The sequence below is a fragment of the Paenibacillus vandeheii genome, assembly GCF_030433635.1.
GTDB classification, from domain to species: domain Bacteria; phylum Bacillota; class Bacilli; order Paenibacillales; family Paenibacillaceae; genus Paenibacillus; species Paenibacillus vandeheii.
Map to the genome: position 1 here is coordinate 115344 of NZ_JAROCD010000003.1, position 57671 is coordinate 173014.

Consider the following 57671-nt stretch of genomic DNA (forward strand, 5'->3'; position numbering starts at 1 on the left):
TTACAGCATCATGAACGGATTGATGGCAGCGGATATCCCTTTGGTTTGAAAGACAATGAAATCCATGAATATGCAAAGTGGTTGGCCCTTGCCGACTCTTATGACGCGATGACGACCAATCGGGTGTATCGTCAAGCCTTTCTGCCTCATCAGGCGGTTGAGGTATTATACACGGGTTCAGGGACATTATATGAACAGCGTATGTTAGAAAAATTTCGTGATTGTGTAGCGATCTACCCCTTAGGTATTTCCGTCACGTTGAGTACAGGAGAAATCGGGGTTGTTGCAGCCATCCATTCCCGCGTTCCTCAACGACCACGCATTCGTGTTCTCAAGGACGCAGATGGACAGACCTTAAGCGCACCCTATGAAATTGATCTGTCCACAGCGCTGTCTGTTATGATTACAGGCGTTGAAGGGGTGGAAGACGCTACGCCAGCTTCAGCACGTAATGAAATATTTTGATATCTGACATCTAATGGAGAATGGGTCAGCGCTCATATCGTAACGTCCGGGTCAGCTTGGCCCGGATGTTACGGGGGCGTTTTTTGTCATGTAATGGACAGAGCATGCTCATGCCAGAGCGCAGGAAATTGTGCTATGATAAAAGATAACTCCAAAAAGATGAAGACGGGGTATGTTGTAAATAAAACTTTTTAGGTTAATAAAAGGAATAAGGTGAAGAACAATGACCATGCTAAACTCAGGATCGGTAGAACCGATGCCTTTATCCCCGACTAATGATCCTTGGGATCCGATCGGCTCTTTGCGTACATATGGACGCCATGTGCTGACCAGTGTAGAAATGACCGTAACTCATCTGTGCAATATGCGCTGTGAGCATTGTGCAGTAGGAGATATGTTAACGATGCGCGAAGCACCTGCGCTTCCGTTGCCTTTAATGCTTAAAAGGCTGGATGAGGTGGAGCACCTTCAGACGATCAGTCTGACAGGTGGTGAGCCGAGCTTCAGTCAGAAGACCGTGGATGAGATGATCATTCCGCTGCTTAAATATGCCAAGGATCGGGGGATTCGTACCCAGATCAACTCGAATCTGACGCTGGATATTCGTCGGTACGAGCAGCTTTTGCCATATCTGGACGTTATGCATATCTCATTCAATTATCTGAATGCCGATGACTTTCACCAGGTCGGTTTTGCCAACAGTGGAAGACCCGTAAAGCGTGAAGTAGCGGTGAAGATGTATGAGAAAATGATGGAAAATTCCCGTAAGCTCAGTGAAGCGGGCATGTTTATCTCTGCGGAATCCATGATTAATTTCCGTACCCATGACAAGCTTGAGGGCATTCATCAATTGATCCGTGAGATGGGTTGTGTCCGTCATGAAGTACATCCGATGTATAACTCGAATTTTGCTTCTGCGCTGCCGGTGCTTTCCCTTGATCATATGAGAGCGGCTATTCATCGTTTGTTGGATGTGCGTGACAAGGATATGTGGATGCTGTTTGGTACACTTCCGTTCTTCGCATGCAGTGCAGCAGACCAGGATCGGGAGCTCATTAACCGCTTATATAGCGAGCCCAAGGTAACGGTTCGTAACGATCCCGACGGTCGTAACCGCGTTAACGTCAACATGTTTACCGGAAACGTGTATGTTACCGATTTTGCTGACATCCCGGCGTTTGGCAACATTCGTGACCGGAAGCTGGATGACGTATTCCATGAGTGGTCGGCGGAACATCCTTTGAATCAGACAGTGAACTGTCATTGTGATGCTGCTTCTTGCTGCGGTCCGAATCTGCTCGTGGCAGACATGTATTATAAAGGTGTGGATTTCAAATCGAGAAAAGCAATTACACGTTGATATTCCAGGTGTATTCCTGAAATAGATCAAAAAGGGGAGTTTCGACTTGGGTATTCATACCGAATTTCATCTCGGGCAGTTGGTATTTAATCTGGTCTGTGTGTTTCTGCTCGTATTTTTGAATGGCGTATTTGTCGCAGCGGAATTTTCCCTGGTTAAAGTTAGACAAACACGTCTCACTCAATTACAGAGTGAAGGGAATAAGTTGGCTGGTTATGCACTGAAGGTGAATGGGAAATTGGATGCCTACCTATCGGCTACCCAGTTCGGAATCACGCTGACATCGCTCGGGCTTGGTTGGCTCGGTGAACCGGCCATTTCTGAATTATTGGTCGAACCTCTGATGTTCAAGCTTGGTGTAGCGGATACAGGACTTATATCGACAGTATCCGTCATCATCGGTTTCTGTATCATTACGTTTCTGCACATTGTGCTGGGTGAGCTTGCGCCCAAATCTTTGGCGATTCAAAAAACAGACGGAGTGGCTTTACTGCTATCGGCACCATTGCTGTTATTTTATAAAATCTTCTTCCCGTTCATCTGGGTGCTGAACGCGTCAGCCAATGCACTGCTGCGTTTGGCAGGCATTGAACCTGCCAGCGAAGGGGAGGCCCATTCGGAAGATGAGCTTCGCATTTTGATGAAACAAAGCGCCAAGAGTGGTGTCATTGATAAGGATGAAATCAAACTGATGGATAACATCTTTGATTTCTCCGATATGCTGGCGCGTGAAATTATGCTGCCGCGTACGGATATGGACTGTCTATACACTCATATGTCGCTGGAAGAAAACCTGAAAATTATTAATGCAACGAAGCATTCTCGTTACCCTGTCGCTGTTGAGGATAAGGATGAGATTATCGGATTTATCCACATCACCGATCTACTTCTCGCTGAACCAGACCAGCAGCATGATCTGGCTGCGCTTGTTCGTCCAATTCTGAATGTGCCTGAATCGATGGAGATCAGTCATGTACTTCGTTTAATGCAGAAAAAGCACTCCCAGATGACGCTGGTGGTCGACGAATATGGCGGGACAGCTGGCTTGCTGACTGCCGAAGAGATTTTGGAAGAGATTGTTGGTGATCTGTATGATGAGTTCGAGGACGAACGTCCGCATTTGGAGCGCAGTGGAGAAGCCTTTTCCATCGATGGTCGTTCCCTGATTGAAGAGGTCCATGAATGGACCGGAGCTGTCATTGAGGATGAGGAAGTCGATACGATTGGCGGTTGGCTGTTCAAGGAGCTTGAGGGCAGTCCGGCTAAAGGCAAAACACGGGAACAGAACGGATATGTCTTTGAAGTAGAGGAATCAACTCGTCTGCGGATTACCCGCGTGAAGGTGTACAAGCGACCTGTGCCCGAACAGAACGAGATTAATGCCGGAGAACAGGAGCAACATTCCGATCAGGATGAGTTGGATCGTCATACGGACTAGGGATTCTTGGATTATACATGGCTGTAATTTGCCGCGATAGAACAGATTGACCTTCGGAGACGCCCAGTGGGGTGGGTGAGCCGAGGGTCTTTTTTTTGCGTTAAGCTGAATTTGGGATTAACTTGGGAGATCGCGACATATGGTTATAGAGACGGAAAATGAATGCTTTTAATACTTGCGATGTGCATGCACCAAATCCGTGATAAAGGAGGCGCTGTTTTGTGAAAGATCCACAGCTTCGTGCTTATGCTCCTTTTATAGGGCCTTTTGATCCTTGTCCACCGAAAGAGATTCGAACGTATCTGGTTCCTCCGCAATTATTTATCCCTTTTCAGCCGATGGGCTGGCCGCAGTACAGTCCGGCAGAAGCCTTAAGAATCGGAACGTTGTGGCCTGCTTTGTACAGTCCATATACACCTGCGAGATCGAAGGGGAGGAAGGTGGAAGCGGATGGAACCTGAAGCACCGAAAGTCTGTGATGCAAAATACTATGAGCTGTTGGAGGAACTCCAGGCCTTGGATTTTGTATTGGTTGAGCTGAACCTGTATCTGGACACCCATCCGGGTGACTATCAGAGCATTGAGCAGTATAACAAATTCAGCCAGGAGCGCATGAGAGTGGCGCATGAGTTTCAGCAATTGTACGGACCGCTGATGAACTTTGGTCATGCGTTCTCCAAATATCCTTGGGAGTGGTCCCAGACACCATGGCCTTGGCAAGTGTGAGATAACAGCCCTGAGCTTCCTTGCAAACTATCCTGACGGGAGCTCGGGGAAACGTAAGCAGGTTGATTTAAATTCTAAAGGGGGCGTCTGTATGTGGGTGTATGAGAAAAAACTGCAATATCCCGTTCGGGTTAGCAAATGTGATCCTCACATGGCAAAATTGCTGGCGGAACAATATGGGGGCGCAGACGGGGAACTGGCGGCTGCCTTGCGGTATTTGAACCAGCGGTATACGATTCCGGACAAGATTATCGGGCTATTGAATGATATCGGTACGGAGGAATTTGCACATCTTGAGATGATTGCCACGATGATCTACAAGCTAACAAAGGATGCCTCGGTGGAACAGCTGGAAGAAGCGGGACTTGGGCCGAACTATGCACAGCGTGATTCTGCCCTGTTTTATACGAATTCTTCGGGTGTACCTTTCACCGCAACTTATATTCAAGCGAAGGGAGATCCCATTGCTGATTTGTACGAGGATATTGCTGCGGAAGAGAAGGCACGGGCTACATATCAATGGTTGATCGATCTGACGGATGACGTGGATCTCCAGGATAGTCTGAAGTTTCTGAGGGAACGGGAGATTGTGCATTCCTTGCGTTTCCGGGAGGCGGTAGAGATTCTGAAGGATGATCGGGAGACGAAGAAAATTTTCTGAGAAGGACCACATATCGTTCTTATTGCCGTTCTCTGCCTAGAGGGCGGTTTTTGTTATGGATCTGATCTGTTTTATTTTCGTGAAAGTCACCATTCCAGAGCATTACAAAAAAAGCAGGACAATCCTTTTTGGGTACAAAAGGTCTGCCCAGCTTCTTTGAATTCGGTGTATCATGCTCTCAGTATTCAACAACCATGGCAACATTTTGCCACCCAGCGCCGACGGTCCAGAACAAAACTTTATCACCACGCTGAATTTGGCCGGATGTAATGGCTCGATGCAATGCAATAAATGGACTGCTGGTTGAGGTGTACCCGAACTCGTCTCCGATGTAGACGGCAATATCTTCTCCAATGCCAATGTTCTCGGATACAGCACGTATGTTGCCAATGGATAATTGGGAGAAACAAGCTGCTTTGATCTCGTCTGCTCCGATCTCGTTACGACTCAGCAGAGTGCGAATCGATTCAGAAGCAGCCCCTACACAGATGGAATCATCAAACGGTATGAATTTTACATGGAAGGCGCCTGCGTCAACACCGGTTTGGCCCAGTTTTGCAAGACCTTGTGCCGGGAAGAGGGAATTGCCGTATACGCAGGTATCGGTCTGATAAATTGAGTCAATAAAACCGACAGCCTGCTCGTCCCGTTCAACAATGACAGCTGCTGCTGCGTCCCCGAAGTTCGCGAAGTATACAGGATCGTCGGGACTTGCGTGAGGAGCGACGTAATCCGAGCCAATAATCAAAGCACGGCGAATTCTGGGATTACCCAGCATCTGACGGCTAACTTGTTCAAAGGCTGCGGTCATGCCAGCACAGTTGGCATTGCTGTCAATACAAATCGTATGGGATGCCCCGTTAATCAGGCGATGAATCATTAAGGAATTCGTAGGAAAGATGTATTCCGGCGTTTGACTTGCATAAGCAATCAGATCGATATCGGCACCGGTAAGTCCGGTCTTCTCGAGCAGATTACTGGCGGCCTCAAAGGCCATGCTTAGTGAGTTTTCATCATCGTTGTCAATTTTGTAACGTGTATCACGTCCAAGTGCCTTTAACAGTCCCCGAATATCTACACCTCTTGCATCAAAATGTTCAATGTAAAAGTCATTGCCCACCTTATGCGTTGGATGATAGATATCGATATCTACAATACGAATTCCAGCCATCTTCATTCTCCTCCTGAGCGGATGGGTGAACCCTCAGCTTGTCCGCCTGGTTTATTAGGTCGTAACCGTGGAGATGATCTCAAGGTTGTCCAATCCGACAGACCGTCCAAGACGGGCCAGCTGCATTTTCAGAATGGCATTATTCTCAAGCGTCAGCACCACTTTTTTATATTCATCTTTTTTGAACATCTGCAGGCAGCCCTCAAGAAGAGGCACAATTTCCGGAGCGGTAACATTCAACTTTTTGCAATCGATAGTCAGGTCATAGTCCTTGGTGTTAATCGGAGCGATTGTATCCTGGTATGCCGAGATGGAACGTAAACCGTCTTCTTGAGAGAAAGAGCCCTCCAGTTCAATGTTTAACACCTTGTTCGGAACGTCAGTTTTCAGTATAAAACTTCCCATGATTGTTCTCTCTCCTTTAAATAAATAAGTTAAGGCTATCCTGCTAATCAAGACGTAGGCCTCAAGGCCCTCGCTGACTGCTTCTGAGATGTAGACTGATTGGGAGGATAATTTAACCATATTATAAAGGTAGGGATGTAAAAAGATCAATAAAAAAGTCGAATCGTGTATAAAAATGTAGAAGAGTGAATTATTGGATTTCATCCAGTGTAGCAAGCAATATATTAAAAGCACTGATGATCCGCGGAGCACCAACACATGGTGCCAGATGCAACAGAATTCCTTTCAGCTGATCCACGGTTACACCGACACTTAGTGCCATCGTATAATGAACCCCCAATTGCTCATACTGCCCCTGGGAGATCAGTGAAGAGATAATGGCGACTTCCTTCCATTGATCGGTAATGGTTGTGCGCTGAAAAATATCCCCGTAAGCTGTTCCCATAATAAACTCGGCGAGCTCAGGAAACTGATCCTTTATCGGTGCCAGTGCTTTGGCACCAAATTCACCGGAAAGCATTGCAAAACGCTCCAATCCTTGAGTCACTTGTTCACTCATGCTATGTTCCTCCTAATTCAAAGTCACGGTACGATGTGCCGTGGGTGGAATCTCATCGCGATCGGTAAGAAGCTCAATTACGGTAACCTGGTTCAGCTGCTGCGCGGTCTGGAGAGCAGAGACGAATTCGGCTCGAGTTTCCGCTCGAAAGGCAACAGCACCAAGGGATTCAGCGAATTTCGATGCATCCATGGGCACTTCATATAAGGTGCCATCAATTCGGCCAGTTGTTTTTTCCATACCTTTGAGTGCCATATCCAGTTGTTTATTGTTCACTACGATGAAGATGACGGGCAGATTGTTGCATACAGCGGTGTTAATCTCGGTTCCCAGCATCATGAAGCATCCGTCACCTGTAATGCATACAATGGTTTCTTCCGGTGCGGCAGTCTTGGCGCCAATGGCCATGCCGATGGCATTGCCCATGCAGGCAAAATAGGCGTCAAACACAAAGCTGCCAGGTTTCTTGACTTTATATCGTTGAACCGCATGGAAACCATGACTGCCATCATCCACAAACAGCTTATGATCATAGGGAAGCAATTCACTCATTTCTTCCAGCACGGAAGCTAGGGACAGGTTCGGCAGATCCGGGAGAGGTACGGTGTAATTAACCGTTGTCGTTCCTTTTGGGAGAACAGGTTGTTCTGTCAGTGTACTGAGCAAAAACTGCAGGTTGTCCTTCAAGTCGCCAGTGATATGTAAGGTTGGAGCATGAAGTATTTTACCAATGAATGCAGGATCGGTGTCGAATTGGATTAAATGTGCAGGGTGGTTTTCCGGCTTCAAATTACAGATCGTCATATCGCTCAGACGTGAACCGAGTACGATGTAGAGATCACTCTGATTCAGCAGCTCATCTGCATGAGGGAAGCCGCCAACACCGCAAGGGCCGTGGTAAAGGGGATGATCCCAAGCAATGGCACCTTTTCCTCCGGGAGAAGTAATGACAGGAATATGGAAATGTTCGGCCAAATGGAGCAATTCATCATGGGCTCTGGAGCGATTGACGCCTTTACCTGCAATAATTAAAGGATGACTGGACTGTTGAAGCAAGGGGAGGACATGATTCAGGTTGGATACGCTAATCAGGGGTTCAGGCTCCGGGATTACAACCCGGAAGTCAGCGAGCTGTTCGGTTTGTACATCAAACGGAAGACAGAGATGGACCGGACCTTTATTGGGACCGAGTGCAATGGAAAGGGCATGATTCAATATGGTGCTGAAATGATCGCTACGCTCTACCAGTTTGCTGAACAACGTGGCAGGACGGAACATCTCGGCGAGATCGGCCAAGTAGGAAGAGGAGTCCTGACATTGCGGAAGCCCCAGTTCCTGAATGGACTGATGACCCGTAATAAACAGGACAGGCAGGTTGTTGGCCTTGGCATGTGCTGCGGCGGTGAGCAAGTTGGTTCCGCCCGGACCTGAAGTGGCAAAGGCCACACCCAGTTTCCCGGTTTGGAGGGCATAGCCCGAAGCGGCAAAGCCTGAACTGGATTCATGGCGACCTGGAATGAACTCCAAGCCGTAATCAACCATTTTCAGGACAGCAGGGCATATGGATTTTCCGATAATACCAAAGACATGAGTAACGCCTAAATTACGCAGAGCTTCTGCCAAATAGTCCGCAACTGTTCTCATGCGGGACACCTCGCTTCACAAAATAGGTTTTTGGACCCACAGGTCAAGTTCCATTTTTGGAGTGTATGTCATCGTCTAAGGTTGTGAAAGGAAATCAATCCTTGTTTATAGGAAGAGTAGCTTTTTTTGTGGTTTTTTGTCAACTCCTTTTATGAGTATAAGTTCCTGATTCTTAGGTTGGAAACGCTTAATGCTATATCCTATAAGAAAAAATAAATTGGTTATATATTCCTGCAACAAATGAACTAGAAACGATAAATATAGAATAAAATGTAAAATATTATAGAATGTGATAGATTCAAATTGTGTAGATCCATTGAGAATCGTGCATTTCCCATTTCGTATCCGTGTAAGGATTGGCAATGTTAAGCTTTCTGTTTATACTGAATTCGATTGGAGTGAGTTGGATGACAACGATAAAAATGGCTGTAATTGGATTGGGCAAAATGGGATTACATATGATACATCAGGCGACACAGGCAGAACTAACCGAAAAAGTAGAGATTGTAGCGGTGTGTGATTCCAATGAGGAAAATTTGGCATCGCTTGCTTCCTCTCATCCTGAGACGAAGAGGTATACGGATTTTAAGCAATTGCTCGACACACATGCGGTTGATCTTCTGTACATTGCAGTTCCGCCTAAATATCATTATCCCGTCGTTATGGACGCGTTAGAGCGCAAGATTCATGTGTTCTGTGAGAAACCACTGGCGAACAGTGTGGAGGAAGCGAGAGCGATGCTGGAGGCAGCCGAGAAGGCCGGTGTAGTACACGCAATCCATTTCTCTATGCCACATGAACCGTCAGTAGTGAAACTGCAAGAGTTGATTCAGCAGGAAACAATTGGCGAGATTCGCAAAATCGATCTGATCCTGCAATTCCCTCAGTGGCCTCGAGCGTGGCAGCAAAATGCCTGGATTACGAGTCGGGAGCAGGGCGGATTTATTCTTGAAGTGGGAATTCATTGGATTCATATGATCCAAAAGGTGTTTGGTTCTATACGCGTGATTAACAGTCAGGTTCAATTTCCTCCAAATACAGGGGAAAGTGAACATGAAGTTCAAGCCGCGATGGAGCTGGAGGATGGAACACGAATCCAGTTAAACGGCATTGCACATTTTGCAGGTGAAGAGCGTGTATCCATGGTGGTTTACGGTACAGAAGGAACAATTGCTTTGGAGAACTGGGATCAACTATCGAGTGGACGCATCGGAGAGCCACTTGTTCCTGTCGAAGTAGAAGAATCCTTAAGCCAGCTACCTGTATTGAAACACGTCATTGCCCGTATTCAGGGTCAGCCTGCCAAAATATACGATTTCAACGATGGCTATCATGCACAGCTTGTGCTTGAAGCGCTGCGTAATCCAGAAAATCCAGATCTATCCTAATCCACAATGGTGCCGGGTTAGAAACGGAATCGAGTTCAATTTCCTTCCTTTTGACAAAATCAAAGAAGCAGATCCTGATGGAGTAGGATCTGCTTCTTTGGTTTGTTTAAATATAATCCATAAGGTCAGGCAAGCTTGAATCGGTTAACCAGTTGATCAAGCGCATCTGACATTTCGTTTAACTGCTTGGAGGTGTCCGTCATTTCCTGCAGGGAAGCAAGTTGTTCTTCCGTCATGGCCGATACCTCTTCCGTGGCTGATGCGGTGTCCTCAACTACGGCGGAAACTTCGTTAATGGAATTCATTACCGTTTCACTGCCGGTTGTCAATTGTTCCACAACCGTGGATATGTCCTGAAACTCATCGCTGAGATCATGAATGTGCTGGGTAATATTTGTGAAGGCATACCCTGCATCTTTAATCGTCCGTAATCCTTCGTTGACATGGAGTGTACTCTCGTCTACAACATGGGCCGTGTTTTGAACTCCGGTTACAACAGTTTCCAATATGTTTGTAATTTCCTTCGCTGACGTGGCACTTTGATCTGCGAGATTGCGAATTTCTGAGGCGACAACGGCAAATCCACGTCCATGTTCCCCCGCACGAGCGGCTTCAATTCCAGCATTGAGTGCAAGCAGGTTGGTTTGCCTTGCAATCCCTGACATGGAATCAGCAATGCTGATCACTTGATCAGACATTTTGGAAATTTCGTTAATGGCTTCCTGCACAGACAGGAAGGATTGCTCAATGAACGTTATTTTCCCAACAGCATTATCGATACGCTGTTGTCCGTCAACGGCGATGGATTCAGTACGTACAGCACGTTCAGCCACGTCGGCTGTTGAAGCGGCGACCCGATTAAGCCCCATGAGCGATTGTTCCATCGCAGCGACCATGGTTTGAGTGAGGGCAACCTGTTCATCAGCACCTTCAGCGACACGCTCCATGGCCGTGGCGACCTCTTTTCCTGCGATGTGATTGTCAGACACGCCTTTATCCAGTCGATCAGAGGCTGTGCTCAGAATGGTGGCATTGCTTTGAATGTCTAGCATCATTTGCTGCAATCCAAAGAGCATGGTGTTGGCAGCCTCAGCCAATTCCCGTGTTTCATCTTTCATCGGAGTGGCAATACGCAGGGTCAGATCACCATTGGAGGAGCCGATATCATTCAGTGCATGTGTTACTGTGCGAATGTTTCTTACAATGGAACGGGACAAGACTAAGGCAGCGATGACCGAGATTATGGCAACAAGGATTAGTGCACCGTACAACTCCCAATTCAGTACTTTGTTTTTCTGTTTCAGTGCTCCTGTACGTGCTTCGGTTAGCGCAAGTTCATTGGTTCGGAACGTATTCAGGGATTGCCGAATTTGGTCCATGTCTTTTTTACCGGGATCTGTCGTGAAGAATTGTCGGATGGAAGTCATATCATTGGCCTGGCGCAACATAACAACCGGTTCTCCCGCGATTTGAATCCAGTTTTCCATATAACTATGTATATCTTCAAGCAGCTTCAGCTGTGAGGGGTTGTCCGAGATTAATGTAGCCAGCTGCTCCTTGAGAACGGCCAGCTGTTCTTTTCCGTTTGTGTACGGGTCAAGATAATTTGCCTGCCCTGTGATTACGTAGCCCCGCTGGCCTGTTTCCATATCCACCATGCTCTTTTCAATTTCATATGTAAGAGCGTGTACCTTCATATCGTGATCTACGAGAAAATCCAATTCGCTTTGAAGCTTGCGGGTACTGTTCTGGATCAAAAGGATGCAGCCCGCCAATACAGCGAGTACGAGCAAATAGCCCAAACCAATCTTATAAAAAATTTTGAAGGTCCTGTGCTTTTTCATGTTTGTTATTCCTCTCCTTGGGGTATATGTATTTGTCGAAAAAACTTGAAGGATAGCTGTTATAGTTCTTTAGATTGGGTGTCTAAAGTACTATTTTTCAATATTATACTTAAACGCAGCATTTTTGTATATAGTTTGTTTAATTTAAGTATAATGTTTGCGGATATTGTATAACGTTGATGACACAGTTGTTTTACATTGCACGGTTTACACTGCCAAACGTTTATGTTTATCATGGAAGGGGAACGATTTCGAATACATATCCCAATCCGAAAGGAACATTGGACATGACAAGAAAGACGGTATTGCGTAAACCGGAAGCGATGATTTTTGATATGGATGGTACGTTATTTCAGACGGAAACCCTATTGTTGCCAGCCTATCATCAGCTGTTTGATACATTGCGGGCAGAAGGGCATTTTGAGGGAGAGACTCCTCCTGAAGAACGAATGCTTGGGAGCCTGGGGATGTTGCTAGAGGATATATGGAAAGTGGTTATGCCCGAAGCTTCCGTTGCGGCGCATCGTCGTGCAGATGAACTGCTGCTTCAGCTGGAGATTGAGGGACTCGATGGAGGAAGCTCTGTCCTGTACCCGCAAGTAAAAGAGACGCTTGAAGCATTAAAAGAACAAGGTGTGCGCTTATTTGTTGCCAGTAACGGGCTGGAGGACTATGTCAAAGGCGTGGCCTTTGCTCATGAGATCATGCCGCTCTTTGAAGGCGTATATAGTGCGGGCCAGTACAAGACCCCTTCCAAAGTTAATCTGGTTCAAATCCTGCTTGAGAAGCATCGAATTCAGGATGCATGGATGGTAGGGGACCGCTCTTCTGATGTGGAGGCAGGCAAAATGAACAACCAGACCGTCATCGGCTGTGCCTATGCAGGATTCGGTCGGGATGAAGAACTTGCAGGATCAGACGTACTGATCTCTGATTTTACCGAACTGCTTCGTTTGTATCGGGAAGCCGAGTAGAAAAATAGAAAAAACCGCCCCCTCCAAGTCCATTCGGGCGTTGGAGGGGGCGGTTTTTTTAATTCTAGGAGGATTCGCGGTTCACGACCAACGAAGCTAACGAGTCATAACCGGGATCTTCTGGTCCTTTTGAGTGTGGGAGATTTACCTTTTACGCGACGTTTGACTGGTTTGGTTACCTTCACGCCACGAGGGGGACGGCTTGCATTTGGATGGTTTTGGTACACCCACAAGGCGTACTCCAATGGTTGGGTGATCGCTTTGAGATAGGTGTCTTTCTCACCAATGCGGGCGAACACCTCACGTGCAGGTTTCGGATTTACTTCAAGCAGATAGATGTGTCCGCTCTTGTCAATCGCCAAATCCAGAGCCAATTCACACAAGTCGCCATAGGTGTTTTCCAGAAACGTGGCTACATCAATCCCGAATTTCTCGGCCGTTGCGTTAATTTCCGCTCGCTGCTTCTCATCCGTAATCCATTGTTTCATTAATTTCTGCATCGATATAGCCTGACCACCGCCATGAAGATTGGAGGTCACACTTTTCTCTGCACCCATCCGCCCAGCGCATCCCGTCAATTCCCACTGTCCTTCACCGTTCTTCTGAACCAGCATTCGATAATCATGAACACGGCCATTCGGAAGCTGGAGCTGGATTCCCTGTTGAACCAGGTATTTGTCCTTCATATTCCAGTTCTGAAGAAGTGAGCCCAGGCGTGACAGATGGACCTTGCGCGGGGTAATGATCCGACGCTTCTGGTCCCGTCCCTGCACAAGAACCGTATTGGCCTCGCTGCCGCCCCGCTCGATGCGGAGAATACCCCGTCCTCCCGTTCCATTAATGGGCTTCAGATAAATGAGGGAGGAGGCTTTCAGCAGTCGATTGACATCGGACATATCCTGGAACAGAAGGGTGTCTGGCAAGTGCTCGCGAAAGGCTGGCCTTGCGTAGAGTGTCTGATGAATGGTCCACTTGTTACGCAATGGACGGTTGAGAAAGAGCAAGTGACCATACTTTTGCCGAAAGGCAAGCAGTTGCTGAAATCTGCGATTACGCTGTATGCGGCAGCGGTCGAAGATGATATCCGGGAATGAACGCCATTCCCGGGACCAGCCTTTTTCCGAATGAAAGACCATTGCCTCAATCTGTTTGCCCCCTGAATGTACATCGGCAGGTGTGAACACATAAACATCGAGTCCCCGCTTGCGCCCTTCAAGGATCATTCTGCGGTATATGCTCCGTTCTTCCAGAGCGCGATGCTCATTTAAGTACAACGTCATAATGCCCAGAACAGGTGAGGACACAAACAATCACCTTCTTTAGCTGTTATTCCTGTTCATCATCGTTTGGACTGACGGGCAAGGTAGGCGCTGTACTGAAAAATACGTTCCAATGACCTCCGCCGAATCTGCGGTTCATCGAACTTCATCGGCTTTGCATTTGCTTCGAAAAACCAAAGCTCACCCATCTCGTCAATGCCGAGATCCATGGACATTTCACCAAGCGTATGCCCGGAGCCTCGTTCCACTTGTCTGGCGATCAACAATGAAGTGGACTTCACCCGCTTCATCAGTGTATTCGACATTTCTTCCCCAAAGAGATCGGTGAGCAGCTTCTCTGGGTCCTCCACAGTACCTCCGCGCGGCACATGGGTGGTTATGCTGCGAGAGCCAGCGAGCCGGGCTCCAATTCCCGTTATGCTCCACTGTCCTTTGCCGTTTTTCTGCACAAGTACCCGTAGATCGAAAGGACGCTTGCGGGATGATGCCAGCTCAATACCCTGTTGCATGATATAGGGCGTATGTCCAGTCTCCCTGCGAATTCTAGCCCATAATTTGGAAAGTGTAGCCGCTTTGTACGTGGTGCTTTTTCGGGTACTCTGTATTTTAAGCCGATAAGGAAGGCGTTCTTTTTCCTGGAATTTGAGCATCATGATCCCTTTGCCGGCCTTGCCACTTTCGGGTTTCAAATAGAGGTAGGGATGTGATCGCAGCACCGTACCCAGAGAGGAGGCTGTTCGCATCCGTCGAGTATAGGGAACCAGCTGCTGGGTAGATTTGGATTTCTTAAGCCATTCGAACAAATTCCATTTGTTGAAGAAAAACGGGTTATACAGCTCGATCCCTGAGAGCATGCATTCCTCAATTTTGCGCCGTACCGAGGGCTTTCGTTCGTCTTCCCGGTTGGGGATACGATTGTACAGCACATGGGGAAGAGGAAAGGACTGTGAAGTCCATTTTCCACTCCCATTGTTGTACGTGTATCCTCTTACAGTGGAGCCGCTCACGTTCAAATCTCGCACAGTCACGACATACACCACAAACCCCATATTTTCGCCCGTCTGCACAATATCCAGGAAATTTTGATGGTTTCCTCTGAACATGCGTTGGTCATCATGCATGGTCAGGACGGCAATGACGGGCTTGTAGTCATCCTGCAGGCTCATCAAATTCCGTCTCTCTTCCGGAATTTGCTCAAATACAGGCAGTGTTCTAAAATGTGCTCCACCGACGATTTTCCTTCCACCCGCAGAGAAGGATGGCGGAAAATGGAGCGCCCTGGTTTGGCGTTCGCTTCGAACATCCATACATGTTCCTCCTGATCAATGCCCAGATCAAAGCCAATCTCACCAATCAGATGCTGGTGCTGGGTTTCAATCGCCTGGGCCAGTGTAATAGCGACGGATTTGGCATGCTGAAGCACTTCTCCCGCTCGGTCGCCAAAGTTGCGGCTGAGCGCCTGCTCAGGGGTCATCAGGGAGCCGCCATTTTTGATATGCGTAGTTACGCTGCCGCGGCCAGCCTTCTTGGCGCCAATGCCGACGACCACCCAATTATTGTTTCCGTTTTTATGCATGTGAAAGCGGAAATCAATCGGACATTCGTCGATCTCAATGAGCCGGATACCCTGTTGAACGACATAACCGCGGAGCTGTTTGCCGTGTCTGCCCTGAAGCATGCGCATCAGGCTGTTGAAGGAACCGAAACGCAGCAGGGCGTTGCCGCCTTTTTTGCGATAACGGGCGAAATATCCACGTTTGGGCGAATAGGTCAGTCGATAGATCCCGTTGCCCAGACTTCCTGCTGTTGGTTTATAGTAGACAAACTGATGGCGTTCCAGCATTTCTTTCATCTGTTCTACCGTCGGATTGGTAATGGATTCTGGAATATAACGTCCGGCTGCCGGGTCGTTCTCCAGCAGCTTATAGATATCCGACTTGTTAAAGAAACTCCAGTTAAAGAAAGGAATCTTGCGCCGGACAAATCGCTCACGCAGCTGGTTGATTGCTGGTGAGAAGTCAGAGCGGCGGCTGGGTAACCGGTTATACACGACGTCTGGCAGAGGTACCGTTTTACGACTAAAGCTTCCGTTGTCGTTAAGGAAAAGACCGGATACCGTTTCATTCTGCCAGTTAATATCTCTTGGGGTGAACGCATAGATATAGGATTTACGGCTGCCTTCGCGGAGCAGTTGTTTGATAAAGCCGGTACGTGAACCAAACGGATTGGAGCCAGACGAAGGTCCGTCAGACAACACGCCGATCAGTGGACCCAACTGAACTTCATCGTTCTGCAGGTTGCGGAGGTAGATGCTGCCCCGTTTCGGAACGTTCATCAGGTTGCGTATGCCCGAAGCGAGGTAGATATGTTTGCCAGCCTTTTTGATCGGTTTGATGGTTGCGGGCACCCGGTCACGACCAAACCGCAGATGAATCGTTTTTTTGCCGGATAGATTTAGACTTTTCATTAATGCGTTGGATACATAAACCACTTTATCCGGCTGCTGTGTGAAATGCAGATTGCAAAAGGTCAAACTCATGATTTATCCTCCTATCCTGAAAAGATCCTTCGGCTCCATGGCAAGCGGGGCGCTGCGTGCCTCAACCGCCGTGAATCGGGATGGGTTTCAGGCCAGCTGTGCTGGATGTATTCGGCATTTTCATTGGACGCTTCACGTCCGTGAGAACATGTTGTTGCAGCAAATAACGGGCATAGGCAAGCGGCCGGGTGTAGGCCAGATTGTGCATACGTGTGTCACCGGCCTCTGCGAATGAGGAACGTCCCGGTCTCGAATTCACTTCGAGTAGCCAGAGGCGACCCTGAACATCTGCTCCGAAATCAAGACCCAGTTCGGCCAGTCTGCCAAAGCGGCTCTCCAACAGGGTGGGGATGCGGGCAGCGGCCTGCCTGATCGACTCCAGCAGAGTATCGGATTGATTGCTCCCATATCGTTCCAGCAGATAAGGATGCACAGGGTACGCCTTTCCCCCTCCATGCAAGTTGGAAGTGAGTGAGCCAGCCGGTCCTTCCCGTACCATACATCCGGTTAGAGACCAGCGTCCTTGCCCATTTTTTTGCACCAAGGCCCTAATGTCGAACGGTCGTCCGTAATGACTCAGTTCCAGATACGGCTGTAAGATCATCCTTTTACCGGCCTTGTATAAATCCAGCCAGGCAGAGACATCCTGGCGATGCTCAAATGTACGGTGAATCAATTCATTGCGAGTATTTCTTCCCTCCATGATCCAGGAGGTGTGATGCTCGTCGTGATAAAGGCGAAACGTATCTTTACCATGGGTACCCGATACAGGTTTGAAGAAAATACCTTTCGGCCAGCGTTCAAGCCACTGCTCCCATAAAGTATCCGACTGAAGCAGCGTCGTAGGCGCCAGAAGGGCGCGCAGTCTTGGATCAGCAGACAAGGCGCGGTGAACCTTCCATTTACCAGGCAAGGAAGCAGACCAGTAACGGACATGGTGTCCGTTGCTTGAGGAAACAAGTGCCTGGAGCTGCTGTTTGAATATTCCAGGGAGCGGGAGCAGACAGCGATTCATGATCAAATCTACTGCTGGGAGAGGCACGATGTTCCATTCGCCCCTGTCGAATGCATAGCCCTGTGTGAGCCTGGATACGCTGGGTTTATTCGATACGGCCAGCACAATGATATTCAGGCCAAAACGGTGACTATCCAAACTGAGACGACGGCAGAAGAGTTCATCCACGAAAGGAGGCGAGCCTTCTGTTGCCCGAACCAGGATGGCTACTGTGTTGGTCTGCTGTTGCAGGAACATTCCGCTACACCTCCTCTAATGGATGACTCTTCAGAATCCGGCCAGATAGGTGGAGTATTCCAGCATCGCTTTGACCGAAGGCCGTATTTTGCTCTCGCTAAGTGGCGTATTATCGTTCTTGGACGGTTTGGAATTCACTTCGAGTAGCCAGACTTTACCCGAAGTATCCAAAGCAAGGTCGATGCCGAGTTCACCAAAATGGGCAGGGATGGCACCCTCAATGCCTTTGGCGATATCCAGGGCCGCTGTATGCAATCCTGCATTAGCAGAAGCTTTGGCTGATCCGGACAATTGGGTTTTGGCTACAGCTTCCTTGACTGTGCTGAGGCTTCCACCCCGTGCCAGGTTGGATACATAGTGACTGCCGCCTGCAATACGTGCGACGATGGAAGTGACACTCCATTTGCCCGTACGGTTTTTTTGCACAAGCGCACGGAAATCTACGGGTCTGCCGCTGTTATCAATAAGGGTAAGACCCTGTTGAATCTGGTAACGCGTTGTTTTCATTTTCCCGGAAATACTGGCATACAGTTTATCCAGAGAAGTATACGTTTGTTTTCGGGTACCTCCAACGCCAGTGGCGAGGGTGAGAAAGCTGCCGTCATTTTGACGGGAGACCCGGATGATGCCTTTGCCAAGCGACCCGCGAACGGGCTTCAGAAAGACAACCGGATATCGGTTGCACATGGTTTTAAGGGTGGCTGAGGTTTTGAGCAAATGGGATTCGGGCAGCACCCTTTTCAATGTTGAAATGGACTTCAAGGCATCGAATACTTCATTTTTGTCCAGAAACTTTTCGTTGAAAGTTTGCGTGCCGTAGAGCGATTTTACTTCTTTCATAAAATGCTGTACGCTAGGTTTGTTCTCAAGCTTACGGGACGTCAGCCGGTTATTGACGACGTCTGCTATAGGCAGAACGGTCTTTTTCCAGCCGTCATCATACACCCAGCCTTTCATATAACCCGTTACCGCTCCAATATCCTCCGGTGTGAAAAAGGATACATAGGCGCCCTTCTTTCGGCAGGCGTTCACCAGTTCCTGACAGAACATCGTGATGGAGCCAAAGGGCCGATCGGGCTGATCAGGGTAATCCCGGCTAACCAATACACTGATGTAGGGTCCAAGGCGCAGCGTACGGCTGGCTGAACGATAGGATATCCTCAGGACCGAACGGGGAACAAGGCCGGTCTTGCTGGCTACCGTCTGATTGATGCGCAGACCGTCATACCTGGGAACAGGAATGACAGTGACTTCACGGCGGAAAGAGCCGAATTGCAGCTGAAGCGGTCGGCCAGAAGGGATTTTAAGCGCCTTAAGCACCCCTTCGCCCAGCATGATGACGTCGTCCTGCAGGATGCCCGAGCCGGTAACCTGAATCGTTACTTTTTTAGTGGACATCACGGATCTCCTTCCGGGCGGCAACTTGATGTCTGATCTCGAAGTTGAACGGCATCTAAACATGGCATGTGCTTCATCATATGAGGACATATAACCCTTGGTGATTGACCTATTTGGATTAAATGCATTTGATGCTCGGCAGGTAATGGATGGCATGTTTCCGCAACCTTTGTTTGACGGAAGTGAAATACGTGTATTAACACGGGTGAACGATGCGATGAGAATGTGAATGAATACGAATGAACAACAGAAGGACAACCCAATATGAGGAGGAATTATAGTGAACATTTATGACAAAGCCAATGATTTGGCCAAAGCACTGAGAGAAAGCAGCGAGGTAGAAGAAATTACTTCTGCGATGAAGCTGATTGAAGTAGACCCGGAAGCAAAGGCCATGCTGGATAACTTCCGTGATCAACAGATGGAATTGCAACAGCGTATGATGAGTGGGGATATGCCTGCTCCGGATGAGATGGAGAAAATGGAGAAGCTGTTTGAAGTACTAAGCCTGAACCTGAACATCCGTCGTCTGTTTGACGCTGAACGTCGCCTGAGTGTCATTATTGAAGACGTGAATAAAATTATTGCAGACAGTCTGGGTCATCTTTACGGTGGCGCTGAAGCCTAAGCCTAAACCGTGTCCCTTTTTTTTGCCTGAACCTTTCATATTAGCTCCTTATCGTTCATAGACTAGACATATAGAGTCGATCAAGAACGAAGGAGCTGTGAATGGTGAAAAGGTTGAAGAAAGCAAAACATGTGATCTATCTGCTTATCGCGTTGTCGATGCTGGTCATTGCGTTGCCGCGGATTTCCTTTGCTGGTGGAATGGATTGGGTTAATATTTTTGGCATCGTATGGGTGCTGTTCTCGTTATTAATCGTTGGTGCACATCTGCATTTTATTCTTGGTGTAGATGAAGAGAAGAAGCGTGCACTGGAAGCTGTTCGGCGGGCAAAGCTGCGGCAGTGGGAGATGAAATTGGTGGACAAGCAGGAGCAGAGCAAGTCTATATAAGCTTTGAATCACATGTGACATGGTGATAGAGATGGTTCTATCTGTTGAAGTAAGGCCGGATTCCCTTTTGTATGAAGGGGCCGGTCTTTTTTGTATACCTTTAATTTGATATTCCGATTATTGTGATCTATTTAGTGTGGTGCTTTAGGAGAAAGGCGCGAGGAGTGGGGTTATTTTCTTAAGGTCGTGTTATAATAGATACAGAATGGTACAGATGCATCTTCGGGGGTGGTACAGATGGACGGACAGGAAGAAAACGTGACGAAGCACGAGCAGCTGCTTCAACATATTGAACAACTGAAAGTAGGCAGTAAAATATCGGTGCGTGGACTGGCACGGGAGCTGGGCGTAAGCGAAGGAACGGCATATCGTGCGGTAAAAGAGGCAGAGAACTTCGGCCTGGTCGTGACCAAGGAACGAATTGGAACGGTGCGGATCGAGAAAAGACCTCGCGGCATGACCGAGCAGCTGACTTTTGCCGATGTGGTAACCATCGTCGAAGGTCATGTGTTGGGTGGAAGTGACGGTCTGGCCAAGCCGCTTCACAAGTATGTGATCGGAGCAATGAAAGAGCAGGCCATGGCCCGGTACATTGACGCGGGAAGTCTGCTGATTGTCGGGAACCGGGACAATGCACATTCCCTTGCCCTCGAACAGGGCGCAGGCGTGTTAATTACTGGGGGCTTTGGTACAAGCCGTGAAGTGAGAGTGATGGCTGATGAGTTGGGTCTGCCCATTATTTCCTCCAGACATGATACATTTACGGTGGCTTCAATGATTAACCGTGCGATCTTCGATCGACTGATTAAGAAAAAAATCATGCTGGTTGAGGACATTATTGGGCAGAAACCCCGCCTTCAGGTGCTTAAGGTAACCAGTTCAGCCGCGGATTTTCACCTGCTGGTTTCTGAGACGGGAGAACATCGCTTCCCGGTAGTAGATGAATGGAACCGGGTAATCGGCATTGTAAGCCTGAAAGATGTAAGCGAGCTAAGAGAGGATCAGAGTATTGAGAAATGTGTTGTACGCCGCCCGATCACAGCTTCGCTGCAAACCTCACTGGCTTCGGCAGCACAGATCATGACGTGGGAGGGCATTGACTTCCTGCCGATTGTGGATCGGAACCGTAAACTGATTGCATCCGTTACCCGTAAGGAAGTGCTGCAGGCGATGCGGGATGCACAGAAGCAGCCTCAGCTTGGAGAGACGTTTGATCATCTGATCTGGAACGGGTTCGCCGAGGAGCGCGGAGAGCAGAACGAATTGTTTTTCCACGGGTTCATCATTCCTCAGATGGCGACAGACCTCGGAACCATCTCGGAAGGTGTTCTGCTGAATGTGATGACACAGGCGGGACGGCGTGCAGCCTGGGACGTTACAGGAAACGACCATGTCGTGGATAATGTAACAACGTATTTTGTTCGCCCGGTACAGATTGAAGATCAAATTCTGGTTCGTCCTATTATTTTGGAGACGAGTCGTCGGACTTGTAAAATGGATATTGTGATCACCCGTGATGGGAATGTGGTATGCAAAGCAGTGATGACGCTGCAATCCATTGACCATGCCTAGTAAGGCGAATGATCCAGAGTTCGAAAAATATCATGAGTTCAGAAAAAAGAGAGTATCCCCCTGAACGAATCAGCGCACTGAATCCCGAAATGAATGTGGCTCAGGCTTGTTCGATCGATGAGGAATACTCTCTTTTTGATGCGACGACATCCCGCTAAATATATTTAGGCAGATTGTCCGGATGTCTTGCCAGTTCCATTGTCTGAACGATGCTGCATGCGGGCGTAGTAACTGCGGTTGCGTAACCCAGCGAATAGATTGTACGCCCCCATAATCAGAAATAGCGCTTCCACAACGACGGATAGCGTAGAACCGGTAAAGACAAACATCAGGATCAGGGCAAGAATAACGAGCATGCTGCCCATCCAGATGTTGGTCCATGAACGATAAAGACCTGTAGCGATGGGATCTGTGGTCCTGCGTGAACGAATGCTGTTCAGAGCTGAGCAGACCATAGCAAGGGCAAAGATGGCGATCAGGGCATATTTGAGTACATCGATGAACACAAAGACGCAGCTCCTTTTCTGGAAAGCATTTACTGCCCTTATTGTACCATGCAGGCAGAGGGCAAGGGCAGTTTTTTTCTGGAGCTGTCATCTGCTTTCTATGCAGGAACGTGCATCCGAATCTGAACCCAAACTTGCAGCACACCTTCCATCACCAGCATCGTTTTCACCTGAACGGTATACTCTTTTTCTCTGACCTCGTACACTTTTTGGTTCAGCATAATGCGTGTCATTTTGCTGTACTCGTCGATGTTGAAGACGTCGCGGCCCCGAAGAACTTCAAGTTCATCCCCCAGTTTCTGTAACATTACTTTCAGGGAGGCCTCGTCCGGTCCCTTGTCAGAATCTTCTGCGCGAACTTTGATTTCCTTAATGACGGTTTGGCGTTTACTATATTTTTTCAGCGTTTTAATATCCTCCTCATTCTGATGCAGCTGAAGCTGCAACTCCTGATTGTTGAGCCACAACTCGTTGTAACTCAGGTGAAATACACCGTTGTACACGACACAACCGGCGATCATTCCCAGAACAAAGACAGCAGTCATACGCATAAGTGGGCGGTAACGTTCAAAAGGAGGGATTCTCATGGGCGCTGTCCTGGAGTCATGTTAACCCCGTCCTCCACCGCAAACCCATTTCACCAGCTCAGTACCCATGTGGGCGCCCATAAATGCGGATATCAGGTACAGAATTTGTTTGACTGCCGGAGACAGATTGCCGTCCAGCACGTTGCTTTCGATAACCCGCATCGGATCGATTGTACCGCCGACGGCCGCTGCGAGCGCCCAAATTTTAATTTTCCCGGCGACATCAAGCATCGTCTGTGTTGGAGGCTGGAGAGAGACCACTGCTCCTATACCTCCAATCATCGCGCCGCCCAGCACGATCCCAAACGCAATGAAGAAATCAAGAATAGCTTTGGACAAAAATGTGCTCATCCGGCAACACCCCTTTCAGACCCAGCAGCACACCTCCTGTCTTCGGTCCGGAACAGGGGGAGCGGCTTGTACTTCTATTGTATGGGCGTGCCCCCGAACGTTATGATAAAATAGAATAATAAAACACTCTTCATTAGAATGAATTCTTATATTTCATTCATTTCATTTATAGCAACATTTTGCATCAATACAGAAATCGACTTTCGGTTTGAACCCGAAGGATGAAAAATACGGATAGAAGAAGATAGTACAGCAACCACCTGATGCAAGACGTTTGCTGCGACTGTCCATGGCGAAAGGAAGAAAAAAACATGAGTTCTTTTGTGCATTTGCACGTTCACAGTGAATATAGTTTGCTGGACGGCGCTGCGCGTATACCGGATCTCGTGAATAAGGCCGCGGATCTCGGAATGACTACGCTGGCATTGACCGACCACGGTGTAATGTATGGCGCCATCCCTTTCTATAAAGCCTGCGTTGAGCGGGGGATAAAGCCGATCATTGGATGTGAGGCTTATATGACCGCCGGGTCTCGCAAAGAGCGGGGAAGCCGCAAGGATCAGCCGATCCATCATCTGATTTTACTGGCCAAAAATATGACGGGTTATCGCAATCTGATGAAACTATGCTCCATCGGACATTTGGAAGGCTTCCATTACAAGCCGCGTATTGATATGGAAAGTCTGGCCGCCCATCATGAGGGGATCATTTGTCTAAGTGCTTGTCTGGGAGGAGAAGTTCCCCAGCATCTTCTGCATGGACGAGAAGAAGAGGCAAAGCGTGCGGCGCTCCGTTACAAAAACATTTTTGGTGCCGATTTCTATCTGGAGCTGCAGGATCATGGGCTATCTGAACAAAAAAGAGTCAACCCCCAGCTGATTCGTCTGGCAGCAGAGCTTGATATTCCATTGGTGGCTACCAATGATGCGCACTATCTGTCGGAAGAGGACGCCGAGCTTCAGGATGTGTTGATCTGTATCGGAACAGGAAAAACGGTAGATGATGAGACTCGACTGCGCATCGGAACCAATCAGCTTTATCTCAAGAGTGAACAAGAAATGGCGCGTTTGTTCCCCCATGTGCCTGAGGCGTTGGAGAATACGGTTCGAATCGCGGAGTCGTGTGAGTTGCAGCTGGAATTCGGCAAATCGATTTTGCCGGAGTACAGACCGCTTCCAGAAGGAAAAAGCCCTTCTGCCTATCTGCGTCAGTTGTGCGAAGAGGGAATGGAGAAGCGATATACTGAAACATCGCGTTGGACGGACACGGAACTCAGAGCCGAACTTGAACAACGGCTGGATTATGAGCTCCGGGTTATAGACAGTATGGGATTCTCGGATTATTTCCTGATCGTATGGGATTTTATCGCTTATTCTCACAGGCAGGGAATTGTCACCGGACCGGGCCGTGGCTCCTCGGCAGGTAGTCTGGTTGCCTATACTTTGCGTATTACAGACGTTGATCCGATGAAATATAACCTGCTCTTCGAGCGGTTTCTGAATCCGGAACGGATATCCATGCCGGATATTGATATCGACTTCAGTGATGAACGGCGGGATGAAGTCATTGAATATGTTGCGAAAAAATACGGCAAAGCCCATGTCGCCCAAATTATCACTTTTGGTACGATGGCTGCCCGTGCAGCCGTTCGGGACGTCGGACGTGCACTAAATGTGCCTTACGGCGAGGTGGACAAGGCAGCGAAGCTGATTCCTGCACAGCTCGGCATTAACATTCAGCGGGCCATGGAAGGCACACCTGAACTGAAAGCTCTATATGAGACCAAGCCCAAAACACGTGAATTGCTCGATATGGCGATGAAAGTGGAAGGCATGCCTCGTCATGCCTCCACACATGCGGCGGGGGTCGTCATTTCTCGTGATCCGCTGACGGATGCCGTTCCGCTTCAGGAGGGCAGTGAGGGAACGGCCTTAACGCAGTATTCCATGGAAAACCTGGAGTCCATTGGACTGCTCAAAATGGACTTCCTTGGTCTGCGCACTCTTTCAATTATTGAACGCTGTCTGCGCTGGATTGGTGAAGATGGCGAGATTCCGGATTTCCGTCATATTGCGGACGACGATGCACTCACGTATGAGATGCTTGGTCGAGGTGACACGATGGGCATATTCCAGTTGGAATCCGCAGGGGTGCGTCGAGTCCTGAAGGAGCTGAAGCCAAGTGTATTCGAAGATATTATTTCTGTACTGGCCTTGTATCGTCCAGGCCCGATGGAATTCATATCCAAATACATTCAGGGTAAACATGGACAGATCGAAGTGGAATACCCCCATGCAGATCTGGAGTCCATCCTTAAGGATACGTATGGCATCATTGTATATCAGGAACAAATTATGCAGATTGCTTCCCGGATGGCGGGCTTCTCTCTCGGTGAAGCGGATTTGCTCCGCAGAGCGGTTTCCAAGAAGAAGCGGGAAGTACTGGATCTCGAACGAGGACATTTTGTTCAGGGCAGTCTCAAGCAAGGATACAGCGAAGCGGAGGCAGATCTGGTCTATGATATGATCGTCAAGTTTGCTAATTATGGTTTCCCTCGTGCCCATGCCGCGGCGTATGGGGTGCTGGCTTTCCAGACGGCTTATCTGAAGGCACATTATCCTGTTCATTTTATGGCCTCCATGTTAACAGCCGTTATGGGCAGTCACCGCAAAGTGGCAGAGTACGTTGTGGAATGTCGGCGTATGGACATTAATGTACTTCCGCCGGATGTGAATGAAAGTGGCATTCTGTTTACACCTGTGCTTGCATCATCCAGCAGCACAAAAGCTGGGAAAGCAGCGGAAACCCAACATATAGGGGAAGAACATGGTGAGGACGGAACAGCAAGTCCGATTATGGAACATGCTGTACCTGAGGATGATCATTATTCGGGACATGCGGAATACGGTGAAGCACCTTTGCCGGATGATCCGGGTCCCACACCAGACGAAGACGGTGGTGCATATGGGTGGCAGGCAGAGACGACTATGCCAGAGCATTCCGAGGGTCGAACTGGTTCGGGCGTGGTGACGGTTTCTACAGCAGAACATCTACAGGGGAGTCGGGAAGAGAATTCCTCGCACGCTGAACAGCGTGGATTGTCTGCTGTACATGATCAAGATGGATCGCCGGATCACAATTTGGATGCAGATAAAGCAACCGGGGCAATACGATTCGGTCTAGCTGCGGTGAAAAATGTAGGTACCCAGGCGATGGAGAGTATCATGATTGTACGGCAGGAAAGACCGTTCGACAGTTTGCTCGATTTTTGTCGACGTGTCGATTTGCGTGTATGTAACAAACGTGTGATTGAATCGCTTATTCAGGCGGGAGCCTTTGACACATTACCCGGACACCGTGCCCAGTTACTGGCGATGTTGGATGAGACCGTAGAAGCGGCTTTGAAATGGCGCAAGGAACGTGAGGATCTGCAAATTCAATTGTTTGATTTTGTCGAGACGCCAAACTGGGAGATTGAATATCCCGAAATCCCGCCTTATTCCGGGAGTCAGCAGCTGGAGCTGGAGCGTGAGCTGTTAGGTTTGTATCTATCTGGTCACCCATTGGATGACTACGAAGATGTGCTCGAATCCAGCGGCGCAGATCGCATTATGGAGCTGACGGAAGCGGCTGACGATACGATGGCTGTCGCAGCCGGGATGGTTGTGTCTGTGAAGTCGATTACGACGAAGCAGGGCAAGGCAATGGCGTTCATGGAGCTGGAAGACCAGATCGAACGCTGTGAAGTGGTTCTCTTTCCCGAAGTATGGCGGAGCAGCCAGCAGTATGTCGGGAAAGGTGAACTGCTCGTCGTGCGTGCCAAGGTGCAGCAGCAGGACGAAGGGTTTAAGCTGCTGGCTGAGGAAGTGGCGCCGTTGTCACCGGCGGCACTGGAACAGCAGCTGCGCAGCCGCGAACGGCGCGGTAAGCCCGGCAGCGGCAGCAAATCGCGCCCGGCGGCTTCGCCACGGCAGGCGGCCGGCGCGGGGGCCGGAGCGCAGCGCAGCAGCGCAGGCGTGAATGCTGGAGCTGCGCGCAGCAGCGGAAGCCAGGGGTCGGCAGCCCATGCCAATGGGGCCGCTTCCGTGGCTCCCCGGCCCGCTGAGGCCGCTGGCGGCACGGAGCAGAGCCGTGGCCCGCGGGTTGTAGAGCAACGAGTGTTCGTGAAGATCACCCCGCAGGCGGAGAAGCCAGAGCTTCTGGCCCGACTCAAGCAGCTGCTTCAGCAGCATTCGGGTCCGGTGGCGACGGTGCTCTTCTATGAGCAGCAGCAGAAGCTGCTCGCATTGAGTGATGCCTATCGCATTAAACCTTCGCCCTCTTTGTTCTCAGAAATGGAACAGATGCTGGGCGAGGGTACGGTCAAAATTAAATAAATGGCTGTCCGGTAGTAATAGTTCTCTCGCCTCAAAGCGCTAACGAACCTACGGCCCCTTAAAGTACGGATGATCGTGGAATACAAAGTTTAACGAACTTCAGCGGTGTTATTCCGGTATAAAACCTGCGGCGCGACCTATAGAATGGCGAAATAACATCTCTGTGATTCGTTAAAACTCAGACATATGGAAATTGGAGCTGATAGCGTGCGTTTTGCGTTCGATTCGTTAGATTCGGACAAGGCTAAAAAGGTGTCTCTCACGATGTTCATGACTTGGAGACACCCTCATATTCCATATGATAAAACCTGTTCGGCCATCTGCCGAGCAGGTTTTTTATATTTGTTTTACCAAAAATATCAGGTATACAGGCGAAGGCGATATGGAACGCAAGAATGTAATATGTGATGCTTTTTACATTATTTACAGTGTAAGCAGACTGCCAAAGCGAATGCGCATTCTGCATTTTTTTATGAACATTTTGGGAGGCTGCCGCATACACTTGAGAACACCGAAGGACCTGGGGGTCCTCGGGGGAGCGATGCGGGAGGTCGAGATATGTCATATGAAATCGTAGAAGCCATGCTGGCCCGGCGAGGTGTACAGATTGATGCAATCGCGGAAATTGTATATCGTCTGCAAAAAGGGTACCACCCGGAACTGACTATGGATGACTGTGTCACCAGTGTAAAATCAGTACTGCAGAAACGAGAGGTGCAATATACGCTGTACACAGGTATAGCTCTTGATGAGCTTGCTGAGAAACGCCTTTTGCCACAACCTTTGCAGGCGATTATGGAGGCGGATGAATCCCTGTATGGAGTGGACGAGACTCTTGCTCTTGGCATTACCCACGTGTATGGTATGATCGGTTTAACCAGTTTTGGTTATCTGGATAAAGAAAAGATTGGTGTCATTCATGACCTGAATGAAGCAGGACCGGCTATACATGTATTTCTGGACGACCTGGTTGCCGGGCTAGCCGCAGCCGCTTCTGCCCGAATTGCTCACAAAAATATTAAAGCCAAGAAATATCCATCGGATATCTGATTTCCTTTATTTGTGTTTTCCTTCATTTGTGTATTTGCTGTCTTTTGTTTGTTCAGTTGAAGGTCGTCCAGGGCGGCTAATACTGCCCTGGGGCGCCTGAAATTCTTTTTTGAAAAGGAAAGACCTAGGAACATTGCATCAACCATATCGGTTATCCTCACGGGACAAATGTCCCTCTAGTTCTCGTTTTCTCCCCAAAGGTCCCGAACCCTTCCTTGCAGAAAAAAAGTGAGGTATGTTATCATTAGTCCAATATACGGGCTCTGAACATTAGCTTAGGGGGCGGACATGGCATGTGGACGGTGATTTACATTGCACCGACAGCAAAGGTTGCGGACAAGATCAAGACCAAGCTTTCGGAAGAAGGTTTTCTGGTACAGACCCGTCCCATCAGTTTATCCAAGCAGCAATTTGAGATTCGCGTCCCTTCAGGGGAATTGGAAGAGGTTCAGGAAGTGCTGAATTCGATTCTGCATTCCTGATTCATTCGATATCAGACGTGCCTTGGCAGATGAAGAAGTACCAATGGTACATAAGGGACTGACCGCGCAAGCGGAAAGAGGAATCGACTTGCATGTATTGTATGCTGCTGTCCTTCCTTCTTTTTTTGTTAGGACAAGGACCGCCAGATTGCTTCCAGAGACCCTACCAAGACAGATTCAAACATCAGCGCAACAATCTTTCGGTTATTGCAGGTAACATCAATCGTGCTGACAGAAGCCGCTGATCCTTGCCTTATACCGGCGGATTTTTTTGTTGTGAATGCTGGACAAGGCCCATGGCAGCGTATGGGTCGTAAGCGGTTTACCGCATCGCGCGGATGAAGTTGCTACTGGCAACGGACTGCAAGTTGCGGACATCAAATCAACGGCTGGAGAGGTGTAGTTGTGTTCAAAGATATATTCCAGAAAAAACGGAAGTACGCCACCATACCTTCCGAGCGTGCGCTTCGTGGCGAAGGTCAGGAAGCTGGAGAACGTCCAAAACGGGAAATACCTGAAGGGCTTATGAACAAGTGCAGCAAATGCGGCACGATTCAATATAGCAAGGAATTGGAAAAGAACCTGAAAGTATGTCCGGCTTGCGGATACCATATGCGTTTGAACGCAATGGAACGTATTGCCATGGTTCTAGATGAGCAAGGGTTTGTAGAGCATGATGCTGATATGATATCGGTTAATCCGCTTGACTTCCCTGGATATAGTAACAAACTGGAGCAACAGCGTCTGAAGTCAGGACTGAAGGAAGCTGTCATTACGGGTGAGGGAACCATAGAAGGTTTGCCTGTGGTTGTTGCTGTCATGAGCTTCGACTTCTTTACAGGCAGTATGGGTTCGGTAGTAGGGGAGAAAATTACCCGTGCGATAGAGCTTGCCACAGAGAAACGCTTGCCTTTGATCATTTTCTCAACTTCCGGGGGTGCCCGGATGCAGGAAAGTATTCTTAGCCTTATGCAAATGGCGAAAACAAGCGCGGCTTTATCCCGTTTGGATGAACAGGGCGGCTTGTATATTTCGGTCATTACTGATCCGACGACAGGCGGAGTTTCAGCCAGTTTTGCGAGCCTTGGTGATATCAATATTGCCGAGCCGGGAGCTGTATTTGGCTTTGCCGGCAGAATCGTCATTGAGCAGACGATCCGTCAGAAACTGCCTGATGATTTCCAGACGGCAGAATTTAATATGCAGCATGGCCAGCTGGACATGGTGGTCCATCGGAAGGAACTTCGAGCCACCCTGGGCAAGCTTCTAGACATGCATAGTGAAAAAGGAGGGGTCTGAATGGCGGGTGAGTTGCCATATGAAGCGCCTCTGGTTGAGATGCGCAAAAAGATCGAAGAGCTCGTACAGTTTGGACAGGAAAAAGGCATCGACTTCACCGACGAAATTGCCCGCCTGGAAGAACGTTATCATAGACTCGAAGAAGAGATTTATTCTGGTATAACGGCTGCACAGAAAATGCATCTGGCGCGGCACCAGCAGCGTCCGACAGCACTGGATCTGATCCAGCTGATATTTACGGATTTCATTGAGCTGCACGGTGACCGCATGTTTGGAGACGATCTGGCGGTTATTGGCGGACTGGCGAAGCTGAACGGACAAACAGTAACGGTCATCGGCCAACAGCGGGGGAAAGATACGAAGGATAATATCGCCCGCTTTTTTGGGAGCGCACATCCGGAAGGATTCCGAAAAGGGCTTCGTCTGATGAAGCAAGCAAACAAATTTGGTCGCCCAATTATTACATTCGTTGATACTAAAGGGGCCTATCCGGGTAATACTGCTGAAGAGAGAGGTCAATCGGAAGCTATTGCCCGTAACCTGCTGGAAATGGCGAAGCTCTCGGTGCCTGTTATTGTAGTGGTCATCGGCGAAGGTGGAAGCGGCGGTGCCCTCGCGCTGGCTGTAGGTAATCGTGTGTTGATGCTGGAGCATGCGATCTACTCTGCGATCTCTCCGAACGGAGCTGCATCCATTCTGTGGAAAGATGCATCCAAGGCGGATCAGGCGGCTGAAGCGATGAAAATTACGGCCAAAGATCTTCTGGAGATGGAGGTCATTGAAGAAATCATTCCCGAACCGCGTGGTGGTGCTCACAAGGATTATGAAGCATCTGCAGCGGCTATTAGTGAGGCATTGGCGCGTCATCTGCATGAGATGAAGAGTTGGAGTGGAGATCAGTTGAAGCAGGATCGGTATGAGAAATTCCGCAAAATTGGATCTATCACGTTCGAACCTGAAGCGCAGATTGAAGCCCCTCAAGTGCCTGTAGAAGTCGATACAGCAGGTAATTTGTCGGGAAATGCTGAATGATGTGACGAATTTCCTATACAAATGAGCAAAAGTATAGTAAATTTAATAGTTGGAAAAAGAAAAAGAGATAAAAAGATAGACCTTTAAAATCGGAGGAAACCCAAAATGCGCAAAACAAAGATTGTATGTACGATTGGTCCATCCAGCGAATCGCTGGAGAACACCAAAAAATTGATTATGGCCGGTATGAATGTGGCCCGTTTGAACTTCTCCCACGGTGATTTCGATGAGCACGGCGGACGGATCATAGCAATTCGCCAAGCATGCGAAGAGCTGAACAAGACAGTAGCGATCCTGCTGGACACCAAAGGACCGGAAATTCGGACAGGTAAACTCGAAGTGGAGCCGATCGAATTGGTTCAAGACGAGTACATCACTTTGACTACAGAAGAAATTCTGGGCACCAAAGAACGTCTTTCCATTACGTATACAGATCTTCCGAGTGATGTTGAACCGGGATCTACAATTCTGATCGACGACGGTCTGATCGGACTGACTGTGGTGGAAGTGCAAGGCACCGAGATCAAATGCCGTATCGTTAACGGCGGTACAATCAAAAGCAAAAAAGGTGTTAACGTTCCGGGCGTTGCCATTTCTCTGCCGGGTATTACCGAAAAAGATGCCAACGATATCGTCTTCGGTATCGAGCAAGGTGTCGATTTCATCGCGGCTTCTTTTGTTCGTAAAGCAAGTGACGTTCTTGAGATTCGTGAATTGCTTGAGAAACACAATGCCGGACATATCCAAATCATCTCCAAAATTGAGAACCAACAAGGTGTGGACAACCTGGATGAAATCCTTGAAGTGTCCGACGGCCTGATGGTTGCTCGTGGAGACCTGGGTGTAGAAATTCCTGCCGAAGAAGTACCATTGGTACAAAAACGCATGATCGAAAAATGTAACGTTGCAGGTAAACCGGTTATCACAGCTACACAAATGCTGGATTCCATGCAGCGCAACCCGCGTCCAACTCGTGCGGAAGCAAGTGACGTAGCCAATGCGATCTTCGACGGTACAGATGCGATCATGTTGTCTGGTGAGACAGCTGCGGGTAAATACCCAGTTGAATCCGTTCTGACAATGTCCCGTATTGCCGAAAAAGCAGAATCCGCTCTGCCTTACCAAGAGCTGTATCTGAAACAACGTGTTGCTCAACAAACAACAGTTACTGAAGCAATCAGCCAATCTGTTGCCCTGTCAGCTCAAGATCTGAACGCTAAAGCGATCATTACTTCGACTGAATCCGGTCATACAGCACGCATGATTTCTAAATATCGTCCAGAATCTCCAATCATTGCGGTGACAACGGAAGACAGAACTTCCCGTCGTCTTTGCTTGGCTTGGGGTGTAACACCAGTCAAAGGAAGACTTGTTGATTCCACTGACGCTTTGTTTGAAAATGCAATTGAAGGCGGCGTGAAATCCGGACTAGTAAAAGAAGGAGACCTGGTTGTCATTACAGCGGGTGTACCTTTGGGTCGTTCCGGTTCCACCAACTTGATCAAAGTAAGCCAAATTCCAAACAACGCATAATTGTTTGGACGAGAAGCAGCAGGAATGAAGCAATGGGGCGTTTGCGTCCCGTTGCTTTTTTTCCATCTTTATGACACTTTACTGCTGCTAAATACGTAAGAAGTGGTATATCGAAGGAGGCCGGTAACATGCAGCAACAAAGCAATGGCGACTGGTACACGGCACGCCTTCGCGTGCGTTATCAAGAAAGTGATCAGATGGGTGTGGTCTATCACGCCAACTATTTGAATTGGTTTGAAATCGGTCGAACCGAGATGATTCGCCAAATGGGGTATACATATCGTAAAATGGAGGAACAGGGGTTACTGCTTCCGGTAACTGGACTGGATGTGAAATATCATAGACCTGCCCGGTATGATGATGACATCATCATTTTCACCCGTATTGCTGCATTTAGCGGTCTGCGACTGAACTATGAGTATGACATAAGGCGCATGAATGCAGATCTCAATGAGCAGATAGGCACCGGGCAACGAGTATGGTCATCGGATGAGTCCCTTCCTGGTGAACGATTGGTTACAGGCTCTACCCAGCATGTATGGGTCAATGGGGACTGGAAGCCAGTCAGGCTGGATAAGGCAGCTTCTGAGCTCTACAGCGCACTTGAGAAAGTGTGGCTTTCAGGAAAGGGGTAATACGTAAATGCGAAGATGGATGTGGGCCTTGCTATTAATCATTCCGGTGATTGAACTGTTTGGTTTTATTCTTATGAGTGACTGGATTGGAGCCGGAAAGACATTGCTTCTCATGATTCTCACGTCCTTGATCGGTATAGCAATGTTGCAGTTTGAAGGACGAAAAGTACTTATCGATGCCAAATCCGAGATGGAGCGCGGTAAGGTGCCCGGAAGAAAAATGGTAGATGGACTTTTTATTTTTGTCGGCGGTTTCTTACTGCTGATTCCGGGCTTCATCACAGATTTGATCGGATTTACACTGTTGTTTCCCATAACACGTTCAGTGTACCGTTTATTCTTCCTAGGATGGCTGGAGAAGAAAATGCGAAACGGCAGTATTAAGTTTTATCGCGGTCCAAAACGATAAGATATACCAGAATTAGTTAAAGAAAGGCACCCACCACCAGATTCAGTCTGATGAGCGGTGCCTTTTTTAATTTTGATTATAAGCGGATGACCTAAAACAGAAATTATGAATTCAACGGACACGCCCGTTAATAATATATGTTCGCAGATCCCGGAAGACGTTCGCTCGATTAAATGCATCAAGGATAACGAGACTGACAGGGCCGATGATCAAACCGAGTACACCGAATAGCTTCAATCCGACAAACATGCCAACCAATGTGGCGAGAGGGTCCAGGCCGACACTGCTGGCAAGAACTTTGGGTTCAATGATTTGGCGGGCAATCAGCACAATGAGATATACAATGCTGATGCCTATCCCCAGATACAGGTCACCATTCATAAGCAGGTATGCCGCCCAGGGAACCATCACCAGGCCAACGCCAAGATAAGGAAGCAGATCCACCAAACCGATAAGCAAAGCGATCGTGAAGGCAGACTTAACCTGTAGCACAAGCAGTCCGATCATGACAAATAATGCGGTGATGGAGATCATGATCAACTGGGCCCGTGCATAACCGAACAGTGCTTTTTTCAGATCAATCCATATGTCGCTAATCGGCTTGCGAATGGAGGAGGGCACCCAGCCTGATACGGTAATGCTATGTCTGTTCCAACTTTTGCTAATAAAGAAAGCTGACAGTAGAACAACAATGAGTACTGCTCCCATATTGGGAAGAGAAGTGAGCAGGTTCAGAATCATGTTGAAAAATCCGGTGACCAGATCCGTTACAGCTGTACCTACCGTTTCGGTTGTTTTGCTAATATTGCTGTTAATGGTCTCCTGATAGTTGGGATTTTCCTTGTAAAATTCATTGATCTGCCCAATTAAATTCTGAATCGTGTCATTCTGGGTCCAGCGGACGAACGTGGCCTTAATCTCATCGACATGAAGGTCGAAGCTCGTCGTGAGTGAAATGACTTCTTTTACCATACGGGTTACAGCTGCGGACAATATGATCACAATGGCCCCGAAATAAATGATTAGTGACAAGGTCACAGCTAGCCAGCGAGGAAATCGGGCCTTGTATTGAAGCAACTTCACCAGAGGGTTCATCGCATAAGCAATAATCCAGGCAATGGCAAAAGGATATAACAGCGGGAATAGCAGGTATATGGCAACGGCAATGAGGATGGTCGCGATAATAACCCATAAGCCGCGCAGCAGGCGTTTCATTATGATTCTGTCCAAGCATCAACTCTCCTTATTCCATTTCAAGCAACCATGAAGGAAGCACAGGAAGCTATCTAGTTAATATAGAGCAAAACCAGTGATTTGAAACGCCAGGATGTCGTCGGTTTAGTTCTTTTCTTTTGCCTAGAGTATGCCTTAAGATCACAAAATATAGCAATAGAAACTTGATTAATAGCATGGTTTTATATAAAAAGAATAAAATGTCAACCTTGTTTTTGTAAAGGTTTTCAAAAATGCTTTATCGGTCTGATAAAGAAGTTTGATGTGCGGATGACCTCGCATCATGTTCACATAAACGACAAAATCCAGTATGATGAGAGAAGGAAATACCGATTGACAGATATGAAAACCGGTATTGAGGTATTTATTAATTTTAAAATGTAAATGGTTACAAAAGAAGGACGAGTGCGTTTGAGGCACGTAGATGACACTCTGGATGGGTTCTTGATTTCGTTTATTAAAGGAGAGATGTAATATGACAGCTACCAAAGGTCTGGAAGGCATCGTTGCAACAACCTCTTCGATCAGCTCCATTGTAGACGGTGTGCTAACATACCGTGGTTACGATATTGACGATCTGGCTGAACATGCAAGCTTTGAAGAAGTTGCCTATTTGCTGTGGTTTGGTAAATTGCCGACTACGGATGAACTGAAATCCCTTCGCAAAAGCCTGAGCGATTACGCGCCGATTCCGAGCGAGTTAATTGCACAAATCCAATTGTATCCGAAAAACATGAGTACTATGGCAGCGCTGCGTTCCGCAGTATCCGCACTGGCTCTGTACGATGAGCAGGCTGACGAGATGACAGCGGAAGCGAATGAGAACAAAGCGGTTAAGCTGCAAGCGCAATTGCCAACTATTGTGGCAGCTATAGCCCGTATCCGTCAGGGCAAAGAACCTGTGGCTCCAAAAGAAGGCGCTTCCATCGCAGAAAACTTTTTATATATGATGACTGGAGAACAACCAGCCGAGACCGCTGTTAAGGCTCTTGACCAGGCACTTGTCCTGCATGCGGATCATGAATTGAATGCTTCTACATTTGCAGCGCGTGTAACTGTAGCTACGCTTTCTGATATCTATTCAGGTGTAACTTCAGCGATTGGCGCATTGAAGGGACCATTGCATGGCGGTGCGAACGAAGCCGTTATGAAAATGCTGATTGAAATTGGTACGCCTGAACGTCTGGAAACGGCTATTCAGGAAAAACTGAACAACCGTGAAAAAATCATGGGCTTTGGACACCGTGTATACAAAAATGGAGACCCACGTGCCAAACATCTGCAAAAGATGTCCAAGGAACTGGGCGAAATGAACAACGATACACGCCTGTATGATATGTCAGTGAAGATCGAAGAACTGGTGACAGGACAAAAAGGCCTGAAGCCAAATGTAGATTTCTATTCCGCTTCCGTATATACCCAACTGGGTATTGAACAGGAATTGTTTACACCGATCTTTGCCATCAGCCGGGTGTCAGGTTGGACTGCTCATATTCTGGAACAGCTTGCGGATAACCGTATTATTCGCCCGCGTGCCGAGTACACAGGCCCAACAGATCAGAAGTACGTTTCGATTGAACTTCGCTAATGCTGTCAAAACCAGTATAATAAACAAGGATGGGGTGAAGGGTTGAAACCTGTCGGCTAAAAACGGGCCGCATGTTCATAACCCTTCCTCCAATTAAGACAAGCGGTGTGTTATCATACTGCACATACGAATCTCAAGGAGGAATTATACGAATGAAATTAGAAAAATTTGCTCATCCAACTGAAGGCGAAAAAATTCAAATTGATAACGGTACACTGCAAGTACCTAATAACCCAATCATTCCATTCATCGAAGGTGACGGTACAGGCCGTGACATCTGGAAAGCTTCCAAGCGCGTATTGGATGCAGCTGTTGAAAAAGCATATGACGGCAGCAAAAAGATCGCATGGTATGAAGTGTTTGCTGGCGAGAAAGCCTTCGATACATACGGGGAGTGGCTGCCAAACGACACGCTTGAAGCCATTCGCGAGTATATCGTAGCCATCAAAGGACCACTGACTACGCCAATCGGTGGCGGAATTCGTTCCCTGAACGTCGCACTTCGTCAAGAACTGGATCTGTACACATGCCTGCGTCCTGTCCGTTACTTCGATGGTGTACCTTCTCCGGTTAAACGTCCTGAACTGGTAGACATGGTCATTTTCCGTGAAAATACAGAAGATATCTATGCTGGTATTGAATATGCAGAAGGTTCCGAAGAAGTGAAAAAAGTGATCCAGTTCCTGCAACAGGAGATGGGTGCAAACAAAATCCGTTTCCCTGAAACTTCCGGTATTGGTATCAAGCCAGTTTCCTCTGAAGGTTCCAAACGTTTGGTACGTGCAGCAGTGCAGTATGCCATCGATCACAACCGTAAGAGCGTTACATTGGTACACAAAGGCAATATCATGAAATTTACTGAAGGTGCCTTCAAAAACTGGGGTTATGAAGTTGCTGAAGAAGAGTTCGCTGACAAAGTGTTCACTTGGGCACAATACGATGTCATCAAGGAAAAAGATGGCACAGATGCAGCAAATGCTGCTCAAAAAGCAGCTGAAGATGCTGGCAAAATCATCGTGAAAGATGCAATTGCCGATATCGCTCTGCAACAAGTATTGACTCGTCCAGGCGAGTTCGATGTTATCGCAACGTTGAACCTGAACGGTGACTATCTGTCCGATGCACTGGCTGCACAAGTTGGCGGAATTGGTATCGCTCCAGGAGCGAACATCAACTATGTAACAGGACATGCTATCTTCGAAGCTACTCACGGTACTGCACCTAAGTATGCTGACAAAGATGTCGTGAACCCTGGTTCCGTTATCCTGTCCGGCGTTATGTTGCTTGAGCACTTGGGATGGCAAGAAGCGGCTAACCTGATCTACAAAGGTATGGAGACATCCATCAACAACAAAACAGTTACTTATGACTTTGCACGTCTGATGGACGGCGCTACTGAAGTGAAATGTTCTGAATTTGCTGATCAAATCATTAAAAACCTGTAAGGGGAGATGTGAATCGTGACTATTCAGCGCAAAAAAATCACAGTAGTCGGCGCCGGATTTACCGGAGCTACAACGGCTTTGATGCTTGCCCAAAAAGAACTCGGGGATGTTGTTCTGGTTGATATTCCTCAATTGGAAAACCCGACGAAAGGTAAAGCGCTCGATATGATGGAAGCGAGTCCTGTTCAGGGCTTCGACAGCAATATCGTTGGTACTTCCAACTACGAGGATACTGCAGGTTCGGAGATTGTTATTATTACGGCAGGTATTGCCCGTAAACCGGGTATGAGCCGTGATGATCTGGTCAACACGAATGCAGGTATCGTGAAGTCTGTTTGTGAAAATGTGAAAAAATATTGCCCTGATTCCATCGTCATTATTCTAAGCAACCCGGTGGATGCAATGACATATGCGGCTTATCAGACGCTTGGTTTTCCTAAAAACCGTGTAATCGGTCAGTCCGGTGTTCTGGATACTGCACGTTATTGCACATTCATTGCACAAGAGCTGAATGTATCGGTTGAAGATGTCCGTGGATTCGTTCTTGGCGGCCACGGAGACGATATGGTACCACTCGTTCGTTATTCCAGCGTTGGTGGTATTCCAATCGACACTCTCATCCCGGCAGATCGCATCGAATCCATCGTACAACGCACACGTGTTGGCGGCGGTGAGATCGTAAACCTGCTTGGAAACGGCAGCGCATATTATGCACCGGCAGCTTCTTTGGTGCAAATGACCGAAGCCATTTTGAAAGACAAAAAACGAATTATTCCGGTTATTGCTTACCTCGAAGGGGAATATGGCTACAATGATTTGTTCCTTGGCGTGCCAACCATTCTGGGTGGTAACGGAATTGAAAAAATCTTTGAACTGGAACTGACTGCTGAAGAAAAAGCGGGACTCGACAAATCTGCTGATTCCGTTCGTAACGTCATTTCAGTAGTAAACCTGTAAGTTTGAATACTTTTTGACAGGAATACACAGAAAACCTTCGGATCATCCGGAGGTTTTCTTTTCTTTGGATAAGTTCCCCAGTATAATGAGATGTGATGTATAACACACTGAACTGAAATTTTTGAGGAGGATGGACATTTTGACAATGATTATGTATTTGCTTCATATTATTGGAGCACTGGCGATGGGATTCTATCTGGTCTTGCCTTTCGTGGTTGGCAAAATCCGTACCCTGAGTACAGCGGCCCAGGAAGGGGCATTTGCATCACTCCGTTCATTGAATCGTATTGCGCAGTATGGACTGGTGATTCAACTTCTTACGGGCGGTTACTTGATGACCAAAGGTGAGTATTCCTATCTGTGGATGGGCGTAGTTGTCGTTCTGCTGCTCGCGATTGCAGCAATTGGTGGGATTATGGGCAAACCGCTTCGTTTGGCAGCAGAGGCTGTGAAAAGCAATCGTGACGTTAATGCAGAGCAAAGCAAGATTCGTACGTTCAGCACATTGCTTGCCATCTTCCTGCTCATTATGGTGTATCTGATGGTTAACAATCAGGTGATCTAAGAACAGCTGCGAACGAATTTTAATTGCTTGCTGAACTTAAAGCGTTTGCACTTCAGACGCTGGACAAGCCGAATTAGAAAATAAGGTATTGAAACGTATTGAAATAGACAGCCTATGAGGCTGTCTATTTTTGTTCGCTCGGCTGGAGAAATATCTGACAACCAGCAAAGTGATAGTATTGAATCTACAGTTTATATGACTAACACAGTTAAGTTCTACATTCTTCACCCTAGGCTCACAGCGTGGGCAAATACGGTATTTCGCCCGTTACGCTTGGACTCATACAGGGCCGTATCGGCATCGCGCAGCAAGGATTCCAGAGAATCGGACCCTCCATTATATTGGGCCACCCCGAAGCTTGAAGTCAGTGGAATACGAGTTCCCTGTACCTCCAGCGGGTCATTCAACAAGGCCACGCGTAATTTCTGGGCGAGCAACTCACCATCTTGAAGGGATGCATGGGGAACAGCGATGACAAACTCTTCTCCTCCATAACGTGCAAACAGCATCTCCGGATTCAGATAACGATTACATACAGAGACTACGTGAATGATGGCCTGATCGCCAACGTCATGTCCATAGGTGTCATTAATTCGTTTGAAATGATCAATGTCAAATAAAATAAAGGCCGCAGGCTGCAGATTAAGCTGGGCTTCACTCAGTATCTCCCGTCCTCGAAGCAGGAACTGTGTACGGTTATATATTTTGGTGAGGCCATCGAAGTAAGCCAGCTGCTTCAGTTGTTCTTGCAGGAAACGCTGTTCTGTAATATCAATCAGCATAATCAGAGTACCAACGGCTTGTCCTTCTTTGTTATACACATAAGATGTTCTGACCTGGTAACAGACGGTCTCTCCGTTTAATTGCCAGTACAAATCCGTTTGCAGGCCTTCCCGGCCATATTCCACGGGAAAAGTCTCTCCCGCAAGAGATAGCCAAATATCGTTCAAATATTGACCCACCATACTCAAATCAAGCTCAGGCAGCATATCACGTAGAGATTTGTTGTAATCGACGAGACGATTGGTGCTATCCAGCACGATAACTCCTTCACGCATGCTTTCAAAGATACTATCCTTGGCAATAGGCACGATGCTTAGAAGACGGGAGGATAGAATAGCCCATATATACATTGCGGATGTTATGCACATAAGAACCGGGACGGGGTCCATTCCACCTGGTGTCAGACCAAGCAAATATATGAAGGCCGCTACCATGGGAATAATCTGTGAGGTGATTAGTGTAAGTAGCTGACGACGGTACATCTTTTTGGTATGTCTCCATTGTCTGATGAGAATAAGGCAGGCGCACAATAGACAGGAAAAGGTGAATGCACCATGAACTACGTACCATTGACCTATGGCAATTTCTATTAGGGGGACAGAGCTGTCTTCTCTTAGCCACACTTTTTTATAAAATAAATGATGATAATCATTGGTTGCCACCATGAACAAGGTAATGGAAGGAATTACAAACAGTGCCGCAGTCCCTTTTTTGGATAACGTTTTACCTGTGTATTGTATCATGAGCAGCAGCCCAAGCGAGGCGGAGAAAGGCATGCCGATGTATTCTACGGTCGTCCAGAACTTCATCTGCTCCAGAGTATTGCTGGCGAGTTCAATCGCGTATCCGAAGGTGTACACAGACAGAGCTGCTGTATAGAGTATGAATATTTTCGAACTAGGGATTTCTGCTCTTCTAACATAAGTATATAAACACAGAAAAACATTCAGCACTGCTGATGTTGCTACAAGTGTTATATAAGAATTAATGTGCGATTCCATGGGTTAGGTCTCCATATTAGATCAGAATGTTTGCTCCGTGGGGATTATAGAACAGCCTCATTTAAGCTTGATAAATGTAGTTTAAAGCTTATCAGTATACTGTACATTGTACATCAGCCTATACGGCATAGGAAACCAATTTGGATGCTGAAACAGTCTAATTTTGAAAAAATTTTGAATGTTTGGGAAGCTGGGCCAATCCATTACGGCTTTACCTCCAATGGAAGGATGTCTGTTAGAGAATGAAATAAGCGATCAGATCATCATGGGATTTTTCTGTTTGACCTCCAAAAGGGTGTGGTAAGTAAATATCGAAGACGAAATACAGCGACTTTGGAGGATGAACCTTTGAAAGAAGGAATAATCTGTACTGTTCATGCCATCCTACAGAATGAGACTAGATCAGACATTCCATTTTGAGAGGAGAAATACTAGATGTCAACCGATACACAAAACCAAAAGACGATGCCTGCTCAACATCAGGATCAGCGCCCCGGTATCGAATCGGAGATGCACCCCAAACCAGAGTTTGAGAAACCTCAATATAAAGCAGCCGGAAAGCTGTTGGATAAGGTTGCATTGATCACGGGTGGAGACAGTGGAATTGGACGTGCTGTTGCCGTTACATATGCGAAGGAAGGCGCGGATGTAGCGATCGTGTACCTGAGTGAACATGAGGATGCTGAGGAAACAAAGCGTCAGGTCGAACAGGAAGGACGTAAATGTATACTCATTGCCGGGGACATTGGTGACAATACTTTTGCCAAGAGCACAGTGCAGCAGACGGTGGATCAACTGGGCAAGCTGGATATTGTGGTGAATAATGCAGCCGAGCAGCATCCACAGCAGCAGTTGGAGGATATTACACCAGAACAGTTGGAGCGCACGTTCCGTACCAATATCTTCGGTATGTTTTACATTACACAAGCTGCCCTGCCGCATCTCAAAAAAGGTAGCACCATCATTAATACGACTTCTATTACCGCATATCGCGGAAATCCGACGTTGATTGATTATTCATCTACCAAAGGAGCAATCACTTCATTTACACGCTCCTTGTCGATGAACGTTGTGGAGAAGGGAATTCGCGTGAATGCCGTTGCTCCAGGACCTATTTGGACCCCGCTCATACCATCCACCTTTGATGAGAAAAAGGTGAGCGAATTTGGGGCTACTCAGCCAATGAAACGTCCCGGACAACCGGATGAACTGGCTCCAGCTTACGTGTATCTCGCTTCTGATGATTCTTCCTACGTGAGCGGTCAGGTTATGCACGTCAATGGTGGCGAAGTGGTGAATGGATAATCGATCAACGAAATGTTCGAAATGAAGGCGTATCGTCCAGGAAGCTGGTCGGTACGTCTTTTTTTATGCGCATATAATTGGAATGGATATGATTTTGATCATATTTACAAAAGTCGGTATCGGCGTTGATACAACCATGATATTTTATCTATAGTCTTGCGTGGAGATAGTCCTATAACAACTCGCTGATTAGCTCCTTATCAAAAATGGCAGGATCTTCATGCTATCTGTGATATGATATAGACCGAAGAAGTAAGCTGCGGAGGCGCTCACATGAAGATGAGCAAACAAAATGCGACGCACTATATATGGAGTGGACTGTGCGATGTTTGGCATCTCGTCCAAAATGAAACACGAAGCGTTAGGATATGTTAATTATTAATTTTACAACAAAGGAAGAGATAGATGAGACCTTTCCGAATTCGCCTTGCCATCATCATGATGGTGCTGATCGGTATTTCCGTCATTGTGGCTGGTTATACGATGGGCAGAGTGTTTAAAACTACTCACATCACTGCACTGGAGAAAACGATGGTGCGTGAGATCAATTTGCTGAAAGCAACGTTCCCGTTCCATGATGCAACCGATCCGACAAATGCAGAGACACAGAAATATTACACAGAACGTGCTGTGGAACTGGATCGACTGACGGATTCACGGGTAACCTTTATTAATAAAGACGGAACGGTCATTGGCGACTCGGAGAGCGATCCTAAGTCCATGGACAACCACTTGGACCGTCAGGAGATTAAAGAAGCGGTTGGGCAAAGCTATGGTCAATCGATTCGTTACAGCGAAACATTGGGGCAGGATATGCTGTATGTGGCGCTTCCTGTGAATTCAGATCAAAGTGACATGATTGAGTTACCCAGCGGGAAATTTGACGGATATATTCGTTTATCCATGAGTCTTGAAGATGTAGATCAAGGACTTCAGCAGGGCTGGATTTTAATGTTTTTCACCCTTGGACTTCTGTTCCTGATTGTGGCTCTGGTCAGTTACCGGGTTGCGCGGGGGCTGACATCACCGATTGAACATATTACGAAGGTGGCTCACCGTATTACCAAGCTGGACTATGATGCGAGGGTGGACGTAACCCGTAATGATGAAATTGGCCAACTGGGGCTTGCCATTAATGGAATGGCAGACAGCCTTCAGATGCAGTTGAAGACGATCAGGGATAATGAAGCGCTGCTGGAAAGTGTCCTTGCCAACATGACAGGGGGCATTATCATGATTGATGCAGGTCAATCCATTGCCCTGGTCAATCGGGAAGCGGAGCGTATGCTTGGCATTCAGGCAGAGCGCGTTACTGGCAAGCCATATGTTGAATTAAAGCGGCATTATGAGCTGACGCGAACTGTTGAAGAGAGTGTTGCACTGCGAGAACCGATGCATGAAGAAGTGAGTGTGTTCAATCCGGTTGAAAAGTTGATTCGCATTGATGGGGTACCGATGTCTGAAGATGATGGCGCTTATCGGGGGATGCTATTCCTCCTGCAGGATGTAACAGCGATCCGCAGGCTTGAATCGATGCGCAGTGAGTTTGTAGCGAACGTATCTCATGAACTCAAGACGCCTGTGGCTGCGGTCAAAGGTTTTGCTGAAACGCTTCTTAGCGGCGGGGTACAGGACAAAGAGACGGAACGTTCATTCCTGCAGATCATATATGATGAAGGTGACAGACTGAACCGATTAATCGGTGATATACTGGAGTTATCCAAAATTGAATCCAAACGGGCTCCGCTGCAGTGTTCACCTGTGCATGTGCATTCGTTCTTCGAGATGGTCCTGGGTACCCTGTCTAAGGTGGCAGAGAAGAAAGATATTCGTCTGGAGATGAATGTTCCTGAAGAATTGTATATTGAAGCTGATGAGGATAAAATGAAGCAGATCTTTATTAATCTGTTATCCAACGGCATTAACTATACACCGGAGGGTGGAAGGGTAAAATTGCAAGTGTCAGTGGAACATAATGAGGAAGAAGAACAAGTAGTCTTTGCAGTGTCTGACACAGGAATTGGTATTCCGAAGAAAGATTTACCACGGATTTTTGAACGCTTCTATCGGGTGGACAAGGGCAGATCCCGTAATTCGGGAGGAACTGGACTTGGACTTTCGATTGTGAAGCATCTGGTTGAATTACACCATGGCCAACTGGCTGTAGAGAGTGAACTTGGCATGGGAACGACGTTTCGTGTTATCCTTCCATTAATTCAGGATGAAGAAATATAGCCTGTTGGGAGCGGAATGTAAAAAGGAATATACTGTTTTACACACAGTTAACAATTAGGTGCTATGATAAAGAAAGTGTTGTGGCAACAGACAACCTACAAGGAGAGAAGGGGTACCATGGCGCAGCGTTTGCTCGTTATTGAAGATGAACCAACATTATCAAGATTGCTTACGTACAACCTGACACAAGAGGGCTATGATGTTATTGCTGAGGATCACGGATCTTCAGGTTATGATCGGGCCTTGTCCCAGGATTTTGATCTGATTCTGCTGGATCTGATGCTTCCTGGAATGAATGGTCTGGATATTCTGAACAAGCTACGAATTCAGGGTGTCAGTACACCGGTCATTATTCTCACAGCCAAGAACGGTGAAGCCGAAGTGGTGCAAGGCTTAAAATCAGGTGCCGATGATTATATTACCAAGCCCTTTGGTGTATCCGAATTGCTTGCTCGAGTAGATGCGGTGTTAAGACGTTATTCGAATGGTGAGGATTTGCCTCAGCCAGAGGATAAAGACGGTTCACGCATTATTTTGGGAGAGCTTGAGATTTATCCTTTGAAGTACGAGGTTACGCTGGGTGGACAATCCATCAGTCTGCGTCCCAAGGAGTTCGAGGTTCTGCTTTATCTGGCCAAGAAACCGGGTGTTGTGCTTACACGGGATGATCTGATGAATGCGGTCTGGGGCTTCGATTATATCGGAGGACAGCGCACGGTGGACGTTCACGTCAGTTCATTGCGGAAAAAGCTGGAGCTGGACCCGGAGTCGGTTCACATTGATTCGATTCGCGGTGTAGGTTATAAATTGGTTGTAAAAAGAAAAACTCCCCATCATTCGAGTTAACAATGATTGGGGAGTTTTATTTTACATTCCGTTAATATAAAGAATTATTTTCCTTAACGTATAGGGAGTAGGATGAAGCTGTCTGAGTGATACTTTGTACCTATATATTCCATCTCAGGACGGAGCTCATACGTAAAGGAGATTGCGCATTTATGCCCATGTTGCTCGAAGTGAAGCCCGACCAGCCCAAAGAAATGTTATATACGCAACAAGAACAAGCCATAACGGACATTACTGAACAAAAAGATGAAGATGGAGTTATGGATTCCAAAGACATTGTAATTTCATTACGGGACTATTGCCGCCAAGTTCCGGTAGTTGGCGTTCATACGACCTGTGGGGAAGCGGCAAGCCTGTTGAATCAGGATCAGGAGTACCCTTGTATTGTATTATGTGATGATCAAATGCAGCCATTAGGATTGTTGATGCGAGAGACGTTATACCGGATGCTGAATGGACGCTTTGCGGCAGATCTTTTCTACCGGAAGCCGGTTGTGAATGCAGCGGACTCTTCTCCTGTCATTGTCGATGTGCATGCAGAAGCCACCGCGATAATTGACATTGCTTTGACCCGCAGCGAGCAAAATTTCTATGATTGTTTGATCGTTACGGAAGAAGACCAATTGCTAGGTGTGCTGACGATGAGGGATGTCATGTCCCTTTCCCGTAAGCTGCAGCATGTGGCCTCGGAAGAACGTGTACATATTATTACACAGAGCAGAAAGGAAATAACAAGAATCAACGATTCCGTTACCAGACTGGTTCAAGCGGCTCGAAAAGCGGGGGAAGAAGCAGAACAGATCATACAGTTGTCCCAGCAGGGTGCCAGCAGTCTTAGTCAGGTCGATGCTTCATATAACCGTGTATATCAGCATATTGATGGTCAGCAGAAGCACGCTGATGACATGCTGCGTTCCATCGATATGGGTTCCGGGATGGCAAGTTCCATTCGTTCATTAGCAGACCAGAGTGGGCTGCTTGCCATGAATGCTTCCATTGAAGCAGCACATGCTGGGGAGTACGGACGGGGGTTTCAGGTCGTTGCTGGGGAGATTCGCGCACTTGCCAAGCAAACCCGTGAGGTTGCGGGAAATATGTCTTCTTTGCTGGAGGATATCGGCGGTCTAACCAGACAGACTGTAGAATTGGTGAGAGCAAGCACGGCAGAGATTAACAGCAGCTCCGTTCATGTAAACGATGGAGGGGCGGCATTCAAACAGCTGAACACGGCTGTAGCAGGCATGTCTCATATTGCAGAAAATATTGCCATGGAAGGCAAGACGGCTGGGGAATTGGCAGAGCATATTCGGGAGAGACTGGAAGATATGGTCCAGGCGGATGATTAAATGAAGGTAGGATAGGCATCGTTCATACGCAATGATCAGATAAGGGGGTCATGAGTGTGAAAGATGTCTCTTTTTACATTCCGTTAACATGAAAGTGATACTGTTTTTACAATGAGAGGGTAGGATATTATAGATGGCCGGAGCCAAGTTCAATTATTGGCATCGGTTTACGTAAGGGAATCTGGTTGTCCCTGCCGCGAAGGAGAAGTGAACATCCATGAAAGACCTCATTCACATTGAAGGACTTAATTTATACTATGATACGCATCACGCGCTTAAAAATATATCAATGGACCTGCCGGAGAAGACGGTTACCGCGTTTATCGGTCCATCGGGTTGCGGCAAATCCACCTTGCTTCGTACTTTGAATCGGATGAATGACATGATTCCAGGCGTACGTGTGGAAGGACAAGTTATGCTGGACGGTTCCGACATTTATAGCAATGAAATTGAAGTTGAAACGCTGCGCAAGCGGGTCGGAATGGTGTTTCAGCAGCCTAACCCTTTTCCAAAATCCATCTACGATAACGTGGCCTATGGGCCACGACTTCATGGGGTGACACAAAAAGCAGAACTGGATCGTTTGGTTGAGCAGAGTCTGGTCCATTCTGCACTGTGGGACGAAGTAAAGGATGTGCTCAAAAAATCGGCACTCAGTCTCTCTGGCGGACAACAGCAGCGGCTCTGTATTGCACGTGCCCTGGCTGTCCAGCCTGACGTCCTGCTGATGGATGAGGCAACGTCTGCACTAGATCCGATCTCGACACTCAAAATTGAGGAACTGGTGAAGGAATTGCATCATAAATATACCATTGTGATGGTAACCCACAACATGCATCAGGCAGCGCGGGTATCGGGTCGTACTGTATTTTTCCTGAATGGGGAAGTGGTGGAGGCGGCCGATACAGAAACATTGTTCTCCACACCGCAGGATTCCAGAACCGAGGATTATATATCCGGACGGTTCGGATAAGCAAACTGAGTTCGAACGATCCCGGTGTGTCCGGAGATGATGGATAAGGAGGACATGGAATCTATGATTCGCAGAAAAGAATTTGATCAAGAGCTTGAGGAACTGCGCACACTGCTTCGGCAAATGGGTGAGCATGTAGGAAAGGCGCTGGATGGTGCCATTGAAAGTTTACGGACAATGGATGCCGAGAAAGCTCAGGTCATCATCAAGAATGATGCGAATCTGAATGCCTTGGAAGACAAGATTATGGAACTGGGTTCCAAGCTCATCATTACACAACAGCCAGTAGCAAAGGATCTGAGACGCATTATCGTTGCTTTCAAAATCTCAAGTGATCTGGAACGAATGGGTGACCTCGCACTGGATGTAGCGAAAGTGACACTTCGCATGGAAGGGCAGGAGCTGATTAAACCTTTGGTGGATATTCCACGAATGGCTGAAATCGTGAAAGCCATGATTGATGAATCCATCGAATCCTTCCTGAAAGAAAATACGGATCTGGCTTACAAAATGGCTCAGACCGACGATCAGGTCGACCAATTGTACAGCCATATGATCAGTGATCTTTACTCGTTCATGACAGACCATCCGAATAGGGCTTCACAAGCGATGCTCTTGATGATGGTAGGGCGTTACATCGAACGGATTGGTGACCACGCAACAAACATTGGTGAGAGCACGGTGTATCTGGTAACAGGAAAACGCCCTGATTTGAATCAATAGGTAACTGTATTAGTGAAATTCGGGTAATTCGTACGGAATAAAGGGACTTTCTCTTGGGTGGCCTGTATACAGGCTGTCTGTGGAGGGGGTTCCTTTTTTCTGCAGGTCAGATGATGACATAAAAATCGACTGATTTTTTTTTTGTAACTGGTGTGTATGGTATCATGAGAGTAAAGGTAATTGAAGGATTGACGATACGATACGTGAGGTGCTGGAATGGACAAGTTTATTCTCATAGATGGTAATAGCATTATTTACAGGGCGTTTTTTGCAATGCCGCCGTTAACGAACTCGAAAGGTTTGCACACCAATGCGGTATACGGTTTTACCACGATGTTACTGCGGTTACTGGAAGAACATAAACCGACACATGTGATGGTGGCATTTGATGCAGGTAAAGTCACGTTCCGACATGAAGGTTATCAGGAATATAAGGGTGGCCGGGAGAAAACACCACCGGAGTTGTCAGAGCAATTTCCACTCCTGAAAGAGCTGCTTCAAGGCTTGGGTATTGCCCAGTTTGAGCTTGCAGGATTTGAAGCGGATGACATTATCGGAACATTAACAAAACGGGCAGATGAAGCGGGAAGACAGGTTCTCGTTGTGTCGGGTGACAAAGATATGTTGCAGCTCGCGTCTGAACATGTGCATATCGGGCTTACACGTAAAGGGGTCACCGAGATTGAGCTGTACGATCCTGCTCAGATTAAGGAGCGCTATGGTCTCACTCCGCTTCAAATTATTGATCTCAAAGGCCTGATGGGCGATACGTCTGACAATATCCCGGGCATTCCTGGTGTCGGAGAGAAGACGGCTTTGAAGCTGCTGCATCAGTTCGGCTCGGTTGAGGAAGTTCTAAACGGCACAGGTGAGCTGAAGGGGAAAATGAAAGAAAAGATTGAGGCTCATGCCGAAGATGCCCGTATGAGCAAGCAGCTTGCCACGATTCATCGTGAAGTTCCATTGGAGCAAACGTGGGAAGATATGCAGTTCGCCGGATTAAAAGAGGAACTGGCAGGCCCGGCTTTGGCCAAGCTCGAATTCAAGTCTTTGCTTGAACGTCTGTCTTTCCGTGGAAGTGTAGCTTCTGAACAGGAAGCCGTACCAGCTGCTGCGGTGGAATCGTCCATTGCAACAGAAGAAACGATTAGTGATCTGTTCGGCTCACTCGGATCCATTGATGTGCTGCATGTGGAGACACATGGCGATAACCCGCATCAGGCAAAACTGATTGGACTTGCTGTAGGTTCAGCCGGAACCTATACATTCCTGTCTCCCGAGCTGCTTCAGTCTGAAGCAGCAGCTCCAGTACGAGAATGGCTCGGTAATGCAGAACAACCCAAGCGAGGATATGACCTGCATCGTGTTGACCTGGCGCTGCATGCGCATGGGATTGAGTTTGCAGGAGCGTCCTTTGATGTGCAGCTGGCTGCCTATTTGCTTGATCCAACCGAATCGAATCAGACAATTAGCGGCCTGACTACGAAGTATGGTCTGCCTTCCCTTGTTGAGGATGATACGGTTATGGGCAAAGGTGCAAAATACAGGGTGCCTGAGGCAGATATACTCGGAGATTTTCTGTGTCGTAAAGCAGCCGCAGTAGCAGCGATTATTCCACTCCAGGAGCAGGCGCTGGAGAGCAATGAGATGAACGCACTCTTCCATGACCTGGAGATGCCTTTGTCACGTATTCTTGCTGATATGGAGAAACAGGGCATTAAGGCTAATACGGCAGATTTGCAGGCTTTGGGCAGTGAGTTCGAAGAAAATATAAGCAGGTTGATGGCGGAAATCTACAAGCTTTCCGGTACGGAATTCAATCTGAATTCACCGAAGCAACTGGGTGAGATTTTATTCGATAAACTCGGTCTGCCTGTGGTGAAGAAAACAAAGACAGGGTACTCTACAGACGCCGAAGTATTGGAGAAGCTGGCTCCTTATAACGATGTCGTCAAGCACATTCTGCAATATCGTCAACTTGCCAAGCTGCAATCCACATATGTAGAAGGACTGCTCAAAGAGATTTCAGAGAAGGATGGCAAAGTGCATACGTACTATCGGCAGACGATTGCAGCTACCGGACGTCTGAGCAGCCAGTTCCCGAACTTGCAGAACATTCCAATTCGTATGGAGGAAGGACGTAAAATCAGGAAGGTGTTTGTTCCTTCCGAACCGGGCTGGTCTATCCTGGCAGCAGACTATTCGCAGATCGAACTGCGCGTACTCGCCCATATTTCAGATGATGAGCGGCTGAAGGAAGCTTTTGTCCAGGACATGGATATCCATACGAAGACGGCCTCAGATGTGTTTGGTGTGAAGCCAGAAGAGGTGGATGGAGACATGCGTCGTTCTGCAAAGGCGGTTAACTTCGGGATTGTATACGGCATCAGTGATTACGGCCTTTCGCAGAACCTGCACATCACGCGTAAGGAGGCGGCACAGTTCATTGATCAATACTTTGAAGTGTTTCAGGGTGTGCGCCGATACATGGACGATATTGTGAAGGAAGCGCGTCAGGATGGTTATGTCAAAACGCTGCTGGAACGTCGTCGTTATCTGCCAGAAATCAATGCAAGCAACTTTAACCTGCGTTCCTTTGCGGAACGGACAGCGATGAATACGCCGATTCAGGGAACTGCGGCAGATATCATCAAGCTTGCCATGGTACAGATGGATGAAGCGCTGCGTGAACGCAAGCTGAAGAGCCGTATGCTGCTTCAGGTGCACGATGAGCTTGTATTCGAAGTGCCTGCGGATGAGCTGGAACTGATGAAAGAATTGGTTCCTTCAGTGATGGAAAACGCATTGGAGCTGTCTGTGCCGCTGAAAGCGGAAGTCAGCTACGGGGAAAACTGGTACGAGGCTAAATAATGGATCCCCAGCGGGTTTTCCGTTATTTTACAATCTGTTTTTCAACTGTTTTTGACACAAGAAGGGGTCCCGCTGAGCGCTATCTTCCGTTATAATGTAGGGGAGGTGAGAACATCATGCCGGAATTACCGGAAGTCGAAACAGTCAGAAGAACATTGAATCAACTTATTGTTGGCAAGACCATTGACTCAGTTACCGTTAGCTTGCCGCGGATTATTCAGCGGCCGGACGACATAGATGCATTTGCAATGGAACTTGCGGGACATACCGTGATCGGTGTGGAGCGCAGAGGCAAGTTTTTGCGTATTTTGCTGGACGGGCTGGTGCTCGTCTCCCATCTGCGGATGGAAGGAAGGTACGGGGTATACAAACAGCATGAGGAAGTGGAGAAGCATACCCATGTCATCTTCCACTTTACCGATGGAACAGAACTACGGTATAAGGATGTGCGTCAATTCGGTACAATGCATCTCTTCAATGCTGGGGAAGAACTGATATCCAAACCTTTGTTAAAATTGGGGCTGGAGCCGCTTGATCCCGCGTTTACTGTGGCTGCATTCCGTGATGCTGTTGGCAAACGGACAACCAAAATTAAGGCAGTGTTGTTAAATCAGGCATATGTGGTCGGCATCGGGAATATCTATGTGGACGAGGCTTTGTTCCGCGCAGGCATTCATCCAGAGACCATTGCCAAGACATTGACAGAAGCGCAGCTAACCGTGCTGCATGAAGCGATCGTAGCTACGCTGCAGGATGCGGTGAATGCAGGTGGCTCCTCCATTAAGTCCTATGTTAATGGGCAGGGCGAGATGGGAATGTTCCAGCATCAGTTGAAAATATATGGACGCAAATCTGAACCTTGTGCAACTTGTGGCACATTAATCGAGAAGAGCGTAGTAGGCGGCAGGGGCACGCATTATTGTCCGAAGTGTCAGCCGCTGCTCTAAATCGGTGATGGGTTTGGCAGCATGAACGAAATCGTTAAATTGTAGCACCCTTGGACTCCTCCCTCCATATACTGATATGGCAGAAATAAGCGGGCGTATACCTATACTGGCAGCCGCCGGTTGGAACGAGTTCCGCACAGGGGAGGAATGCGGGGTGCTGCATCATTTTATTTCATTACTGGCGCTTGCTTTGGCGCTTAGTTTAGATGGTTTTGGAGTCGGGATTACATATGGGCTGCGGAGGACTAAAATTCCGCTGTTATCCATTGTCGTCATTTCCATCTGTTCGGGTCTGGTTATTGCGTTATCCATGCAAGTAGGTGTACTTCTGTCCCATGTGGTATCTCCGGATGCGGCTTCGATTGTTGGAGCGGTTATTCTGATCGGTATTGGCGCATGGTCGTTGCTGCAACTGATTCGAAAACGAGGCAAGGAACAGCTGGAAACAGACAACGGATTGTGTGAGGGAGCAGGAACAATTCGAAGTGGTGCGCAATCCCCACAAGAAGCTCAGTCGAAAGGCAGAAATCAGGTGCTCGCGCTTGAGCTTGAGCAATCGGCTTCTGGAGGATCTCTGGAACGAATGGTCTTTACACTTGAGCTGCGGAAGCTGGGGGTAGTCATTCAGATTCTGCGTAGCCCCTCAAAGGCGGATATGGACAATTCGGGAAGTATATCCGTTCAAGAAGCGATGTGGCTTGGTATTGCTCTTTCTCTGGATGCTTTCGGCGCAGGATTGGGGGCCGCCTTATTGGGATTCCCGACCTTGTGGACTGCACTAGTTATTGCGTTGTTTAGCGGGGTATTTCTGTCATTGGGCATGAGGGTTGGGTTGCGATTTGCTGCACTGAGTTGGATGCGAAGATTATCCGTGCTACCTGCGCTTTTATTAATGATTATGGGAATAATGAAGTTGTTGTGAGGTGAAATAATGAATATTGGCTTAACCGGCGGGATCGCGACAGGCAAAAGTAGTGTTTCCGCCTTTCTCGCCAGTAAGGGAGCGTTGCTCATTGATGCAGATGTTATTGCCCGGGAAGTCATGATGCCCGGGCATCCCATTCTGGCTGCGGCTGTTCAGCGGTTCGGACAAGCCATATTGAATGAGGACGGAACACTAGATCGGAAAAAGCTGGGCAGTATTGTGTTTCAGGATCCAGAGGAACGCAAAGCGCTGGAGGCTATTACACATCCTGCAATCCGCAAGGAGATGCGTGAACGTGCTGCGATATACGAGCTTGAACATCCGGACAAGCTTGTCGTATCGGATATTCCGTTATTGTACGAGTCAGGGCTGGAAGAAGGCTTTGAAGAAGTGATGGTTGTATATGTCCCCAGGTCCGTGCAGCGGGAACGACTGATGAGCCGAGACGCAATGACAGTGGAGCAAGCAGATGCCCGTATTGACGTACAGATGGACATTGAAGACAAGAAGCAGCGGGCTGACGTGGTTATTGATAACAGCGGCTTGTGGTCAGAGACGGAGCAGCAAATTATTTCATTTTTGCATCGTAAAGGTCTATTATGAGATTGCTGCGTAAAAAACGGGTATTGTTGTTGATGTTTGTGTCTTTTGTATTGGTGCTGTTCCTGAATACGAACTGGATGTCATGGTTCTATCCGATTCATTATAAGGAAGAGATTCGTGCACAGTCTCAGAGTTATGAGGTTGATCCGTTTCTTATAGCCTCCATCATCAAGGTGGAAACCAATTTTAAGACAAGCAAAGAATCCAAGAGAGGGGCCATTGGGCTGATGCAGCTTATGCCCGACACCGCGAACTGGATTATGGAGCAAGCCAAAATTCCGGGCACCTCATTGGAAGAATTAAAGCACGAGCCTGAAAGAAATATCCAGTTGGGTACCTGGTATCTACGTAATCTGTCCGATCAATTTGACGGGAATGAAACGGCTATGATTGCTGCGTACAATGCTGGTCCGGGCAAAGTAAACTCATGGCTGAGGGATGGTGTTTGGGACGGCTCGTTTGAGACGGTCAAGGATATTCCGTTTGGTGAGACCCGGCACTATGTACAACGCGTTATTTATTATTATAATCAATATGTAAAGATCTATAATACGTTCTAAGAGAAGACATTCTAGGCATGGTCCAAAATAAGTAGAAGCACCGAGCAGACCGGTTATTCACCGGCCGCTCCATGCTCCTCTGTATTACCGTATTACGATGCAGATATTATTGGTATTGACCTGCCAATTGCTGTTCTGCAATTGTTACCAGACGCTTCGTGATGTATCCACCGATCGAACCGTTCTCGTAAGAAGTCATGTTACCTTGGTATCCGTCTTGTGGAATGCTGATTCCGAGTTCTTGAGCAACTTCATATTTCATTTGCTCGAGAGCTGCGGTAGCTTTAGTTACCACCAGGTTGTTGGAGTTACCATTGCTTTGTGCCATTGCTGTTCACCTCCTCGCGGTTGGTAAAAGTATTATGTGTCGCCAATACGATTTTCATAACTAAATGATTACAGGGAATTTGTGGTAAAAGTAAAACATGGGAAGTGATCTGAATTGAAATGTCCTTATTGCGCCTATCTGGGCACCAAGGTGCTTGATTCAAGGCCGGCCAATGAATCGAAATCGATTCGTCGTCGTCGTGAGTGTGAGCAGTGTGCCAGAAGATTTACAACTTTTGAAATGATTGAAGAAACACCGCTGATCGTTATCAAGAAGGATGGCAGTCGGGAGGAGTTTAGCCGGGACAAGATTCTTCGTGGTCTAATACGAGCGTGTGAGAAACGTCCGGTTTCGGTCGAGACGTTGGAGATGATGGTATCCGAGACGGAGAAGTCCCTGCGAAATACAGCGGATGCTGAAGTAGAGAGCCGCCAGATTGGCGAACTGCTGATGGAACAGTTGTTTCCTGTGGATGAAGTAGCTTATGTACGCTTCGCTTCGGTGTATCGCCAATTCAAAGACATCAATATGTTCATGAAAGAATTGAAATCCCTGTTGTCCAAAGAAGACATCGAGGATTAATGAAGCGGGTAAGGGAGAAGAGCAATCTGGGGTTACCGTAACGTGTGTTCCAGTAAAAAGGATGTTCTTCTCCAATCACTTTAAATCCAACAAAAAGTTGTTGACAGCCAAAGCTGTATTTTATATGATATAGGAGTCGCCTGCGGAATGAAGCAGAGATGGACAACCGTTTACATTCATATTTTGGGGCCTTAGCTCAGCTGGGAGAGCGCATCGCTGGCAGCGATGAGGTCAGGGGTTCGATCCCCCTAGGCTCCATAACTAAAAAAACCGCTAAACACAAGGATTTCCGAGTGTTTGGCGGTTTTTTTCTATGCATGCTTATTACATCGGAAACAAGCCTGTAGTTCACGTTCTAATGGGCCGGATACGGCATTTTATTCTCGATCTGGTCGTATTAATCTGGACAGCGTGTAAAACTGATGTTATATTGTTTCTGTAAGAAACAATATAATTCGCATATGAAATTATTGTCGCTGTAAGCTTTATGGATACTGTATGAAGAGTGTGTATCAACAAAATGGCTCAAGTCGGTTATGCGGGTTGATGCTTGAGCACAATGAAAGGATGGAATGAATGATGAACCATGTCGAGACAACAATTGAATCTTTTGACGGAACTCAGCTTTATTTTAGCAGAAATATTGTAAGCGGTGCCAAGGCAGCCGTGGTCATTGTTCATGGCTTGTGTGAGCATGCCGGACGCTATGATTATTTGACCGATAAACTAAACAAACGTGGTTTTAACGTATATCGTTTTGACCATCGTGGTCATGCAAGATCAGAAGGGAGGCGTACGTTCTACAGTGATTTTCATCAGATCATTGATGATGTAAATGTGGTTGTTGAAGCAGCCTTGCAAGAGAGCGGCGACATTCCGCTTTTTGTCATTGGGCATAGTATGGGTGGCTTCGCAACCTCTTCATTTGGAACGAAATATCCAGGTAAAGTAAAAGGGATTGTTCTATCCGGAGCGTTAACTCGTTACAATACGAAGGTTGCCGGAGAATTGCCACTTGATCTTCCCCCGGGCACGTATTTTCCCAATGAGCTTGGTAGCGGCGTATGCAGTGATCCGGAGGTTGTATCCGCTTACGTGAATGATCCGCTCGTAGAAAAGCAGATTTCCGTGGATTTGTTTAATAGCCTGGGGAATGGAGTGGCCTGGTTAAAAACACATTCGAAGCAGTTTGTTGATCCTGTACTTGTTCTGCATGGAGCAAACGACGGGCTGGTGAGCGAACAGGATTCGCGCGACTTTTACGGTGATATTGCCTCAACCGATAAAACGCTGAAAATATATGCACATCTCATGCATGAAATATTTAATGAACCTAATCGGGATGAAGTCATAGAGGAAGCGATCACATGGATTGAAAAACATATTTAAATTCAGTACATTGGAATAGAGAGATAGAGACACTCTGAAGGTGAAAGGGATTATTCATGAAATTAGACTGGATGGGCGACCATCGGGAACTTATTGAAAAGATCATCAAGTATGGTAATGCATACTCAAACACGTATAAGCTGCAGCGAAGTTATGGTACGAATATGACGTTCTCCGCTTCGCAGATTCAGACGCTGGAGTACATTCTGGAAGCGGAGGACAAGGAAGAAAAAATGTCGGAAATGGCAGCACGACTAGGCGTGAGCCGCAGCACGTTTTCCAAAAATGTGAAGGTTCTAACGGAAAAAGGATTACTCGAAAAATACCATTTAAGTGGAAATCGCAAGGACATTTATGTCAAACCTTCGGCCAATGGACGCGACGCGTATGCCCAATATACTGAATTTGTTCGTGATCTGTGCTTTGATGATATTTTTCAGTATGCTGATACGATTTCAGAGGCTGACAAGAAAAGCTTTATACGCATTATGGATTTGTTTGCCGATGTGTTGC

55 protein-coding genes and 1 tRNA gene (2 of these 56 cut by a window edge) are annotated in these 57671 nt (G+C 47.5%); 40 read left to right on the forward strand and 16 right to left on the reverse strand.

The genetic code is table 11. The features are described 5' to 3' along the window. From P5G61_RS06060 to P5G61_RS06085, 6 genes are all read left to right on the forward strand, one after another. Positions 1-465: the final stretch of an HD-GYP domain-containing protein gene (locus tag P5G61_RS06060; RefSeq protein WP_301245453.1), read on the forward strand. The gene continues 654 nt to the left of window position 1, outside the view; the window shows 465 of its 1119 coding nt (coding positions 655-1119); its start codon lies off the left edge, out of view; the stop codon is at positions 463-465. A 223-nt stretch (positions 466-688) separates the two neighbouring features. Continuing rightward, the gene (gene yfkAB / locus P5G61_RS06065; protein ID WP_301245455.1) at positions 689-1825 is read left to right on the forward strand and encodes a radical SAM/CxCxxxxC motif protein YfkAB; all 1137 of its coding nucleotides are present in this window, start codon (positions 689-691) and stop codon (positions 1823-1825) included. 52 nt (positions 1826-1877) lie between these two features. After that, positions 1878-3263 (forward strand): hemolysin family protein, encoded by a 1386-nt coding sequence (locus P5G61_RS06070; protein ID WP_435874078.1) that lies wholly within the window; start codon positions 1878-1880, stop codon positions 3261-3263. Positions 3264-3484: 221 nt separating this feature from the next. Then, positions 3485-3724 carry a spore coat associated protein CotJA gene (locus P5G61_RS06075; RefSeq protein ID WP_192265667.1) on the forward strand — a complete coding sequence of 80 codons (240 nt, stop codon included), beginning with the start codon at positions 3485-3487 and terminating at the stop codon, positions 3722-3724. Then, the gene (locus P5G61_RS06080) at positions 3714-3989 is read left to right on the forward strand and encodes a spore coat protein CotJB (RefSeq protein ID WP_301245462.1); all 276 of its coding nucleotides are present in this window, start codon (positions 3714-3716) and stop codon (positions 3987-3989) included. Before P5G61_RS06075 ends, P5G61_RS06080 begins: the two co-directional genes overlap by 11 nt. Before the next feature lie 91 nt (positions 3990-4080). Continuing rightward, a complete protein-coding gene (locus P5G61_RS06085) occupies positions 4081-4650 on the forward strand; it encodes a manganese catalase family protein (protein ID WP_062319978.1) in 570 nt (189 codons plus the stop codon). 178 nt (positions 4651-4828) lie between these two features. On the opposite strand, the gene P5G61_RS06090 is transcribed toward P5G61_RS06085, so the two are convergent. The 4 genes from P5G61_RS06090 to P5G61_RS06105 form a co-directional block, all read right to left on the reverse strand. Beyond that, positions 4829-5821 (reverse strand): 3-oxoacyl-[acyl-carrier-protein] synthase III C-terminal domain-containing protein, encoded by a 993-nt coding sequence (locus P5G61_RS06090; RefSeq protein ID WP_079345949.1) that lies wholly within the window; start codon positions 5819-5821, stop codon positions 4829-4831. Positions 5822-5875: 54 nt separating this feature from the next. Beyond that, positions 5876-6226 (reverse strand): hypothetical protein, encoded by a 351-nt coding sequence (locus tag P5G61_RS06095; RefSeq protein ID WP_301245467.1) that lies wholly within the window; start codon positions 6224-6226, stop codon positions 5876-5878. A gap of 190 nt (positions 6227-6416) precedes the next feature. After that, positions 6417-6785 (reverse strand): carboxymuconolactone decarboxylase family protein, encoded by a 369-nt coding sequence (locus P5G61_RS06100; RefSeq protein ID WP_301245469.1) that lies wholly within the window; start codon positions 6783-6785, stop codon positions 6417-6419. A gap of 12 nt (positions 6786-6797) precedes the next feature. Continuing rightward, positions 6798-8429, reverse strand: a complete 1632-nt coding sequence (locus P5G61_RS06105) for a thiamine pyrophosphate-binding protein (protein WP_301245471.1) — start codon at positions 8427-8429, stop codon at positions 6798-6800. Between the two features lie 407 nt (positions 8430-8836). On the opposite strand from P5G61_RS06105, the gene P5G61_RS06110 reads away from it, so the two are divergent. After that, positions 8837-9817 carry a Gfo/Idh/MocA family protein gene (locus tag P5G61_RS06110; RefSeq protein WP_301245473.1) on the forward strand — a complete coding sequence of 327 codons (981 nt, stop codon included), beginning with the start codon at positions 8837-8839 and terminating at the stop codon, positions 9815-9817. Positions 9818-9942: 125 nt separating this feature from the next. On the opposite strand, the gene P5G61_RS06115 is transcribed toward P5G61_RS06110, so the two are convergent. Continuing rightward, entirely contained in the window at positions 9943-11661 is a 1719-nt protein-coding gene (locus tag P5G61_RS06115; RefSeq protein WP_301245475.1) for a methyl-accepting chemotaxis protein, read from the reverse strand. Between the two features lie 287 nt (positions 11662-11948). Between P5G61_RS06115 and P5G61_RS06120 the strand changes: the two genes are divergently transcribed. Further along, positions 11949-12635 carry an HAD hydrolase-like protein gene (locus tag P5G61_RS06120; protein ID WP_301245477.1) on the forward strand — a complete coding sequence of 229 codons (687 nt, stop codon included), beginning with the start codon at positions 11949-11951 and terminating at the stop codon, positions 12633-12635. Between the two features lie 104 nt (positions 12636-12739). On the opposite strand, the gene P5G61_RS06125 is transcribed toward P5G61_RS06120, so the two are convergent. The 5 genes from P5G61_RS06125 to P5G61_RS06145 all read right to left on the reverse strand — a co-directional run bounded on the left by P5G61_RS06125 (position 12740) and on the right by P5G61_RS06145 (position 19104). Next, the gene (locus tag P5G61_RS06125; protein ID WP_301245479.1) at positions 12740-13939 is read right to left on the reverse strand and encodes a YheC/YheD family endospore coat-associated protein; all 1200 of its coding nucleotides are present in this window, start codon (positions 13937-13939) and stop codon (positions 12740-12742) included. A 35-nt stretch (positions 13940-13974) separates the two neighbouring features. Next, positions 13975-15081, reverse strand: a complete 1107-nt coding sequence (locus P5G61_RS06130) for a YheC/YheD family endospore coat-associated protein (protein WP_301245481.1) — start codon at positions 15079-15081, stop codon at positions 13975-13977. Further along, positions 15081-16454, reverse strand: coding sequence for a YheC/YheD family endospore coat-associated protein (locus tag P5G61_RS06135; RefSeq protein WP_301245483.1), 1374 nt, complete (start codon positions 16452-16454; stop codon positions 15081-15083). The genes P5G61_RS06130 and P5G61_RS06135 overlap by 1 nt, the downstream gene beginning before the upstream one ends. Positions 16455-16515: 61 nt before the next feature. Continuing rightward, positions 16516-17706, reverse strand: coding sequence for a YheC/YheD family endospore coat-associated protein (locus tag P5G61_RS06140; protein WP_301245485.1), 1191 nt, complete (start codon positions 17704-17706; stop codon positions 16516-16518). A 30-nt stretch (positions 17707-17736) separates the two neighbouring features. Then, complete coding sequence (locus P5G61_RS06145; RefSeq protein WP_301245487.1) at positions 17737-19104, reverse strand: YheC/YheD family endospore coat-associated protein; 1368 nt, start codon at positions 19102-19104, stop codon at positions 17737-17739. 280 nt (positions 19105-19384) lie between these two features. Between P5G61_RS06145 and P5G61_RS06150 the strand changes: the two genes are divergently transcribed. The 4 genes from P5G61_RS06150 (at position 19385) to P5G61_RS06165 (ending at position 21851) form a co-directional block, all read left to right on the forward strand. After that, positions 19385-19732: a YlbF/YmcA family competence regulator gene (locus P5G61_RS06150; RefSeq protein ID WP_024629123.1), complete on the forward strand. Its 348-nt coding sequence runs from the start codon at positions 19385-19387 to the stop codon at positions 19730-19732. Between the two features lie 101 nt (positions 19733-19833). After that, positions 19834-20121 carry a hypothetical protein gene (locus P5G61_RS06155; protein ID WP_435874059.1) on the forward strand — a complete coding sequence of 96 codons (288 nt, stop codon included), beginning with the start codon at positions 19834-19836 and terminating at the stop codon, positions 20119-20121. Between the two features lie 237 nt (positions 20122-20358). Beyond that, on the forward strand, positions 20359-21693 hold the full coding sequence (locus P5G61_RS06160; protein WP_301245491.1) for a DRTGG domain-containing protein: 1335 nt from the start codon (positions 20359-20361) through the stop codon (positions 21691-21693). A 32-nt stretch (positions 21694-21725) separates the two neighbouring features. Continuing rightward, positions 21726-21851 carry a hypothetical protein gene (locus P5G61_RS06165; protein ID WP_301245493.1) on the forward strand — a complete coding sequence of 42 codons (126 nt, stop codon included), beginning with the start codon at positions 21726-21728 and terminating at the stop codon, positions 21849-21851. 6 nt (positions 21852-21857) lie between these two features. Here P5G61_RS06165 and P5G61_RS06170 read toward each other — a convergent pair whose 3' ends face one another. The 3 genes from P5G61_RS06170 to P5G61_RS06180 form a co-directional block, all read right to left on the reverse strand. Next, positions 21858-22199 carry a YtpI family protein gene (locus P5G61_RS06170; protein WP_301245494.1) on the reverse strand — a complete coding sequence of 114 codons (342 nt, stop codon included), beginning with the start codon at positions 22197-22199 and terminating at the stop codon, positions 21858-21860. A 98-nt stretch (positions 22200-22297) separates the two neighbouring features. Then, complete coding sequence (locus P5G61_RS06175) at positions 22298-22786, reverse strand: sporulation membrane protein YtrI (RefSeq protein WP_024629127.1); 489 nt, start codon at positions 22784-22786, stop codon at positions 22298-22300. 21 nt (positions 22787-22807) lie between these two features. Further along, positions 22808-23137, reverse strand: a complete 330-nt coding sequence (locus P5G61_RS06180; protein WP_024629128.1) for a YtrH family sporulation protein — start codon at positions 23135-23137, stop codon at positions 22808-22810. 311 nt (positions 23138-23448) lie between these two features. Here P5G61_RS06180 and P5G61_RS06185 point away from each other — a divergent pair, with 311 nt between their 5' ends. From P5G61_RS06185 to P5G61_RS06225, 9 genes are all read left to right on the forward strand, one after another. Next, positions 23449-27513 carry a DNA polymerase III subunit alpha gene (locus P5G61_RS06185; RefSeq protein ID WP_301245497.1) on the forward strand — a complete coding sequence of 1355 codons (4065 nt, stop codon included), beginning with the start codon at positions 23449-23451 and terminating at the stop codon, positions 27511-27513. Between the two features lie 558 nt (positions 27514-28071). Continuing rightward, complete coding sequence (locus P5G61_RS06190; RefSeq protein WP_024629130.1) at positions 28072-28563, forward strand: phosphatidylglycerophosphatase A family protein; 492 nt, start codon at positions 28072-28074, stop codon at positions 28561-28563. Positions 28564-28856: 293 nt separating this feature from the next. Then, positions 28857-29045 carry a hypothetical protein gene (locus tag P5G61_RS06195; RefSeq protein WP_017689496.1) on the forward strand — a complete coding sequence of 63 codons (189 nt, stop codon included), beginning with the start codon at positions 28857-28859 and terminating at the stop codon, positions 29043-29045. 280 nt (positions 29046-29325) lie between these two features. Further along, positions 29326-29448 carry a hypothetical protein gene (locus tag P5G61_RS06200; protein ID WP_301245511.1) on the forward strand — a complete coding sequence of 41 codons (123 nt, stop codon included), beginning with the start codon at positions 29326-29328 and terminating at the stop codon, positions 29446-29448. 2 nt (positions 29449-29450) lie between these two features. Continuing rightward, on the forward strand, positions 29451-30344 hold the full coding sequence (gene accD, locus P5G61_RS06205; protein ID WP_301245513.1) for an acetyl-CoA carboxylase, carboxyltransferase subunit beta: 894 nt from the start codon (positions 29451-29453) through the stop codon (positions 30342-30344). After that, the gene (locus tag P5G61_RS06210; RefSeq protein WP_301245515.1) at positions 30345-31376 is read left to right on the forward strand and encodes an acetyl-CoA carboxylase carboxyltransferase subunit alpha; all 1032 of its coding nucleotides are present in this window, start codon (positions 30345-30347) and stop codon (positions 31374-31376) included. Between the two features lie 105 nt (positions 31377-31481). Continuing rightward, positions 31482-32909: a pyruvate kinase gene (gene pyk, locus P5G61_RS06215; protein WP_301245517.1), complete on the forward strand. Its 1428-nt coding sequence runs from the start codon at positions 31482-31484 to the stop codon at positions 32907-32909. 128 nt (positions 32910-33037) lie between these two features. Continuing rightward, positions 33038-33544 carry an acyl-CoA thioesterase gene (locus P5G61_RS06220; RefSeq protein ID WP_301245519.1) on the forward strand — a complete coding sequence of 169 codons (507 nt, stop codon included), beginning with the start codon at positions 33038-33040 and terminating at the stop codon, positions 33542-33544. 7 nt (positions 33545-33551) lie between these two features. Then, positions 33552-33953, forward strand: a complete 402-nt coding sequence (locus P5G61_RS06225) for an FxsA family protein (RefSeq protein ID WP_301245521.1) — start codon at positions 33552-33554, stop codon at positions 33951-33953. Between the two features lie 111 nt (positions 33954-34064). On the opposite strand, the gene ytvI is transcribed toward P5G61_RS06225, so the two are convergent. Further along, positions 34065-35168 carry a sporulation integral membrane protein YtvI gene (ytvI, locus tag P5G61_RS06230; protein WP_435874079.1) on the reverse strand — a complete coding sequence of 368 codons (1104 nt, stop codon included), beginning with the start codon at positions 35166-35168 and terminating at the stop codon, positions 34065-34067. Positions 35169-35661: 493 nt separating this feature from the next. On the opposite strand from ytvI, the gene citZ reads away from it, so the two are divergent. The 4 genes from citZ (at position 35662) to P5G61_RS06250 (ending at position 39741) form a co-directional block, all read left to right on the forward strand. Beyond that, positions 35662-36774, forward strand: coding sequence for a citrate synthase (gene citZ / locus P5G61_RS06235; protein ID WP_301245525.1), 1113 nt, complete (start codon positions 35662-35664; stop codon positions 36772-36774). A 152-nt stretch (positions 36775-36926) separates the two neighbouring features. After that, the gene (icd, locus tag P5G61_RS06240; protein ID WP_024629139.1) at positions 36927-38219 is read left to right on the forward strand and encodes an NADP-dependent isocitrate dehydrogenase; all 1293 of its coding nucleotides are present in this window, start codon (positions 36927-36929) and stop codon (positions 38217-38219) included. Positions 38220-38234: 15 nt separating this feature from the next. Then, positions 38235-39176 (forward strand): malate dehydrogenase, encoded by a 942-nt coding sequence (gene mdh / locus P5G61_RS06245; protein ID WP_024629140.1) that lies wholly within the window; start codon positions 38235-38237, stop codon positions 39174-39176. A gap of 139 nt (positions 39177-39315) precedes the next feature. Then, complete coding sequence (locus tag P5G61_RS06250; RefSeq protein WP_301245529.1) at positions 39316-39741, forward strand: hypothetical protein; 426 nt, start codon at positions 39316-39318, stop codon at positions 39739-39741. 224 nt (positions 39742-39965) lie between these two features. Here P5G61_RS06250 and P5G61_RS06255 read toward each other — a convergent pair whose 3' ends face one another. After that, positions 39966-41525 carry a histidine kinase N-terminal 7TM domain-containing diguanylate cyclase gene (locus tag P5G61_RS06255; protein WP_301245531.1) on the reverse strand — a complete coding sequence of 520 codons (1560 nt, stop codon included), beginning with the start codon at positions 41523-41525 and terminating at the stop codon, positions 39966-39968. Positions 41526-41960: 435 nt separating this feature from the next. On the opposite strand from P5G61_RS06255, the gene P5G61_RS06260 reads away from it, so the two are divergent. From P5G61_RS06260 to P5G61_RS06310, 11 genes are all read left to right on the forward strand, one after another. Next, entirely contained in the window at positions 41961-42830 is an 870-nt protein-coding gene (locus P5G61_RS06260) for an SDR family oxidoreductase (protein ID WP_079345915.1), read from the forward strand. Between the two features lie 405 nt (positions 42831-43235). Continuing rightward, the gene (gene pnpS / locus P5G61_RS06265; protein ID WP_301245534.1) at positions 43236-45065 is read left to right on the forward strand and encodes a two-component system histidine kinase PnpS; all 1830 of its coding nucleotides are present in this window, start codon (positions 43236-43238) and stop codon (positions 45063-45065) included. Between the two features lie 117 nt (positions 45066-45182). Beyond that, the gene (locus P5G61_RS06270) at positions 45183-45911 is read left to right on the forward strand and encodes a response regulator transcription factor (RefSeq protein WP_024629145.1); all 729 of its coding nucleotides are present in this window, start codon (positions 45183-45185) and stop codon (positions 45909-45911) included. Positions 45912-46063: 152 nt separating this feature from the next. Continuing rightward, on the forward strand, positions 46064-47257 hold the full coding sequence (locus P5G61_RS06275; protein ID WP_301245536.1) for a methyl-accepting chemotaxis protein: 1194 nt from the start codon (positions 46064-46066) through the stop codon (positions 47255-47257). A 217-nt stretch (positions 47258-47474) separates the two neighbouring features. Next, positions 47475-48230, forward strand: coding sequence for a phosphate ABC transporter ATP-binding protein PstB (gene pstB, locus P5G61_RS06280; RefSeq protein WP_301245538.1), 756 nt, complete (start codon positions 47475-47477; stop codon positions 48228-48230). A 63-nt stretch (positions 48231-48293) separates the two neighbouring features. Continuing rightward, complete coding sequence (phoU, locus tag P5G61_RS06285; protein ID WP_301245540.1) at positions 48294-48953, forward strand: phosphate signaling complex protein PhoU; 660 nt, start codon at positions 48294-48296, stop codon at positions 48951-48953. Positions 48954-49169: 216 nt separating this feature from the next. Next, entirely contained in the window at positions 49170-51824 is a 2655-nt protein-coding gene (gene polA / locus P5G61_RS06290; protein ID WP_301245542.1) for a DNA polymerase I, read from the forward strand. Between the two features lie 116 nt (positions 51825-51940). Then, entirely contained in the window at positions 51941-52771 is an 831-nt protein-coding gene (gene mutM, locus P5G61_RS06295; RefSeq protein ID WP_301245544.1) for a DNA-formamidopyrimidine glycosylase, read from the forward strand. Between the two features lie 154 nt (positions 52772-52925). Beyond that, positions 52926-53693, forward strand: a complete 768-nt coding sequence (locus P5G61_RS06300) for a manganese efflux pump (RefSeq protein ID WP_301245989.1) — start codon at positions 52926-52928, stop codon at positions 53691-53693. Positions 53694-53702: 9 nt separating this feature from the next. Further along, complete coding sequence (gene coaE / locus P5G61_RS06305; protein WP_301245546.1) at positions 53703-54299, forward strand: dephospho-CoA kinase; 597 nt, start codon at positions 53703-53705, stop codon at positions 54297-54299. Then, positions 54296-54859, forward strand: coding sequence for a lytic transglycosylase domain-containing protein (locus P5G61_RS06310; RefSeq protein WP_301245548.1), 564 nt, complete (start codon positions 54296-54298; stop codon positions 54857-54859). Before coaE ends, P5G61_RS06310 begins: the two co-directional genes overlap by 4 nt. 106 nt (positions 54860-54965) lie before the next feature. On the opposite strand, the gene P5G61_RS06315 is transcribed toward P5G61_RS06310, so the two are convergent. Next, complete coding sequence (locus tag P5G61_RS06315; protein WP_301245550.1) at positions 54966-55187, reverse strand: alpha/beta-type small acid-soluble spore protein; 222 nt, start codon at positions 55185-55187, stop codon at positions 54966-54968. A gap of 114 nt (positions 55188-55301) precedes the next feature. Here P5G61_RS06315 and nrdR point away from each other — a divergent pair, with 114 nt between their 5' ends. From nrdR to P5G61_RS06335, 4 genes are all read left to right on the forward strand, one after another. Then, entirely contained in the window at positions 55302-55769 is a 468-nt protein-coding gene (gene nrdR, locus P5G61_RS06320; RefSeq protein ID WP_301245552.1) for a transcriptional regulator NrdR, read from the forward strand. Positions 55770-55954: 185 nt separating this feature from the next. Next, a tRNA-Ala gene (locus P5G61_RS06325) sits at positions 55955-56027 on the forward strand. 321 nt (positions 56028-56348) lie between these two features. Next, complete coding sequence (locus P5G61_RS06330; protein WP_301245990.1) at positions 56349-57158, forward strand: alpha/beta hydrolase; 810 nt, start codon at positions 56349-56351, stop codon at positions 57156-57158. A 56-nt stretch (positions 57159-57214) separates the two neighbouring features. Continuing rightward, a protein-coding gene (locus tag P5G61_RS06335; protein WP_301245554.1) for a MarR family winged helix-turn-helix transcriptional regulator crosses the window boundary here: on the forward strand, positions 57215-57671 show its 5' portion. 65 nt of this gene lie beyond the right edge of the window; only the first 457 of its 522 coding nucleotides appear in the window; the start codon lies at positions 57215-57217; its stop codon lies beyond the right edge, outside the window.

What these genes read in the sequence shown, in the direction of transcription:
- yfkAB (WP_301245455.1), top strand. Translation starts at nt 689, where the DNA reads ATGACCATGCTAAACTCAGGATCGGTAGAACCGATGCCTTTATCCCCG.
- P5G61_RS06080 (WP_301245462.1), top strand. Translation starts at nt 3,714, where the DNA reads ATGGAACCTGAAGCACCGAAAGTCTGTGATGCAAAATACTATGAGCTG.
- P5G61_RS06085 (WP_062319978.1), top strand. Translation starts at nt 4,081, where the DNA reads ATGTGGGTGTATGAGAAAAAACTGCAATATCCCGTTCGGGTTAGCAAA.
- P5G61_RS06090 (WP_079345949.1), bottom strand. Translation starts at nt 5,821, where the DNA reads ATGGCTGGAATTCGTATTGTAGATATCGATATCTATCATCCAACGCAT.
- P5G61_RS06095 (WP_301245467.1), bottom strand. Translation starts at nt 6,226, where the DNA reads ATGGGAAGTTTTATACTGAAAACTGACGTTCCGAACAAGGTGTTAAAC.
- P5G61_RS06100 (WP_301245469.1), bottom strand. Translation starts at nt 6,785, where the DNA reads ATGAGTGAACAAGTGACTCAAGGATTGGAGCGTTTTGCAATGCTTTCC.
- P5G61_RS06105 (WP_301245471.1), bottom strand. Translation starts at nt 8,429, where the DNA reads ATGAGAACAGTTGCGGACTATTTGGCAGAAGCTCTGCGTAATTTAGGC.
- P5G61_RS06110 (WP_301245473.1), top strand. Translation starts at nt 8,837, where the DNA reads ATGACAACGATAAAAATGGCTGTAATTGGATTGGGCAAAATGGGATTA.
- P5G61_RS06115 (WP_301245475.1), bottom strand. Translation starts at nt 11,661, where the DNA reads ATGAAAAAGCACAGGACCTTCAAAATTTTTTATAAGATTGGTTTGGGC.
- P5G61_RS06120 (WP_301245477.1), top strand. Translation starts at nt 11,949, where the DNA reads ATGACAAGAAAGACGGTATTGCGTAAACCGGAAGCGATGATTTTTGAT.
- P5G61_RS06130 (WP_301245481.1), bottom strand. Translation starts at nt 15,081, where the DNA reads ATGAGCCTGCAGGATGACTACAAGCCCGTCATTGCCGTCCTGACCATG.
- P5G61_RS06135 (WP_301245483.1), bottom strand. Translation starts at nt 16,454, where the DNA reads ATGAGTTTGACCTTTTGCAATCTGCATTTCACACAGCAGCCGGATAAA.
- P5G61_RS06140 (WP_301245485.1), bottom strand. Translation starts at nt 17,706, where the DNA reads ATGTTCCTGCAACAGCAGACCAACACAGTAGCCATCCTGGTTCGGGCA.
- P5G61_RS06145 (WP_301245487.1), bottom strand. Translation starts at nt 19,104, where the DNA reads ATGTCCACTAAAAAAGTAACGATTCAGGTTACCGGCTCGGGCATCCTG.
- P5G61_RS06155 (WP_435874059.1), top strand. Translation starts at nt 19,834, where the DNA reads ATGGTGAAAAGGTTGAAGAAAGCAAAACATGTGATCTATCTGCTTATC.
- P5G61_RS06160 (WP_301245491.1), top strand. Translation starts at nt 20,359, where the DNA reads ATGGACGGACAGGAAGAAAACGTGACGAAGCACGAGCAGCTGCTTCAA.
- P5G61_RS06165 (WP_301245493.1), top strand. Translation starts at nt 21,726, where the DNA reads ATGAGTTCAGAAAAAAGAGAGTATCCCCCTGAACGAATCAGCGCACTG.
- P5G61_RS06175 (WP_024629127.1), bottom strand. Translation starts at nt 22,786, where the DNA reads ATGAGAATCCCTCCTTTTGAACGTTACCGCCCACTTATGCGTATGACT.
- P5G61_RS06180 (WP_024629128.1), bottom strand. Translation starts at nt 23,137, where the DNA reads ATGAGCACATTTTTGTCCAAAGCTATTCTTGATTTCTTCATTGCGTTT.
- P5G61_RS06185 (WP_301245497.1), top strand. Translation starts at nt 23,449, where the DNA reads ATGAGTTCTTTTGTGCATTTGCACGTTCACAGTGAATATAGTTTGCTG.
- P5G61_RS06190 (WP_024629130.1), top strand. Translation starts at nt 28,072, where the DNA reads ATGTCATATGAAATCGTAGAAGCCATGCTGGCCCGGCGAGGTGTACAG.
- P5G61_RS06195 (WP_017689496.1), top strand. Translation starts at nt 28,857, where the DNA reads ATGTGGACGGTGATTTACATTGCACCGACAGCAAAGGTTGCGGACAAG.
- P5G61_RS06200 (WP_301245511.1), top strand. Translation starts at nt 29,326, where the DNA reads ATGCTGGACAAGGCCCATGGCAGCGTATGGGTCGTAAGCGGTTTACCG.
- P5G61_RS06210 (WP_301245515.1), top strand. Translation starts at nt 30,345, where the DNA reads ATGGCGGGTGAGTTGCCATATGAAGCGCCTCTGGTTGAGATGCGCAAA.
- pyk (WP_301245517.1), top strand. Translation starts at nt 31,482, where the DNA reads ATGCGCAAAACAAAGATTGTATGTACGATTGGTCCATCCAGCGAATCG.
- P5G61_RS06220 (WP_301245519.1), top strand. Translation starts at nt 33,038, where the DNA reads ATGCAGCAACAAAGCAATGGCGACTGGTACACGGCACGCCTTCGCGTG.
- P5G61_RS06225 (WP_301245521.1), top strand. Translation starts at nt 33,552, where the DNA reads ATGCGAAGATGGATGTGGGCCTTGCTATTAATCATTCCGGTGATTGAA.
- ytvI (WP_435874079.1), bottom strand. Translation starts at nt 35,168, where the DNA reads ATGAAACGCCTGCTGCGCGGCTTATGGGTTATTATCGCGACCATCCTC.
- citZ (WP_301245525.1), top strand. Translation starts at nt 35,662, where the DNA reads ATGACAGCTACCAAAGGTCTGGAAGGCATCGTTGCAACAACCTCTTCG.
- icd (WP_024629139.1), top strand. Translation starts at nt 36,927, where the DNA reads ATGAAATTAGAAAAATTTGCTCATCCAACTGAAGGCGAAAAAATTCAA.
- P5G61_RS06255 (WP_301245531.1), bottom strand. Translation starts at nt 41,525, where the DNA reads ATGGAATCGCACATTAATTCTTATATAACACTTGTAGCAACATCAGCA.
- P5G61_RS06260 (WP_079345915.1), top strand. Translation starts at nt 41,961, where the DNA reads ATGTCAACCGATACACAAAACCAAAAGACGATGCCTGCTCAACATCAG.
- pnpS (WP_301245534.1), top strand. Translation starts at nt 43,236, where the DNA reads ATGAGACCTTTCCGAATTCGCCTTGCCATCATCATGATGGTGCTGATC.
- P5G61_RS06270 (WP_024629145.1), top strand. Translation starts at nt 45,183, where the DNA reads ATGGCGCAGCGTTTGCTCGTTATTGAAGATGAACCAACATTATCAAGA.
- P5G61_RS06275 (WP_301245536.1), top strand. Translation starts at nt 46,064, where the DNA reads ATGCCCATGTTGCTCGAAGTGAAGCCCGACCAGCCCAAAGAAATGTTA.
- pstB (WP_301245538.1), top strand. Translation starts at nt 47,475, where the DNA reads ATGAAAGACCTCATTCACATTGAAGGACTTAATTTATACTATGATACG.
- phoU (WP_301245540.1), top strand. Translation starts at nt 48,294, where the DNA reads ATGATTCGCAGAAAAGAATTTGATCAAGAGCTTGAGGAACTGCGCACA.
- polA (WP_301245542.1), top strand. Translation starts at nt 49,170, where the DNA reads ATGGACAAGTTTATTCTCATAGATGGTAATAGCATTATTTACAGGGCG.
- mutM (WP_301245544.1), top strand. Translation starts at nt 51,941, where the DNA reads ATGCCGGAATTACCGGAAGTCGAAACAGTCAGAAGAACATTGAATCAA.
- coaE (WP_301245546.1), top strand. Translation starts at nt 53,703, where the DNA reads ATGAATATTGGCTTAACCGGCGGGATCGCGACAGGCAAAAGTAGTGTT.
- P5G61_RS06310 (WP_301245548.1), top strand. Translation starts at nt 54,296, where the DNA reads ATGAGATTGCTGCGTAAAAAACGGGTATTGTTGTTGATGTTTGTGTCT.
- P5G61_RS06315 (WP_301245550.1), bottom strand. Translation starts at nt 55,187, where the DNA reads ATGGCACAAAGCAATGGTAACTCCAACAACCTGGTGGTAACTAAAGCT.
- P5G61_RS06330 (WP_301245990.1), top strand. Translation starts at nt 56,349, where the DNA reads ATGAACCATGTCGAGACAACAATTGAATCTTTTGACGGAACTCAGCTT.